The 57,671-nt window shown below is 70.6% G+C and carries 45 protein-coding genes (2 of these 45 only partly in view); 17 read left to right on the top strand and 28 right to left on the bottom strand.

Annotated features, from left to right (window positions below; translation table 11 throughout):
• The 12 genes from DNK54_RS02685 to DNK54_RS02630 form a co-directional block, all read right to left on the bottom strand.
• A protein-coding gene (locus DNK54_RS02685; RefSeq protein WP_110205381.1) for a hemolysin family protein crosses the window boundary here: on the bottom strand, nt 1-460 show its start. 590 nt of this gene lie to the left of the window's left edge; 460 of the gene's 1,050 nt are visible here — the first part of the coding sequence; it begins with the start codon at nt 458-460; its stop codon lies beyond the left edge, outside the window.
• A complete protein-coding gene (locus DNK54_RS02680; RefSeq protein ID WP_110205380.1) occupies nt 453-1,808 on the bottom strand; it encodes a hemolysin family protein in 1,356 nt (451 codons plus the stop codon). Before DNK54_RS02680 ends, DNK54_RS02685 begins: the two co-directional genes overlap by 8 nt.
• A 150-nt stretch (nt 1,809-1,958) precedes the next feature.
• A complete protein-coding gene (gene icmF, locus DNK54_RS02675; RefSeq protein WP_110205379.1) occupies nt 1,959-5,186 on the bottom strand; it encodes a fused isobutyryl-CoA mutase/GTPase IcmF in 3,228 nt (1,075 codons plus the stop codon).
• 29 nt (nt 5,187-5,215) lie between these two features.
• A complete protein-coding gene (locus tag DNK54_RS02670) occupies nt 5,216-5,980 on the bottom strand; it encodes a helical backbone metal receptor (RefSeq protein WP_110205378.1) in 765 nt (254 codons plus the stop codon).
• A gap of 4 nt (nt 5,981-5,984) precedes the next feature.
• Nucleotides 5,985-7,376: a DUF6297 family protein gene (locus DNK54_RS02665; RefSeq protein ID WP_110205377.1), complete on the bottom strand. Its 1,392-nt coding sequence runs from the start codon at nt 7,374-7,376 to the stop codon at nt 5,985-5,987.
• A gap of 77 nt (nt 7,377-7,453) precedes the next feature.
• Entirely contained in the window at nt 7,454-8,098 is a 645-nt protein-coding gene (locus DNK54_RS02660) for an ABC transporter ATP-binding protein (RefSeq protein ID WP_110205376.1), read from the bottom strand.
• Nucleotides 8,095-8,862, bottom strand: coding sequence for a DsbA family protein (locus DNK54_RS02655; RefSeq protein ID WP_110205375.1), 768 nt, complete (start codon nt 8,860-8,862; stop codon nt 8,095-8,097). The genes DNK54_RS02660 and DNK54_RS02655 overlap by 4 nt, the downstream gene beginning before the upstream one ends.
• Nucleotides 8,863-8,905: 43 nt before the next feature.
• On the bottom strand, nt 8,906-9,589 hold the full coding sequence (locus DNK54_RS02650; protein ID WP_239459873.1) for an acyltransferase: 684 nt from the start codon (nt 9,587-9,589) through the stop codon (nt 8,906-8,908).
• Nucleotides 9,590-9,654: 65 nt separating this feature from the next.
• A complete protein-coding gene (locus DNK54_RS02645; protein WP_110205374.1) occupies nt 9,655-11,100 on the bottom strand; it encodes a SpoIIE family protein phosphatase in 1,446 nt (481 codons plus the stop codon).
• A gap of 45 nt (nt 11,101-11,145) precedes the next feature.
• On the bottom strand, nt 11,146-11,958 hold the full coding sequence (locus tag DNK54_RS02640) for a sigma-70 family RNA polymerase sigma factor (protein WP_110205373.1): 813 nt from the start codon (nt 11,956-11,958) through the stop codon (nt 11,146-11,148).
• A gap of 138 nt (nt 11,959-12,096) precedes the next feature.
• Nucleotides 12,097-12,366: a DUF7218 family protein gene (locus DNK54_RS02635; protein WP_110205372.1), complete on the bottom strand. Its 270-nt coding sequence runs from the start codon at nt 12,364-12,366 to the stop codon at nt 12,097-12,099.
• Between the two features lie 65 nt (nt 12,367-12,431).
• A complete protein-coding gene (locus DNK54_RS02630; RefSeq protein WP_110205371.1) occupies nt 12,432-13,130 on the bottom strand; it encodes a GAF and ANTAR domain-containing protein in 699 nt (232 codons plus the stop codon).
• 98 nt (nt 13,131-13,228) lie between these two features.
• Here DNK54_RS02630 and DNK54_RS02625 point away from each other — a divergent pair, with 98 nt between their 5' ends.
• The 5 genes from DNK54_RS02625 (at nt 13,229) to DNK54_RS02605 (ending at nt 20,671) form a co-directional block, all read left to right on the top strand.
• Nucleotides 13,229-13,780 (top strand): Dps family protein, encoded by a 552-nt coding sequence (locus tag DNK54_RS02625; RefSeq protein ID WP_110205370.1) that lies wholly within the window; start codon nt 13,229-13,231, stop codon nt 13,778-13,780.
• Nucleotides 13,758-14,240 (top strand): DUF6328 family protein, encoded by a 483-nt coding sequence (locus DNK54_RS02620; RefSeq protein ID WP_110205369.1) that lies wholly within the window; start codon nt 13,758-13,760, stop codon nt 14,238-14,240. The genes DNK54_RS02625 and DNK54_RS02620 overlap by 23 nt, the downstream gene beginning before the upstream one ends.
• A gap of 125 nt (nt 14,241-14,365) precedes the next feature.
• Complete coding sequence (locus DNK54_RS02615; RefSeq protein WP_110205368.1) at nt 14,366-15,238, top strand: glycoside hydrolase family 16 protein; 873 nt, start codon at nt 14,366-14,368, stop codon at nt 15,236-15,238.
• Nucleotides 15,239-15,357: 119 nt separating this feature from the next.
• Complete coding sequence (locus DNK54_RS02610; protein ID WP_110205367.1) at nt 15,358-19,902, top strand: ATP-dependent helicase; 4,545 nt, start codon at nt 15,358-15,360, stop codon at nt 19,900-19,902.
• The gene (locus DNK54_RS02605) at nt 19,895-20,671 is read left to right on the top strand and encodes an Fpg/Nei family DNA glycosylase (RefSeq protein WP_110205366.1); all 777 of its coding nucleotides are present in this window, start codon (nt 19,895-19,897) and stop codon (nt 20,669-20,671) included. Before DNK54_RS02610 ends, DNK54_RS02605 begins: the two co-directional genes overlap by 8 nt.
• A 4-nt stretch (nt 20,672-20,675) precedes the next feature.
• Here the strand turns inward: DNK54_RS02605 and DNK54_RS02600 are convergent, their stop codons facing one another.
• The 7 genes from DNK54_RS02600 to DNK54_RS02570 form a co-directional block, all read right to left on the bottom strand.
• The gene (locus DNK54_RS02600) at nt 20,676-20,978 is read right to left on the bottom strand and encodes a helix-turn-helix domain-containing protein (protein ID WP_110205365.1); all 303 of its coding nucleotides are present in this window, start codon (nt 20,976-20,978) and stop codon (nt 20,676-20,678) included.
• 163 nt (nt 20,979-21,141) lie between these two features.
• A complete protein-coding gene (locus tag DNK54_RS02595; protein ID WP_110205364.1) occupies nt 21,142-24,006 on the bottom strand; it encodes an ExeM/NucH family extracellular endonuclease in 2,865 nt (954 codons plus the stop codon).
• A 180-nt stretch (nt 24,007-24,186) separates the two neighbouring features.
• On the bottom strand, nt 24,187-26,460 hold the full coding sequence (locus DNK54_RS02590; protein WP_110205363.1) for a bifunctional metallophosphatase/5'-nucleotidase: 2,274 nt from the start codon (nt 26,458-26,460) through the stop codon (nt 24,187-24,189).
• A 294-nt stretch (nt 26,461-26,754) separates the two neighbouring features.
• Nucleotides 26,755-27,360, bottom strand: a complete 606-nt coding sequence (gene pgsA, locus DNK54_RS02585) for a CDP-diacylglycerol--glycerol-3-phosphate 3-phosphatidyltransferase (RefSeq protein WP_110205362.1) — start codon at nt 27,358-27,360, stop codon at nt 26,755-26,757.
• On the bottom strand, nt 27,357-28,796 hold the full coding sequence (gene rimO, locus DNK54_RS02580) for a 30S ribosomal protein S12 methylthiotransferase RimO (protein WP_204164421.1): 1,440 nt from the start codon (nt 28,794-28,796) through the stop codon (nt 27,357-27,359). The genes pgsA and rimO overlap by 4 nt, the downstream gene beginning before the upstream one ends.
• Nucleotides 28,797-28,904: 108 nt before the next feature.
• Nucleotides 28,905-30,644: a helix-turn-helix domain-containing protein gene (locus DNK54_RS02575; RefSeq protein ID WP_110205360.1), complete on the bottom strand. Its 1,740-nt coding sequence runs from the start codon at nt 30,642-30,644 to the stop codon at nt 28,905-28,907.
• Nucleotides 30,641-32,962, bottom strand: coding sequence for an FtsK/SpoIIIE family DNA translocase (locus DNK54_RS02570; RefSeq protein WP_239459920.1), 2,322 nt, complete (start codon nt 32,960-32,962; stop codon nt 30,641-30,643). Before DNK54_RS02570 ends, DNK54_RS02575 begins: the two co-directional genes overlap by 4 nt.
• On the opposite strand from DNK54_RS02570, the gene DNK54_RS21390 reads away from it, so the two are divergent.
• Nucleotides 32,955-33,218: a hypothetical protein gene (locus DNK54_RS21390; RefSeq protein WP_239459872.1), complete on the top strand. Its 264-nt coding sequence runs from the start codon at nt 32,955-32,957 to the stop codon at nt 33,216-33,218. The genes DNK54_RS02570 and DNK54_RS21390 overlap by 8 nt on opposite strands.
• Before the next feature lie 235 nt (nt 33,219-33,453).
• On the top strand, nt 33,454-36,579 hold the full coding sequence (locus DNK54_RS02565; protein ID WP_110205358.1) for a M4 family metallopeptidase: 3,126 nt from the start codon (nt 33,454-33,456) through the stop codon (nt 36,577-36,579).
• Between the two features lie 159 nt (nt 36,580-36,738).
• On the opposite strand, the gene DNK54_RS02560 is transcribed toward DNK54_RS02565, so the two are convergent.
• Nucleotides 36,739-37,635: a M56 family metallopeptidase gene (locus tag DNK54_RS02560; RefSeq protein ID WP_110205357.1), complete on the bottom strand. Its 897-nt coding sequence runs from the start codon at nt 37,633-37,635 to the stop codon at nt 36,739-36,741.
• A gap of 6 nt (nt 37,636-37,641) precedes the next feature.
• A complete protein-coding gene (locus DNK54_RS02555; protein ID WP_110205356.1) occupies nt 37,642-38,025 on the bottom strand; it encodes a BlaI/MecI/CopY family transcriptional regulator in 384 nt (127 codons plus the stop codon).
• Between the two features lie 86 nt (nt 38,026-38,111).
• On the opposite strand from DNK54_RS02555, the gene DNK54_RS02550 reads away from it, so the two are divergent.
• From DNK54_RS02550 to DNK54_RS02525, 6 genes are all read left to right on the top strand, one after another.
• Nucleotides 38,112-39,560, top strand: coding sequence for a cytochrome ubiquinol oxidase subunit I (locus DNK54_RS02550; protein ID WP_110205355.1), 1,449 nt, complete (start codon nt 38,112-38,114; stop codon nt 39,558-39,560).
• A gap of 74 nt (nt 39,561-39,634) precedes the next feature.
• Entirely contained in the window at nt 39,635-40,666 is a 1,032-nt protein-coding gene (gene cydB, locus DNK54_RS02545; RefSeq protein WP_110205354.1) for a cytochrome d ubiquinol oxidase subunit II, read from the top strand.
• On the top strand, nt 40,666-44,013 hold the full coding sequence (cydD, locus tag DNK54_RS02540) for a thiol reductant ABC exporter subunit CydD (protein WP_110205353.1): 3,348 nt from the start codon (nt 40,666-40,668) through the stop codon (nt 44,011-44,013). The genes cydB and cydD overlap by 1 nt, the downstream gene beginning before the upstream one ends.
• Before the next feature lie 63 nt (nt 44,014-44,076).
• On the top strand, nt 44,077-45,933 hold the full coding sequence (locus DNK54_RS02535; RefSeq protein ID WP_110205352.1) for a sensor histidine kinase: 1,857 nt from the start codon (nt 44,077-44,079) through the stop codon (nt 45,931-45,933).
• Entirely contained in the window at nt 45,930-46,601 is a 672-nt protein-coding gene (locus DNK54_RS02530; RefSeq protein ID WP_110205351.1) for a response regulator, read from the top strand. The genes DNK54_RS02535 and DNK54_RS02530 overlap by 4 nt, the downstream gene beginning before the upstream one ends.
• 121 nt (nt 46,602-46,722) lie before the next feature.
• Nucleotides 46,723-47,778, top strand: a complete 1,056-nt coding sequence (locus DNK54_RS02525) for a hypothetical protein (protein ID WP_110205350.1) — start codon at nt 46,723-46,725, stop codon at nt 47,776-47,778.
• A 63-nt stretch (nt 47,779-47,841) separates the two neighbouring features.
• On the opposite strand, the gene DNK54_RS02520 is transcribed toward DNK54_RS02525, so the two are convergent.
• From DNK54_RS02520 to DNK54_RS02510, 3 genes are read right to left on the bottom strand one after another with little or no spacing between them, the layout of a single operon-like run.
• Nucleotides 47,842-49,527 carry a ribonuclease J gene (locus DNK54_RS02520; RefSeq protein ID WP_110205349.1) on the bottom strand — a complete coding sequence of 562 codons (1,686 nt, stop codon included), beginning with the start codon at nt 49,525-49,527 and terminating at the stop codon, nt 47,842-47,844.
• Nucleotides 49,528-49,562: 35 nt separating this feature from the next.
• Nucleotides 49,563-50,471, bottom strand: coding sequence for a 4-hydroxy-tetrahydrodipicolinate synthase (dapA, locus tag DNK54_RS02515; RefSeq protein ID WP_110205348.1), 909 nt, complete (start codon nt 50,469-50,471; stop codon nt 49,563-49,565).
• A gap of 48 nt (nt 50,472-50,519) precedes the next feature.
• The gene (locus tag DNK54_RS02510; protein ID WP_110205347.1) at nt 50,520-51,446 is read right to left on the bottom strand and encodes an LLM class F420-dependent oxidoreductase; all 927 of its coding nucleotides are present in this window, start codon (nt 51,444-51,446) and stop codon (nt 50,520-50,522) included.
• Nucleotides 51,447-51,502: 56 nt separating this feature from the next.
• Here DNK54_RS02510 and DNK54_RS02505 point away from each other — a divergent pair, with 56 nt between their 5' ends.
• A complete protein-coding gene (locus DNK54_RS02505) occupies nt 51,503-52,084 on the top strand; it encodes a hypothetical protein (protein ID WP_162602282.1) in 582 nt (193 codons plus the stop codon).
• 18 nt (nt 52,085-52,102) lie between these two features.
• Here the strand turns inward: DNK54_RS02505 and DNK54_RS02500 are convergent, their stop codons facing one another.
• The 3 genes from DNK54_RS02500 to DNK54_RS02490 are packed head-to-tail and all read right to left on the bottom strand — an operon-like array spanning nt 52,103 to nt 53,674.
• Complete coding sequence (locus DNK54_RS02500; protein ID WP_110205345.1) at nt 52,103-52,612, bottom strand: dihydrofolate reductase; 510 nt, start codon at nt 52,610-52,612, stop codon at nt 52,103-52,105.
• On the bottom strand, nt 52,609-53,418 hold the full coding sequence (locus tag DNK54_RS02495; RefSeq protein WP_110205344.1) for a thymidylate synthase: 810 nt from the start codon (nt 53,416-53,418) through the stop codon (nt 52,609-52,611). Before DNK54_RS02495 ends, DNK54_RS02500 begins: the two co-directional genes overlap by 4 nt.
• 1 nt (nt 53,419) lies before the next feature.
• Nucleotides 53,420-53,674 (bottom strand): hypothetical protein, encoded by a 255-nt coding sequence (locus DNK54_RS02490; protein WP_239459871.1) that lies wholly within the window; start codon nt 53,672-53,674, stop codon nt 53,420-53,422.
• Nucleotides 53,675-53,815: 141 nt separating this feature from the next.
• On the opposite strand from DNK54_RS02490, the gene DNK54_RS21385 reads away from it, so the two are divergent.
• The 3 genes from DNK54_RS21385 to DNK54_RS02475 all read left to right on the top strand — a co-directional run bounded on the left by DNK54_RS21385 (nt 53,816) and on the right by DNK54_RS02475 (nt 57,072).
• Nucleotides 53,816-55,174 (top strand): bifunctional adenosylcobinamide kinase/adenosylcobinamide-phosphate guanylyltransferase, encoded by a 1,359-nt coding sequence (locus DNK54_RS21385; RefSeq protein WP_110205343.1) that lies wholly within the window; start codon nt 53,816-53,818, stop codon nt 55,172-55,174.
• The gene (locus tag DNK54_RS02480; RefSeq protein ID WP_204164387.1) at nt 55,171-55,971 is read left to right on the top strand and encodes an adenosylcobinamide-GDP ribazoletransferase; all 801 of its coding nucleotides are present in this window, start codon (nt 55,171-55,173) and stop codon (nt 55,969-55,971) included. The genes DNK54_RS21385 and DNK54_RS02480 overlap by 4 nt, the downstream gene beginning before the upstream one ends.
• A gap of 159 nt (nt 55,972-56,130) precedes the next feature.
• On the top strand, nt 56,131-57,072 hold the full coding sequence (locus DNK54_RS02475) for a hypothetical protein (RefSeq protein WP_110205342.1): 942 nt from the start codon (nt 56,131-56,133) through the stop codon (nt 57,070-57,072).
• A gap of 84 nt (nt 57,073-57,156) precedes the next feature.
• Here DNK54_RS02475 and gcvT read toward each other — a convergent pair whose 3' ends face one another.
• Nucleotides 57,157-57,671 carry the final stretch of a glycine cleavage system aminomethyltransferase GcvT gene (gene gcvT, locus DNK54_RS02470; RefSeq protein WP_110205341.1) on the bottom strand. Its footprint extends 634 nt past the window's final position, so 515 of the gene's 1,149 nt are visible here — the last part of the coding sequence; its start codon lies beyond the right edge, outside the window — the gene reads right to left on this strand; it ends in the stop codon at nt 57,157-57,159.

The raw sequence follows: 57,671 nt of genomic DNA, 5'->3' as shown, positions 1-57,671 counted from the left end.
TCAGCGGTCGCAGCACGGTCACGATGCCGACCATCGGCGGACCCAGCACGAGAGCGGCCCGGTCCGGTCCGGCGATCGCGATGTTCTTGGGCACCATCTCGCCGAGCACGACGTGCAGGAAGACGACGATCGTCAGGGCGATCGCGAAGGCGATCGGATGCACCAGCTGATCCGGCACGTCGAGCGACTCGAAGAGCGGCTCCAGCAGGTGGGCCACGGCCGGCTCGCCGACGGCACCGAGGCCGAGCGAGCAGATGGTGATGCCGAGCTGGGCACCAGCCATCACGAGGGAGACGTTCTCCATCGCGGTCAGCGTGGTGCGGGCGAGCTTCGAACCCGCCTGCGCGCGCGGTTCGATCTGCGTGCGTCGCGCGGAGACGAGAGCGAACTCGGCCCCGACGAAGAACGCGTTGAGCGCCAGCAGGACGACGGCGATGAGCACAGCGGTCAGGTCACTCACTGAGATCCTCCTCCCGGGTCCACATCCGGATCCGGTCGATGCGACGACCGTCCATGCGCTCCACCTTCAGCACCGCGACCTGGCGTGGCGGAGGCACCTCGTCGTTGTCCACGAAGGGCGCCGGGAGCGGCACCTCGACCTGGTCGCCGGCGAGCGGGATCCTGCCAAGCACCTGGAGCACCAGGCCGGCGACCGTGTCGTAGTGCTCGCTGTCGGGGAGCGTCACCTCGGTGAGGTCCTCGACCTCGTCGGGGCGGAGCAGTCCGGAGAGCGACCAGGTGCCGTCGCGACGCTGCCGGCCGCGGGCACCGAGCCGGTCGTGCTCGTCGGAGATGTCGCCGACGATCTCCTCGACGACATCCTCGAGGGTCACGATGCCGGCATGGCCGCCGTACTCGTCGAGCACCACCGCCATCTGGAAGCCGTCACGGCGCAGCAGTGCGAGCAGCGGGTCGAGCCGGAGCGAGTCGGGCACCACGATCGGCTTCACCATGATGTGCTTGATCTTGGTGGTGGCCCGCTCGTGCAACGGCAGGGCGACCGCGTGCTTCACGTGCACGGTGCCGACCACCGTGTCGGTCTCGTCGAGGACAGGGAAGCGCGAGTGGCCGGTGTTGCGGGTCAGCTCCAGCACGGTCTCGGCGCGGTCACCGGTCTCCACCGTGGTCGTGCGCATCCGCGGCGTCATGATCTCGCCCGCGGTGCGGCTGCCGAACTCGACCGAGCGCTCCATGAGCTCCGCGGTGTCGGCGTCCAGTGTTCCCTGGTCGGCCGAGCGGGCGATCAGCGAGGCGAGCTCGGTACTGGTGCGGGCCGAGCGGAGCTCCTCCTGCGGCTCGACTCCCAGGCGGCGTACCAGGAAGTTCGCGGAGCCGTTGAGCACGCGGATCGGGCCGCGCATCAGCGCCGTGAACCCCCGCTGCAACGGCGCTGTCGCCTTCGCGGTCCGCATCGGCAGCGCGATGGCCAGGTTCTTGGGCACCAGCTCGCCGAAGATCATGGTGACCGCGGTGCTCAGCACCAAGGCGATCGTGAGCGCCGTCGGGTGGAGGGCTCCGCCGGGCACCCCGGCAGCCGCCAGCGGATCGTGGAGCAGTGCCGCGATCGCCGGCTCGGCGAGGAAGCCGATGGCGAGGTTGGTGACCGTGATCCCGACCTGGGCCCCGGAGAGCTGCGTCGAGAGGCTGCGCAGCGCGTGCTGCACCGAGTCGGCGCCGGCATCACCGTCGGCCACCGCGCGCTCGACCGCTGCCCGGTCGACTGTCACCAACGCGAACTCGGCCGCGACGAAGACACCACAAGCGAGCACCAGGAGCACTGCGGCGCCCAGCAGAATCCATTCGATCACCGTGCCCTCCCCCGGTCGGCGGGATCAACGGGCCAGCTACTTTGAGAACCGTCCATGAGGGTTCGGAGTGCACCTAACTGCTCGGGGTCTGCGTGGATCGAGCCCTCAGCCTACAGAACCGCTCCACGCGGCTCCCGCTCCGCGCCCACCTCAGAGGTTGCGCCGATACTGGCCGCCGACCTCGAAGAAGGCCTCGGTGACCTGCTGAAGCGAGCAGACCCGAGCGGCGTCCATGAGCACCGCGAAGATGTTCTCTCCGGAGACCGCGGCCTCCTTGAGGCGGTCCAGGGCCAGCTCGGCCTCGGACCGATGCTCCTCGCGGAACGCGCGGACCCGGGCGAGCTGGGACTCCTTCTCCGCCTCGGTGGCGCGCGCGAGCTCGACGGTGGGCGGCTCCTCCTCGGACTGCGGCTTGCGGAAGGTGTTCACGCCGATGATCGGCAACGAGCCGTCGTGCTTGCGGTGCTCGTAGAGCATCGACTCGTCTTGGATCCGGCCCCGCTGGTAGCCGGTCTCCATCGCCCCGAGGACGCCGCCGCGCTCGTTGATCCGGTCGAACTCGGCCAGCACCGCCGCCTCCACGAGGTCGGTCAGCTCGTCGATGATGAACGATCCCTGGAGCGGGTTCTCGTTCATCGCCAGCCCCCACTCGCGATTGATGATCAGCTGGATGGCCAGCGCACGGCGGACCGACTCCTCGGTGGGCGTGGTGACCGCCTCGTCATACGCGTTGGTGTGCAGCGAGTTCGCGTTGTCGTAGATCGCGATGAGTGCCTGCAGGGTGGTCCGGATGTCGTTGAAGTCCATCTCCTGGGCGTGCAGCGACCGACCACTGGTCTGCACGTGGTACTTCAGCTTCTGGCTCCGCTCCCCCGCGCCGTACTTCTCCTTCATCGCCACCGCCCAGATGCGGCGGGCAACCCGGCCGATCACCGAGTACTCCGGGTCCATGCCGTTGGAGAAGAAGAAGGAGAGGTTGGGTGCGAAGTCGTCGATGTCCATCCCACGGGCCAGGTAGGCCTCGACGTAGGTGAAGCCGTTGGCGAGCGTGAACGCGAGCTGGCTGATCGGGTTGGCCCCGGCCTCTGCGATGTGGTAGCCGGAGATGGAGACCGAGTAGAAGTTGCGCACCTGGTTCTGGATGAACCACTCCTGGATGTCAGCCATGCAGCGCAGGCTGAACTCCGTGGAGAAGAGGCAGGTGTTCTGCCCCTGGTCCTCCTTGAGGATGTCCGCCTGCACGGTGCCGCGCACGTTGGCGACGGCGTACGCCGCCAGCTGGGCCCGCTCCCCGTCGTCGGGCTGGCGCCCCTCCTTGGCCACGAACGCGTCGACCTGCTGGTCGATCACCGTGTTGAGGAAGAACGCGAGCACCGTCGGCGCCGGGCCGTTGATGGTCATCGAGACCGAGGTGGTCGGCGCCACCAGGTCGAAGCCGTCGTAGAGCTCCTTCATGTCGTCGAGCGTGGCGACGGAGACACCTGAGGTGCCCACCTTGCCATAGACGTCGGGCCGCGGATCGGGGTCGCGGCCGTAGAGCGTCACGGAGTCGAAGGCCGTCGAGAGGCGGGTCGCCTCGCTGTCCTCGGAGAGCACCTTGAAGCGACGGTTGGTGCGAGCCGGGTCGCCCTCGCCCGCGAACATCCGGGCCGGGTCCTCGCCGTCGCGCTTGAAGGGGAAGACCCCGGCGGTGAACGGGAAGTAGCCCGGCAGGTTCTCCTTGCGCCAGAAGCGCACCAGCTCACCGTGGTCGGCGAACCGCGGCAACGAGACGCGCGGCACCTTGGTGCCCGCCAGCGACTCCTTCGTGAGCCGGGTGTGGATCTCGCGGTCCCTCACCGTGACCACCTGCTCGTCGCCCGAGTAGGACTCCACGACGGCCGGCCAACCCGCGATCTGGTCGGCGATCTCGTGCGGCACCTCCCGCCGAGCCTGGTCGAGCAGAGCCGGCACGGCGCCGGAGTCGGCACTCGCACGCTCGAGCTCGCCGGCGACCTCCTCGAATCGCTGCACCCGCCGGGCCGCCTCGACGTACTCCTCGGTTCGCGCGTGGTAGCCGCGCACGCTCTCGGCGATCTCGGAGAGATACCGGACGCGGCTGCCGGGCACCACCTGGGCGATCCCCGAGGAGTGCCGTACGCCGACCCGCGGCAACAGGCCCTCGGCGAGAGCCAGGCCGTGCTCGGCCAGCGCGTCGCGCAGGTGCTGGTAGAGCGCGGTCACGCCGTCGTCGTTGAAGGTCGCGGCAGAGGTGCCGAAGACCGGCATCTCCTCGGGCTTCTGGCCGAACGCCTCGCGGTTGCGGACCAGCTGCCGGGCGACGTCGCGCAACGCGTCCTCGGCCCCGCGGCGCTCGAACTTGTTGATCGCGACGGTGTCGGCGAAGTCGAGCATGTCGATCTTCTCGAGCTGGGAGGCGGCGCCGAACTCGGGAGTCATCACGTAGAGGGAGTGGTCGACGAAAGGCAGGATGCCCGCGTCGCCCTGACCGATGCCTGGGGTCTCCACGATCACCAGGTCGTTGCCGGCCGCCTTCATCACGGCGATGACGTCGGCCAGACCGTCGGGGATCTCCCGCTCACCGCGCGTGGCCAGCGACCGGAAGGTGGTCGTCACGCCGTCCAGCGAGTTCATCCGGATCCGGTCGCCCAGCAGCGCGCCACCACCCCGGCGGCGGGTCGGGTCGACCGCGATGACCGCGACCCGGAGCTTGTCGGCCTGGTCCACCCGGAACCGCCGCACCAGCTCGTCGGTCAGGCTCGACTTGCCGGATCCGCCGGTGCCGGTGATGCCGAGCACCGGCACCCGCCGGCCTGCGGCGGCGGCAAGGAGCTCGGCGCGGAAGTCGTCGGGCAGCTCGGCGTTCTCGGCACCCGTCACCGCGCGAGCGACGGCGAACCTGTCACCCGCGAGCACAGCGTCGACGTCGACCTGACGCTGCTGCCAGAGATCGACGTCGCACGCGCGGACCATCGAGTTGATCATCCCCACGAGACCCATCCGCTGCCCGTCCTCGGGCGAGAAGATGGTGACGCCGCTGCTCTTGAGCCGGGCGATCTCCTCGGGCACGATCACACCGCCCCCGCCACCGTAGACCTTGACGTGGCCGGCGCCGCGCTCGGCGAGCGACTGGGTGAGGTACTCGAAGTACTCGACGTGGCCGCCCTGGTAGGAGGAGACCGCCACGCCCTGCACGTCCTCCTCGACCGCAGCCTCGACGACCTCCTGGACGGAGCGGTTGTGGCCGAGGTGGATCACCTCGACGCCCTGGCTCTGCAGGATCCGCCGCATGATGTTGATCGAGGCGTCATGGCCGTCGAAGAGGCTCGATGCGGTCACGAATCGCACGGCGTTGGCCGGCCGGTGCAGCTGCGTCACGGTCCACTCCCTGGAGTTAGTAGGACTTCCTAGTAAATAGTAGGACGTCCTAGCAATCTCGACAACTCCGCGTGCGCCTCGACCAGCGAAGGGCCGTACCAGGTCAGTAGCCGACCGCTCAACAGGACGGTCTCGATCCCCTCGAACACCTCGGGGCCGTCGTCGGCCGAGAAGACGTAGGGCTCGTCGGGCAGAAGCACGAGGTCGGGGCGGAGAGCACCGATCTCTGCGAGCTCCACCCGCGGATAGCGATCCTCGGCACCGACGAAGACGTTGCGCCAGCCGAGGCGGCGCAGCAGGTCGCCGGCGAAGGTGTCCCGGCCCACCACCATCCAGGGGTCCCGCCAGATCGCCACCGCCACGCTCCCGCGCACGGGTGCCGCCGACCGCCACAGCCCCGCTGCCTCCTGGAGCCAGGCCGGGCGTCCCACGTCGAGAACCTCCACGAGCAGCCTCTCCATCGCCATGATCGCCTGCGGCACCGACTCGGTGCGCGTCACCCAGACCGGTACGCCCGACTCGCGGAGCCGACGTACGTCGAGCTCCCGGTTCTCCTCCTCGTTGGCGATTACGAGGTCGGGCGCCAGCGCGCGGATCGCGGCCAGGTCGGGATTCTTGGTGCCGCGCACCCGGACGACCTCCAGGTCGGGCGGATGGCTGCACCACTGCGTGGCACCGACCAGCAGCTCCGGCGCCGTCGCGGCGATCGCCTCGGTTAGCGAGGGCACCAGGCAGACCACCCGGCGGACCGCGGCGGGCAGGTCGACCTCCACCCCCAGATCGTCGCGGAGCACAGGCTCACTTCCTTCCACACAGATAGGCGAGGACACCGAGGGAGAGCAGCATCGAGAGCAGGGGTCCGTTGCCCAGCGGCTGGAACAGCAGCGGGAGCACGCCGAGCAGCGCGACGTCGAAACCACGGAAGACACTGCCGTAAAGGTTCGTCGGCACGCCACCGGCGGGGCTCGACACCAGGGGGCGGCCGTAGTCCGGTGGCCGTCCGGTCACCCACCGTGTTCCGGCAGCCAGTCCGGCAAGCCCGGCTGCCAGCCCCAGCGGCACCACCCCGGCGGCGGTCCAGCCCGTCGTCAGGTGCAGCGCACCGGCACTGGCCAGGCCGTGGCCGATCAGCAGGACTCCCGGCACGACGAGCGCCGCCGCGCGCGTCGGTGCGAGCGGCGTCGGGAAGATCCGCACCATCCCCTGGGATCGGGTCAGCACCCGCAGCGACACCAACAACGGCAGGACGAGGCCGAAGCAGACCAGCACCTCCACGACCACCACGACGATCCCGCCGCCGACCGCGGCGACGGCGTACGGCACCAGGAGGGAACCGACCAGCAGGAGCAGCCGACCGGGTGAGCGGCGCAGGCGTACGACGTCGCGCCAGACCAGCGCCGCCAGGCCGGCGGGGCCGCCGCGCACCGGACGGGCCGCACCTCTCCGCCTGGTGCCGTGCGCGACCAGCACGTCGAACATGAGGGCGAGGTCCAGGGCGGCGAGGGCGCCGCCCACGCCCGGCATCAGCGCTCCGCCCGGTGCGACATCGGCACGACGCAGACGCGCGGTCAGGGGCCGTGCCCGCAACGCAAGAGCCAGAGCCCCGATCCACAGTGCTCCCGTCGCCCAGGCGGCGTACCCGCCGGCGCCGTCGAGTGTCGGAGCCGTCGAGGTCGCGATCGCCGTGAGGCCGACGGCCACCGCCGCCAGGCTGAGCGGGCCGAGCAGCACCGCCGGGTGTCGCGAACCCGGGCCGAAAGGCTGCGCATGCACCAGTGCGCCTACGCCGCAGGCGGCCGCACCCGCCGCGCCCAGGGTGAACCAGACCATGGAGCGCACTCCGTAGCCGGAGAGGGTCGCTGCCGATGCCGCGACCGGGGCAAGCACGACCGCGGCCAGGAGGCCGGCCCCCCAGACGCGAGCGCGGAGCAGGCTTCCGCGATCCAACGGCGTCGGCACCATCCAGCCGGCCACCCCGGGACTCACCGCGACCGGGCCGACGAGCCGGGCCACCGACCATGCGCCGGCGAGTGCTGCACCGACCAGGATCCAGGGCGCGATCCCGCGCGCCGCCGCGCAGTCCGCGGCCGTGCAGGCCTGGTCGCTCAGGTGCGACACGTTGACGAGGACGCTGACCAGCATCGACCCGAGCATCGCGGCGGCCAAGAGCCAGATGTAGACGTCCTGCAACGCCTCGCCGAGGGAGACGGTGCGGCGACTCCTCCGCCAGTGCCGGATCTCCGCCCACAGGGCGGCGGACTCGCTGCTCAGGTCGTCCTCCCCAGGGTGACGACCTCGTCGGCGACGGCCTCCACCAGCACCGGGGAGTGGCTCGCCAGCACGATCGCCAGGCCGGCCCTCTTCTCGGCACGGAGGCGCTCGACCAGCCACTCGACGCCCTCCGTGTCGAGACGCTGCTCGGGCTCGTCGAGGACCAGCAGCCGCCGGGGACGTACGAAGGCACTGGCCAACGCCAGCCGGCGCCGCTGGCCGGACGAGAGGGAGACCGGGAACTGCCCCGACTGCGCGCTGAGGCCCACCTCGCGCAGCACCTCGTCGACGTGGGCGTCGGGGTCGGGCACCCGGTGCGCACGGGCGAAGAGATCAAGGTGCTCGACGACGGTGAGGTCCGGGAAGAAGTCGAGGTCGTCCATGACCACCGCCATCGCTGCGCGGATCGTCGCCGAGCGCTCGTCGAGCTCCTCCCCCAGCACCTCGATACGACCCTCGTCGGGCTGATCGGCGCCGGTGATGCACTTCAGTGCGGTGGACTTGCCTGAGCCGTTGGGACCCACCAGCACCGTGGCGACTCCGGCCGGCACCTCCAGCTCGAGGCCATCGAGCACGCGGTGATCGCCGAACGCCTTGACGAGCCCCTGCACGCGCAGCACCGGCGCAGCCGTCGTGCTCATCGCAGTGCGCGCAGCAGCCGCTCGGCGCGGTCCGCGGGCGCTCGGTCCTCCTCGAAGACCTCACCGTCCAGCAGCACGGTGGGGGTGCCACGCACCTCGGCTTCCTCGGCCGCATCGGTGGCACGCGCGACCCACTCCTTTCCGGAACCGGTCTCGAGCCCCGCGCGCACGGCGTCGGCGTCCGCACCGGCCTCGACCGCGCGCGCCACGAACCACTCGCGGCCAGGGTTGTCCGCACGCTCCTCGGGCTGCTGCGCGTAGAGGATCTGATGGAACTTCGCCGCCGTCTCCGGGCCGGCCTCCTCGAGTACCACCGCAAAGGTCGCGGCAGCGTCGACGGACCAGCCGCCGAGCAGGTCGAAGGGACGGTAGGCCACGCGCACCTTGCCCTCCGCAGCGAGAGAGGCGAGCTCGTCGCCGAGCTTCCGCTCCAGCACGCCGCAGACCGGGCACCGGAAGTCCTCGTAGATGATCACGTCGTGGGGAGCGCCCTCCTCCCCCAGGACCAGCTCCTCGGCCACCGCGCCGATCTCGGGTGCGTCGACGTCCGGCGTGATCTTCTGCATGACCAGGTAGCCGATGCCGGTCACCACCAGCAGGGCGAGCACGATCAGACTCATCCGCTTGGCGACGGCGAACCGCTGCCGCTGGGCGCGCTGCCTGTCGCGCACGACCTTCGCCTCGGCAGGGGTGACGACGGTCGGCCGGGTGGTCGCACGTCGCTGCTGGACCTGCTGATGCTGTCGCTTCTTGGACTTGCTCACGTCATCTTCCCTATCAGTGGGTGCTCACGCACGAGGTCGTGACCTAACCCTGCATGAGCCGGTCAAGGTCGTTCGCCGTCACGATCGGGCGTACGTCGTCGCCCCGCTGCCCGACCCAACCGACGCCGGGCTCGAGGCGGCGCACCAAGCGGGCGGGGATGCCCGCGACGACAGCGTGGTCGGGGATCTCGCCACGCACGACCGATCCGGCCCCGACGACGACGTTCCGGCCTATCCGCGTGCCCGGCAGGACCATTGCGCCGTGGCCGATCCAGGTCCCGGCGCCGATGCTGACCGGTTGGTGCTTGCCGAGCTGGCGACCGACCGGCACCTCCGGATCCTGGTAGCCGTGACTGGCGTCGGAGACGAAGACGCCCTGGCCGAACCAGACGTCGTCGCCGATCTCGATCGACTCATGGGCGGTCACCGTGCAACGGGCGCCGATCACGCAGCGGTCACCGATCACCAGGCCTCGGTCGGGTACGTGCGGATCCGCCACCCCGTAGCCGACGGTGAGCGTCACCTGCCTCCCGATCAGCGTCTCCCGGCCGATGTGGATGGCGTGCTCTCCCAGGAGAGTGGCCTGTGGAAACCCGATGCAGCTCGCCTCACCGAAGCTGCCGAAGCGCGCGGCGATCCGGGTGCCTGGGGTGATCTCACCGATCCACTCGACCCCGCGCAGGGCGGCGTGCAGGACGGGGCTCAGCAGGGTTCGCAGCAGGGGCACGGGCCTGAGCGTAGAGGTTCCCCCCGCAGGCTCCGTCGGGGTGGGCGCCGTACTCGCGCAGGCGTTCAGGCCTCGACGTAGGGGACGGCGGTGATCGCGAGGACCCGGGCGACCCCGGACGCGGCGTCGGCGAGCACCACGAGCTCCTCCCCGGCCGCTCGTGCGCGTTGACGGAACTCATGGAGACTCTGCACACCGGGACTCGCCAGCCGGGTTACCTCCCGCAGGTCGACCGTGAGCGGGCGGTTGCCTGCTTCGCTCGCCTCGTGGAGGGCGGCATGGAAGATGTCGACGGAGAGATCGTCGACGGCACCGCGCACGATCACGCGGCCCGGCCGGGTCTCCAGCTCGAGCTCCTGGTCCCAGTCGGGAAGGGGCACCGGCCTCGCCTGCTCCGGGATCGCCTGCAGGATGCCGACCGGACGCGCGAGCTCATGGCGGAGCTCGACGGTGGTGCCGTCGCGCCCGCGGTTGACGAGGAAGCCGTCGGCCAGGCCCGCCGCCATCATCAGGCCGAAGCCCAGCGGCGCGTCGGCCGGCCAGAGGCCGTGGTCGGTCACCGTGACGACCGCCTGCCCGGTGCGGTCCAGACGTGCGGCGAGCTCGAGGCCCCCGTCGCCGGAGCGGGCGCCGTAGGCGTGGTCGACCACGTTGGTGGTGACCTCGTCCACCGCCTGCACCAGACCGGTGTGGTCGAGGAGCCCGGCACCGACCTCGTCCAGCCAGTGGTCGAGCGCCTGCCGCGCGCTCGCGACGCTGCTGTGCCGAGCCGGGAGGTTCGTCGTCAGCGCCTCGGGCTCCGGCATCCGGCAGGCCGCGAGCAGCACCGCGTCGTCGGCCGCACCACCCGGGGGCATCATCTCCTGGAGGACCTGCGTGCAGAGGCTGTCCAGCTGAGACGCCGGGTCGCCCCGGCCTGCGACGCTGCCGTGCCTGACCACCTGAGCAGCAACCACCCCAGGGTCGACCTCGCCAGGTGGAAGCCCGTCGGTGTAGAGGAGAAGCAGCTCGTCGGCGGCCAGCCGCACGAGACCGACCTCGGGACGCGGGGGCTCCCCCACCCCCAACGGTGCCGTCGGCGTCGTACGCGCCCGCCACAGTCCGCCGTCCCGGGAGAGGACGACCGGGCCGTGGTGACCGACGGCGACGAACTCCAGATCACCCGTGACCGGGTCGAGCACCGCCGCACACAGCGTGACCGCGCATCCGTCGGGCATGTGGCGCAGGTAGCCGTCGAGCGCCGCGACGGCGCCGAGCAGCCCGGCACCGGCGAGCAGGCGTTCCCGGAGCACGGTCCGCACCTGGGTCGCCGCCATCGAGGCGGCGAAGCCGTGCCCGACGACGTCGGCCACGAGCAACGCCAGCCGGTGGTCGGGCAGCACCACCGCGTCGAGGGTGTCGCCCCGGTTGATCGGCTCCCGGTCGGTGAGCAGGTAGCTGCCGTGCAGCACCACGCCCGGGACGACCGGGAGCCGCGAGGGAACCTGCACGTCGGTCGGTGTGGTCGGCATCGTCCTCCCCTTCCACCGACTCGCGTGCAGGTCGGTCCTTTGCCGTCAGCCGGCCGGAGCGAGTTCTCCGATCGACTCTCGCAATTCCCGCAGTACCCGAGAGAGCAGACGAGAAACCTGCGTCTGGGTGACTCCGAACTCGTCAGCGATCTCCTGCTGAGTGCGCTCCTCGACGAAACGCATCCGTAGCAGACGCTGGTCGCGCGGCCGGAGCTGTCGCACGACCGGGCGCAACAGCACCCGCGCCTCGGCGGCAGCGGTGTCACGATCCTCGTCGTCGGCAGCAAGCATCTCGGCAAGGCTCGCCGAGCCCTCCGCGCCGACAGGCATGTCGAGGGAGGCGGGCGTGAAGCACCCCTCGGCACGCAGTGCCTCGGTGACCTCTTCGGCCGGTACCTCGAGCTCCTCGGCGATGCGCTCGTCCGTGGGATTCCGTCCGTCCGCAGCACGCAGCTGCTCGCGGACCTCCACCACCCGCGACTGGATCTCCTGGACCCGTCGAGGCGGGCGGACCGTCCAGCCGTGGTCGCGGAAGTAGCGCCGCAGCTCTCCGCGGATGCTGGGTACCGCATAGGAGAGGAAGTCGCGCTCGCGTCCGGCGTCGAAGTGCTGGGACGCGCGGACCAGGGCGGCGCTCGCGACCTGCTCCAGGTCTTCCGTGGGGATGCCCCGTGAGCGATAGCGCGCAGCGATGCTCCGCGCGACCCCGAGGTTCGCCAACACGACCCGGTCGAGCAGCTCCTTGCGCGTGTCCGGGTCGTCCGTGGCCGCCGCCTCCTTGAGCAGCGTCGCAGTCAGCCGCCGGCGTTCCTGCCGCGGCAGATCGTCAAATCTGTTCTCTCGAATGTTGCGTGCCATGAAAGTCTCCCGAGTGGATCTTGCGTGGCCCGCCGTTGTCTTCAGCGAGTTGATGTCGCGAGGCGTGGTCGACGCCTCGGTCTTCTCTTCGACCGTAGCCAACCAACCGCGTGGAGGCCAGCCCCGCCGGTCGACAGATCAGTGATCGCGCAACGCGTCGATGAGCTCACCCTTGTTCATCGACGAACGTCCCTCGATCTCCAGCTCACGAGCTCGCTCGTGCAGCTCGTCCACCGTCCAGTCCTCGTAGTTTCCGGACTCACCACCCTTGCGACCGACCTCCGAGCGTGAGCTCGCGGCGGCCTCGTTGGCGATGCGGGCGGACTTCTCCTTGCTGTTCCCCTCGTCACGCAGCTTCTCGTAGAGCTCTGGGTCCTTGACGCTGGGCCCGGGCTTGCGTTCCGGCATCTGCTGACCTCCTTCGTGAGGAATTCGGTGAGAGCTGGAGACCTCGGTACCCCCGTACGGAGGAGTCATTCCCGTTCTGGCAGATCTCCTGTCTCCACCACCTCCCGGGCCACCTCGCGGAGTTTGAGATTGCGGTGACTGGAGTACTCCTGCAGCCGGGTGAAAGCGCGATCCGCATCGATGTCGTGAGCTGCCATCAGCAGCCCTTGGGCAATGCCGACCTGGTGCCGCGCAGAGACGGCCTCGCTGAGCGTGGTCACCAGCCGAGCCGAGGAGAGGGCGTTGGCCGCGTGCACCGCGTAGACGAGAGCACGGTCGACCATGACGTCGTCGAAGGCGTCCTCGGTCGCGGCGAAGACGTTGATCGCGCCGAGCGGGTCCTGGGCGGTGTCCAGGGCGTCCGAGGAGAGCTGGAGGCTGAGCATCGAGGCGATGCCGAGCTCCGCGGCGCGCGGGCCCCAGCTCGGCCACCGCGCGTCGTTGGCCGTCGACTTCACCAGATGGGCACGGTCGTTGATCGCCGAGTCGAGGCAGGGCCCCTCCCCCAGCTCGTGCTGGAGCGCATCCGCCTGCGCCGCCAGGGGATCGGTACTGGCGAGGGTCGTCAGGCGGCCGCGGCGACGACGTACGGTCAGAGAGGCCCAGCGTGCACCTCCCACCACGTCGAGGACGCGCCGGCAGATCAGCTCGAGGGTCTTCTGCTCGTCGTGGTGGGTCATCAGCTCCTGGCTGAGCCGGGCGAAATAGGCACTCTCGGAGGTCATGGCGTTGACGCTACGTGCGTGAGCCAACGCCCGACCACTGCCCGGCTGCCGGGTGCCGGGCGGGTATGAATCGAGCCGGCCCGGGGTACCGCAGCCGCATGGCCAAGAAGACTCTGCACTACACCGTTCCGGGGCTCGACGAGTCCGCCGCCGCGACGATCATCGAGCTGCTGCAGTCTCGCCTGCACGCTCTCAACGACCTCCAGCTCACGCTCAAGCATGTGCACTGGAACGTCGTCGGTCCGCACTTCATCGCTGTCCACGAGATGATCGACCCGCAGGTCGACGAGGTCCGCGCGATGGCTGACGCCACGGCGGAGCGGATCGCCACCCTGGGCGGCGCACCACTCGGTACGCCGGGCACCTTGGTCGCCGAGCGCACCTGGGACGACTACGCCATCGGACGTGCGCCGACGCAGGAGCACCTCGCCGCCCTCGACATCGTCTACCAGGGCTTGATCAGCTCGCACCGCGCCGCGATCAAGGAGCTCGACGAACTCGACCTGGTCACGCAGGACATGTTGATCGGTCAGGCCGACAAGCTGGAGCTCTTCCACTGGTTCGTCCGTGCCCACCTGGAGGACCAGGGCGGGCGGCTGCGCACGGAGGGAGCGACGTCGGAGTCCGATGCCGCCCAGGCCGCTGGATGAGTCGGACGACGGCCGGAACGAGTCGCCGGCCGCGCGCTCCGATCGCAACTGGAACGAGCTGCTTCAGGAGTTCCGGGTGCTGCAGACCGGGGTGCAGATCCTCGGCGGCTTCCTTCTCACGCTGCCGTTCCAGAGTCGCTTCGGCGACCTCGACCCCTACCAGGAGACGTGGTATCTCGGCCTCGTCCTCCTGGCTGCGGTGACGACCGTCGCCCTGCTCGCTCCGATCGCCGTCCATCGAGAGATGTTCCGGCGGCGACGCAAGCAGGAGACGGTCGTCGTCGGGCACCTGCTCGCCAGAACCGTGACGGCACTCGTCGGACTGCTCATCGCCGGAGTGGCGGCATTCGTCTTCGACGTGGTCCTCGGGCGTACGGCGGGCTGGGTTGCGGGAGGTGCCGTGCTCCTGGTCGCCGCGGCGGCATTGGGCGCTCTGCCCCGGTGGGTCGCAGCGCGGTGACCGCCCGTCTCCCAGCGGGCGAACTCGACGGTAACTCTTCTCACCGGAGGTCGTTGACCTGTCGATGAGTCGTCCGCGCACGCGGCCGACCGCTGTCGGCCCGAACCTCGTGCGAAGGACCCCGCGTGCTCAAGAAGTGTGTGCTGCTCCTCCTGCTCGCCCTGGCCTGCCTGCTGCTGGCACCGCTCGGCCCTGGCGGTCTCACCGCCCAAGCCGAGCCAGCCGCTCCGAACTGCGGCCCGACTCTGCTCCGCAGCGACGGTGCGCCGTGGGAGTGCACCTTCGCCGACGACTTCAACGGCACGGGTCTGGACCGCACGAAGTGGATGCCGCAGACGCAGGGGTTCACGAGCGGCGGCCCCGCCGCCTGGGCCTGCTACGTCGACTCGCCCGATGTGATCGGAGTGGCTGACGGCGTGCTGACCCTGCGCCTGGTCCGCGATGCCCAGCCGTCGCCGTGCGCCAGCCACCCACGCGCCCAGCAGACGCCGTACCGTGCGGGGTCGCTCTCCACCTACGGCCTCTTCTCGCAGCAGTACGGTCGGTTCGAGGCGCGGATCCTCAACACCGCGACCGACCAGCCCGGCCTCCAGGAGTCCTTCTGGTTGTGGCCCGACGCGCGCTACAGCAACACCAGCGTCTGGCCGGTGAGCGGCGAGATCGACATTGCGGAGACCTACTCGCGCTATCCGGAGATGGCGATCCCGTTCCTGCACTCGAGCTCCAACCTCCTCGGCGGCATCCAGGGCGTCACCACGGCGCAGTGCGCCGCGCAGCGCGGCGTGTGGAACACCTTCGCCCTGGAGTGGGCGCCGGGCCGGATGGAGATCTTCGTGAACGGCACCTCGTGCCTGGTGAACAACGGCGGTGACTCCGCCTTCCGCAAGCGCTACATCGTCGCCCTCACCCAGCTGATCGGCGCCAAGCGCAACGCCCCCACCGCTGCTACCCCGCTGCCCGCCTCCATGTACGTCGACTACGTCCGCGTCTGGCAGTGACCACAGCTGGCCGGCGGCGCCGCGCCTCCCTCGGCGCCCCACGGCACCTGCTCCTCGGCTGACCGCCGCCCCGGTCGGCGAGCTGGGGTTGTGTCGGGCGTATCGGGGAGGATGGGCTCGTGGACGACGCGTTGACCGGCTTCAGCCCAGCCACTCGAGCTTGGTTCGCATCGTCCTTCCCCGCGCCCACGCCTGCCCAGACCGGCGCTTGGGAGGCGATCCGGGCTGCCCAGCACGCACTGGTCGTAGCCCCCACGGGCTCCGGCAAGACGCTCTCGGCGTTCTTGTGGTCGGTCGACCGGCTCACCAGCACGCCGCCTCCGGAGGACAGGAAGGCACGCTGCCGGGTCCTCTACATCTCTCCCCTCAAAGCGCTCGCCGTCGACGTCGAGCGCAACCTGCGGGCTCCGCTCGTCGGCATCACCCATGCGGCGGAACGACTCGGGATCGAGCACCACGAGGTGCGGGTGGGAGTCCGCTCGGGCGACACCACCGCGGCCGATCGACGCCGACTGGGCACCGCACCCCCCGACATCTTGATCACCACGCCTGAGTCGCTCTTCCTGATGCTGACCTCGCAGGCTCGCGAGACCCTGCGCGGGGTGGAGACGGTGATCCTCGATGAGGTGCATGCAGTGGCCGGCACCAAGCGAGGCGCGCATCTTGCCCTCTCCCTGGCCCGGCTCGACGCCCTGCTCCCCCGGCCCGCCCAGCGGATCGGGCTCTCAGCGACGGTCCGCCCGCTCGAGGAGGTGGCGCGGTTCCTCGGCGGCGACCAGCCGGTGACCATCGTGGCACCACCCTCGGAGAAGCGCTGGGACCTGCGCGTCGTCGTACCGGTGGAGGACATGTCGGCTCTCGGCGAGCTCGTCGACGAGATCCCGGAGGGACCCACGGCAGGTGGTGCCCAGCGTGCCTCGATCTGGCCCCACGTCGAGGAGCATGTCGCCGACCTCGTCTCGCACCACCGATCCACCATCGTCTTCGCCAACTCGCGGCGCCTGGCAGAGCGGCTCACCGCGCGGCTCAACGAGATCGCGGCCACCCGCGCCGGCGTGGGGCTGCCGGACGGCGTGCCCGCGCAGGTGATGGCACAGTCCGGAGCGGCGCGGCCCCCCGAGGCGGGCCCGGTGATCGCACGCGCCCACCACGGATCGGTGAGCAAGGACCAGCGCGCGCTGATCGAGGACGAGCTGAAGTCCGGGCGGCTGCCCTGCGTCGTGGCGACCAGCAGCCTGGAGCTCGGCATCGACATGGGTGCCGTCGACCTGGTGGTGCAGATCGAGTCGCCGCCGAGCGTGGCGAGTGCCCTGCAGCGCGTCGGGCGGGCCGGGCACCAGGTCGGCGAGGTGTCACGGGGTGTGCTCTTCCCCAAACACCGCAGCGACCTCGCTCAGACAGCGGTCGCGGTGGAACGCATGCGGGCCGGAGCGATCGAGTCGATGCGAGTGCCGGCCAATCCACTCGACGTCCTCGCCCAGCAGATCGTCGCAGCCACCGCCGTCGACACCTGGCACGTCGACGAGCTCTTCACCCTGGTACGCCGCACCGCCCCCTTCGCGACACTGCCTCGCTCCGCCTACGAGGCCACGCTCGACCTGCTGAGTGGCCGCTATCCGAGCGACGAGTTCGCCGAGCTGCGGCCCCGGGTCGTCTGGGACCGTGTGACCGGCGACCTCTCCGGTCGTCCCGGCGCGCAACGTCTCGCGGTGACCAGCGGCGGCACGATCCCGGATCGCGGCCTCTTCGGGGTCTTCCTGGTGGGTGAAGGCGCCGGACGCCGCGTGGGTGAGCTCGACGAGGAGATGGTCTACGAGTCCCGAGTCGGCGACGTCTTCGCGCTCGGCGCGACCAGCTGGCGGATCGAAGACATCACCCACGACCAGGTCCTGGTGACTCCGGCGCCCGGCGTGCCCGGTCGGTTGCCGTTCTGGAAGGGCGACACCCTGGGGCGCCCGGCAGAGCTCGGTGCCGCGATCGGCGGTCTGATCCGCGAGCTGGAAGCGACACCCCGAGACGCCGCCCGGGAGCGGCTGGCCGAGGCGGGCCTCGACCCTTGGGCGACCGACAACCTACTCGGCTACCTGGCCGAGCAACGCGAGGCGAGCGGCGTCCTCCCCAGCGACCGGACCATCGTGGTGGAACGGTTCCGCGACGAGCTCGGCGACTGGCGGCTGGTGGTGCACTCGCCCTACGGCACGCCGGTGCACGCACCCTGGGCGCTCGCGATCAACGCCCGCCTGCGGGAGCGCTACGGAGTCGATGCCTCGGCGGTGGCCTCCGACGACGGCATCGTGCTTCGCGTGCCCGACACCGACGACGAGCCGCCGGGCGCCGACATCGTCGCCTTCGAGCCCGACGAGATCGAACAGCTGGTGACGACGGAGGTCGGCGGTTCGGCCCTCTTCGCGAGCCGGTTCCGCGAGTGCGCCGCCCGTGCGCTCCTGCTACCGCGGCGCGACCCCGGCCGCCGCTCCCCGCTGTGGCAGCAGCGCCAGCGCTCGGCGCAGCTGCTCGAGGTAGCGGCCCGCTACCCGGCCTTCCCGATCGTGCTTGAGGCGGTCCGCGAGGTGCTGCAGGACGTCTACGACCTGCCGGGGCTCGTCGACCTGCTCCGGCGAATCGACCGTCGGGAGCTGAGGATCGTCGAGGTCGTCTCCGAGCAGCCCTCACCCTTCGCCCGCAGCCTGCTCTTCGGATATGTCGCCCAGTTCGTCTACGAAGGCGACTCGCCGATCGCCGAACGACGCGCCGCCGCACTCAGCCTCGATCAGGGCCTGCTCGCGGAGCTGCTGGGCCGCGCCGAGCTGCGCGAGCTCCTCGACCCCGACGTGCTCGTCGAGGTCGAGGCGGAGCTTCAGCGCCTGGCCCCGGACCGCAGGGCCCGGTCCGCCGAGGGCATCGCCGACCTGCTCCGCCTGCTGGGACCGTTGACTTCGGCGGAGACAGCTGCGCGGAGCACCGAGGAGCCGGGGGCGTGGCTCGGCGAGCTGCACGACGCCCGCCGGGTCGTCGACGTGCAGATCGCGGGTGTGCTCCACCACGCTGCCGTCGAAGACGTCGGCCGGCTGCGGGACGCCCTCGGCGTCCCCGTGCCGCCTGGCGTCCCCCAGGTCTTCGCCGAGCCGGTCGACGACCCACTCGGCGATCTCATCGGTCGGTTCGCCCGCACCCACGGCCCCTTCCGCGCCGAGGAGGTGGCCACTCGATTCGGCCTGGGTACGGCGGTGGTCCGGCATGCGTTGGCCCTGCTCGTCGCCCGCGGCCGGGTGCTGGAGGGCGAGTTCCGCCCGGCCGGGACCGGTGACGAGTGGTGCGACGCGGAGGTGCTGCGTCGCCTGCGCCGACGCTCGCTCGCCAAGCTGCGCCACGAGATCGAGCCGGTCGACCCCGAGGTGCTGGCCCGGTTCCTGCCGGCGTGGCAGCAGGTCTCCGCCGGGAGCCGCACCGGACGAGGGCGGCTACGCGGCGTCGACGGAGTGCTGGCTGCCGTGGAGCAGCTCGCCGGCTGTCCCCTCCCCGCGTCGGCGCTGGAACCGTTGGTGCTCGCGGCGCGCGTGCCGGGCTACGAGCCCGCCCTGCTCGACGAGCTGACCGCCGGCGGCGAGGTGCTGTGGGCCGGCCACGGTCAGCTCCCCGGCAACGACGGTTGGATCTCCCTGCATCTCGCGGACCAGGCTCCGCTGACCCTCCCGGAGCCGGAGACCGGTGATCTCCCACCGTTGGCCGAGCACATCCTGGCCGCCCTCGCACCCGGCGGCGCCTGGTTCTTCCGCCAGCTCAGTGAGCAGGTGCGCGGGCTGGCGGGCGAGTCCGTCACCGACGCCGAGCTCGCCACCGCGCTCTGGCAGCTGGTCTGGAGCGGCCACGTCGGCAACGACACGCTCGCTCCGCTGCGCTCGTTGGCCGGCACCGGAGCGACCAGCCACCGGAGTCGTCGGCGACCGCCGCGGGCGCGGGTCGGCTCGCGTGCCGCCGTACCCGTGCGCGGTGGGCCGCCGGGCACCGCCGGTCGGTGGTCCCTGCTGCCCGAGCTCGATACCGATCCGACCCGCCGAGCCCACGCCCGCGTCGAGGCGCTGCTGGAACGACATGGCGTCGTGACCCGCGGCGCGGTTGCCAGTGAACGCTCCCCCGGCGGCTTCCAGGCCGTCTACAAGGTGCTCTCCGCCTGGGAGGAGGCGGGACGCTGTCGACGCGGGTACTTCGTCGCGGGGCTCGGCGCGGCGCAGTTCGGCACCAGTGGCGCGGTCGACCGGCTGCGCTCCTACCAGCTGCTGCCGGAGGAGCCGACCGCGGTCACGCTCGCGGCGACCGACCCCGCCAATCCGTACGGCGCCGCTCTCCCCTGGCCGGAACGTGAGGATGCGGGGCACCGACCGGGGCGCAAGGCAGGTGCCCTGGTGGTCTTGGTCGACGGTCAGGTTGCCCTCTACGTCGAGCGCGGCGGCCGGACCCTCCTGACCTTCACCACCGCACCCGACGTGTTGACACCGGCTGCCGCCTCGTTGGCGGATGCCGTGCGGGCGGGCGCTCTCGGCAGGCTCACCGTGGAGAAGGCAGACGGCTCCCAGCTGCTCGGTCGGGGCGACGACCCGCTCCGCGAGGCGCTGCTGGCTGCGGGGTTCGTCGCCACCACGAAGGGACTGCGGATCCGTGCCTGAGGGCGACACCGTCCACCGCACCGCGCGCCGGCTCCGGGCAGCGCTCACCGGTAGCGTGCTGACCGCGTGCGACTTCCGGGTGCCCCAGCTCGCCACGGTGGATCTGCGCGGTCGGGCGATCGGCGACTCCACCGCGCGAGGCAAGCACCTGCTGCTGCGGATCGGCGACGACCTGACCTTGCACACCCATCTCAAGATGGAGGGGTCCTGGCACCTCTATCGGCCCGGCACGTCCTGGGAGCGCCCCACGCACGAGGCGCGGGTGGTGCTCGAGACCACGGAGTGGCAGGCCGTGGGGTTCGCTCTCGGCGTCGTCGAGCTGCTCCGCCGCGACGCCGAGGCGGAGGCGGTCGGTCATCTCGGCCCGGACCTGCTCGGCCCCGACTGGGATCCGGAGGTAGCGCTCGACCGGCTCCGGGCCGCCCCCGGGGTTCCCGTCGGCGAGGCGCTGCTCGACCAACGCAACCTGGCCGGCATCGGGAACATGTACCAAGCCGAGGTGCTCTTCCTCTGTGGCACCGACCCACACACCCCCGTAGGCGAGGTCGAGCGCCTGCCACGAGTCCTCGATCGCGCCCGTGCGGTGCTCACAGCCAACGTCGGGCGAGCGATCCAGAGCACCACCGGCAACCTCGCCCCCGGCAAGCGGCTCTGGGTCTACCGACGCTCCGGCTCTCCGTGCCTGCGCTGCCGCACGACGATCCGGACCGGCATGCTCGGAGCGCCAGGTCGTGAACGGGCCACCTACTGGTGCCCCACCTGCCAGTAGCCGCTCAGGCGGCAGAAGCGACGACGTCGGCGTCGCTGGCACGGACCGGGAGGGTGGTCGCGGCGAGCGAGTGCTCCTCCGTCGCTGCCGCTTCGCTGACCTGCCGAAGCAGCAGCGAGAGCGGCATCTCCAGGGCGTTGCACAGGGAGGCGAGCAGCTCCGAGGAGGCTTCCTTCTGGCCGCGCTCGATCTCCGAGATGTAGCCCAGGCTCACCCGCGCCTCAGCGGAGACCTCACGCAAGGTCAGCCCACGCTGCATCCGCTGCGCGCGCAGCGCCTCTCCGAGCAGTCGCCGGAAGAGCGTCATGGGCTGTCCTTTCGTATCCACCGGTCCGGTGTGGGGCCAACGCTACCCCGTGCCCAGATGTTCCCGCTGGCGACTCTGCCATGTGACCGGACGGCCGAGGGGCCGGACCAGCACGGTCCGACCCCTCGACGCACTTGATCGGGCTGCCCCGACCGGGGATGACTCAGCGGCGTACGACCTTGATCTTGAAAGTCTTCTTCCCCGCGGCCACCTGCTCGGAGCCGAGGTACTTCACGACCGCCTGGACCAAGCCACGCTTGGCGAACTTCTTCAGCTTGAAGACCACCTTGCCGTTCTTGAGCTTGGCCTTGTAGGTCTTGCCCTTCACCTTGAGCGTCACCTTGCCGGTCGCCTTGGCCCCCTGCTTGCCGGTGACCGTGACCTTGACCTTGCCCTTCTTGCCCACCTTGAGCTTGGCGGGCTTCACCTTCGCCTTGATGACCGCCTTCTGGGCCTCGACCGGAGGCTCCGTGGTGCCGTCGGTCAGGTCGAGACCGACCAGCACCGGGTCGTGGTCGGAGGAGCGGTACGGCGTCGCGCGGTGGAAGTCGGTGGCGTGGTAGTTCCACCGGCTGTACTCGAAGAGCAGCGACTCCCCAGCGTTGATGCCCCAGATGTCGGCCCCGGTCGCCAGCTCCTGGGCCGCCTCGTTGAGCAGCACGTGGTCGAGCGAGCCCGACATGCCCTCGAAGGAGTAGCTCCACTCGTCGCCCGCGCCGAGCTCCGCAGCTGCATCGGCATAGCCGGCGGCGTAGAGCACCTGCAGCGGGTCCTCCATCGTGTAGGAGTTGAAGTCGCCGGCGAGCAGCACCGCCTCGACACCCTCGGCCTCCTGGACGGTCGGCACCCAGTCACGCAGCGCCTCGGCCTGCGCGATGCGGTCCGGGTTGGCGTTGCCCTGGCCGGTGCCGTCGTTCGCGCCGGAGCCCTTCGACTTGAAGTGGTTGACCACCACGAGGAACGGCTCGCCGCCGCCCTGGGCCTGGAACGCCTGGGCGATCGGTTCACGGGCATTGCTGAACGCACCGTCACCCGAGCTGAGTGTGCCGAGAGCATGGGAGTCGCCCACGCGCTCCACCGCGTCGACACGGTAGATGAGCGCGTTGGTGATCACGTCCTGCTCGGAGGCGGCCGGAAGCTCCTCGGACGACGGGTTGGCGGCCCACACGGTCGCCCCTGCGGCCGCGTTGAGTGCATCGACCAGCGTGTCGGTCGCCTCGTCCGGCTCCTCGCCGAGAGCCGCCGAGTTCTCGATCTCCATCAGACCGACGACGTCGGCGTCGAGCGCGTTGATCGCCGCGACGATCTTCTCCTGCTGACGCTCGAGGTCCTCCGGGTCCCATGCACCGCGCTGGTCGCAGCCGCCGCTGACGTTGTTTCCGTCGCCGTCACGGTCCTTGTAGGCCGTGCAGCCACCGTCGCCGACGTTGTCGTTGTCGGCGTCGCCCAGAGTGGTGAAGTAGTTGAGCACGTTGAAGGAGGCGACTGTCACGTCGGCCGTGCCCTCGGGGTCCAGCTGAGCCCGGTCGGGAGCCTGCGTCCGCGTGTTCTCGAAGGAGACCGGGCTGGTGGCGTTCTCGGGGCCGACGACCTGCGAGGTCGGCTGGAAGCGCCAGGTCGGCGCGGTCGGCGAGCCGCCCTCGGTGAAGATGACCGGGTCGTCGAAGGTCGCCTTCGCCCCGACGATCGCCGGCTGCTCCTGCGAGACGTAGGCAGGCGTCTGGTTGCCGGTGTAGGAGGAGCCCGCGAAGGTCCACGACGAGCCGTCGTCGAGCACGACCGAGCGTGCCTCGTTGTCGGCCTTGACCGCGGCGATCGCCGCGGCGTCCTGCGCGTCTGCGACCTCGGTCGGCGTCATCAGCGGCGTCGTACCTTGGGCAAGGCCGACCTCGCCGTACTGACCGTCGCCCGGCGTCTTGCCCTGGAAGTAGGTGTTGGTGACGGTGAAGTCACCGGTCGGCAGGTAGAGCATCCCCTCCAGGCGCTCGCGCTCCTCGGCGGTCGTCGGCCAGGAGGCCAACGTCACCGGAGTGACCGGATCGGCAGCGGTGTCGAGCGTCGTGATCGCCGCGCCATCAGTCACCTCGACCTGGGTCGCGCCGGCGTACTCGGCGACCTTGCCGGTGACCTCGACGTGGTCGCCGGGCCGGACCGTCACGGCACCGGCGCTCTGCGCCAGGCGGACGAAGACGCCGTCAGAAGCCGTCCGGGTGGAGACATCGGTCGCTCCGCCGGTACCGGGCGTCTGCAGGTAGAAGCCGAAGAGTCCACCTGCCGGGTAGGCAGCGGTGACCACGCCCGTGGTGGTCACCGGCACCCCGACCTTGGGGCTGGTCGCCCCGGTGCCCTGGATCTCCGGGATCGTCAGCTCCTCGGTGGGCGGGTCGACCGGCGGGGCCGTCGGCTCAGCACCCGGCGTGGGCTCACCCGCAGCGAAGTCGACGCCGTTCTCCAGCGTGTTGGTCGACTCAGCGTCGCGCGTGAGGGCGGTGCTGTTGCTGCCTGCCGGGGCAGCGTTCGAGCCGAGGAACGTGTCCCCGGTGCCGAAGCCCACCAGGTCGACGACCGCAGGATCGGTCGCACATGCCGTCGTCAGACAGGTCAGCGCCGTACTGCCGCTGCTCAACGCGACGTTGCCGTTGCTCCCCGAGAGATTCACACCCGTGTTGGTCACATTCGGCGTGGGCAACGCCTCCCCCGTGGCGCCCGTGGCTCCGGCGACCAGGTACCGCTCGCCGGGGCCGACCTGACCGCTGAGCTCGATCCGGCCGCTCCACGAGGCGCCGGTCGCGCTCTTGTACTGGACCGAGTAGCCGGTGAGGTCGATCGCCTGATCGCCCTTGTTGTGCAGTTCGATGAAGTCCTGGTTGTACGGCGCGCCGGTATTGCCGCCACCGCCATAGACCTCGCTGATCACCAGGTCGGATGCGGCGTCGGGAGCGGCGGTCGCGCCTTGCAACGGGATGACGGCGAGGGCCGCCGACGCGGTGGCGGCCACCGCGAGTGGTACGAGATGTCTGCGAGACATGGGTCTCCTCCGAGATCCGAGAGAGTTGTCCGGCCGTTCCCGGTCGGGGGTGGCCGAGCCGCTCGCACGGGTGTGCGAGGGGATGACAACAGGGGGCCGCCTCCCGAGCGGCGACCCCCTGCTGTCGGGGTCCTACCTGGTTCGATGCCCGAGCATCAGGACAGGTGCGTCAAGGCCGGTTCAGCGCTTGACCTTGACCTTGATGACCTTCTTCGCCGCCTTGACGTTGGCGTCGCCGAGGTACTTCACGACCACCTTCTGCTTGCCGGTCTTCTTGAACTTGCCGGTCTTGATGGTGACCTTGCCGTTCTTCAGCTTGCCCTTGTAGGTCTTGCCGTGGGCCTTCACCTCGACCTTGCCAGTCGCGGTGACGTCGGCGGTGACCTTGACGACGACCTTGGTCTTGGTCTTCTTCGCCTTGACCTTCTTGGGCTTCGCCGTCACCTTCAGCTTCGGGGCGACCTTGGGCGCGACCGGAAGGGCGAAGGTGGCGGAGGTGCCGGTCGTGGCTCCGGTGACGGTGACCGTCACCTGGGAGCCGCGCGCCGCCGTCGCCGGAACGGTCAGCGACGCCGTCGCCTTGCCGCTCTCGTCGGCGACCGTGTCGCCGATGGCGTTGTCGACCTCGACGGTGACCGGCTCGGCGCCCGCGACCTCGAGGGTGACCTCGTCGTCGACGACATCGTCCACGCCGGTCATCCGCAGCGAGCTGAGGTCGACCTGTGCGGTCTCACCCGGCGCGTAGGCCGCCTTGTCCAGCGTGACGCCGACCGACGTCTGGGCGAAGCTCGGTGCGACCGGCTCCGTGGCAGCCGCCATGTAGTCGACCATCGCCTGCAGGTCGGTGACACCGGTGTCCTTCTTGTTCGCTCCATCGGCGAACGCACCGAAGTTGTCGCCACCGCTCGCGAGGAAGGAGTTGACCGTGACGCCGTACGTCGCCGTCGGGCTGAGCTTCTCGCCGTTGAGCGTGATCGAGGTGATCCGCTTGCCGGTGGCGGCCGTCGGGTCGTAGGTGTAGGCGAACCCGTCAGAGACACCCAGCTTCAGGAACGGACGAGCCGCTCCCTCGGGCTGCCACTGCTGCTCCAGCGCGGCCTTGATCTGCGCGCCGGTCAGCTCCATCCGCACCAGGGTGTTGGCGAAGGGCTGCACGTTGGCTGCCTGCTTGTAGGTCAGGTCGCCTGCCGTGCCCGTCATGTCGGCCCGGAGACCACCGGGGTTCATGAACGCGATCTCGGCTCCGCCGAGGTTCTCCGGCGTCTGGGCGCGCTGCACCTCGGCCACCATGTTGCCGAGGGTGGACTCGCCACCGCGGTTCTCGGTGTTTCCGTCGCTCATCCGGGCGCGCTTGAAGGGACCTGCGATCTCGCCGATCTTCACCGCGCCCTTCACGTCGGCGTCGGCCTTGGCCGCGTCGACGATGGACTGCACGGCCGGGTCGGCCGGGTAGTTGGCCGACCACACGTCCTTGCCGTCCACGACCTCCTTGTTCATGAGCGGGAGGATCTCCTGGCTCACCACGGAGACGTCGCCGGTCGCGGAGTCGATGTCGAAGACCAACTGGTTGAGGTTCACCCCGTACTGGCCCGCCGAGACCACCGGCATGCCGTCCACCGTGTGGTTGTAGGCAAGGTGCGTGTGCCCGGAGACGATGGCACCGATGTCGTCGCTGACGCCGTTGACGATCTTGCCGAAGTCGGAGTCCGGGTCGGTGGTGTCGGCGAGGTCGGTGGTCGACGCCCCCTCGTGCACCAGGAGGACGACGAGCTCAGCACCGTCCTCCTTGAGGCTGGCTGCCTCCTCGTTGACCGAGGAGACGATGTCGGCTGCCTCGATGTCGGCGATGCCGGCCGGGGAGACCAGCTCGTCGAGGTGCTCGGTGACCGCGCCGACGAAGCCGACGTCGACGCTCTTGCCGTCCTCGGTGAAGGTCTGCATCCACGACGCCTCGAGGCCGTCGGCCTGGGTACCGTCCGCCTTCTTCTTCACGTTGGCGCCGATGTACTCCCACTCAGCGCCGCCGAGCGGGTTGGTCGTGGCGTCGTACGGCGCCATCACGCGGTTGATCAGGTCGTCGTAGCCCTGGTCGAACTCGTGGTTGCCGACCGCGGAGACGTCGAGGCCTGCCGCGTTCAGCGCATCGATCGTCGGCTTGTCCTTGTTGATGAACGACTCGAAGGTGGAGGCGCCGATGAGATCACCAGCGGCGGCGAACACCGTGTTCGGGTTCTCCGTCTCCAGCTCCTTGACTGCTCCCGAGATCACTGCGGCCCCGGACTCGTTGGTGCCGTTGGGGAGGATTCGGCCGTGGAAGTCGTTGGTGGCGAGGATCTGCACCTGGATCACATCGTCCGGTGCCGCCTGAGCAGCTCCTGTCGACAGCGCCGCCAGGCCCCCCATCACCAACGCCGCCGCAGCCCCCACTGCTGCGCTCTTATGCATGCGTGTCATGTCTTTTCCGTTACTCCTTGCCCGTACCCGTCGAACTTGTTGCAGGAACACCTGACGTGCAGACCGTCACGACACACCGTCCGGGTGTGCAGTGATCGCCACGCGCATGAGCAGCGGGTGAAGAGAAGGTTTACGACAGCAGAAAGCCGCGAATCGCAATTCGCCGTCCGTGGCCCCCGAGGGGCGAAGATCTGTCGTCAGGATGCCCAGCACCCTAACCAGTGATGGCCGGGCTGGGGAGGTGAACGAAGGTCACGAAGTGATCTCGTTCACACTGCCGTGTCGGGCGCCGGCTCAGGAGGTCCTGCTGAGCGCGGCGCGCTGGCGCCATGCGTCGCGGAAGAACTCGTAGCCGGACCAGACCGTCATGGCGACGGCACCGGCCAGCAACGCCTGGCTGAGGTAGAAGAGCACCTCACCGGGCACGTCCATCCAGCCGTCGACCTGGCGCAGGGGCAGGCAGAGGCCGGCCAGTGCGACTCCCTGAAGGGCGGTCTTGATCTTCCCGCTCTGCGCGGCTGCCATGACCACGTTCTTCATGATCGACAGACGCAGCAGTGTCACGCTCCACTCGCGCACCAGGACCAGGATCGTGACCCACCACCAGACGTCGCCGACGACCGAGAGCCCGATGAAGGCCATCCCGGTGATCGCCTTGTCTGCGATCGGATCGGCGATCTTGCCGAAGTCCGTGACCAGGTTGCGCGACCGGGCGATGTCACCGTCGATCTTGTCGGTGATCATGGCCAGTGCGAAGAGCGCCCAGGCGAAGGTACGCCAGGTGATCGAGTCGCCACCGTCGTGCAGCAGCGCCCAGCCGAAGAGCGGGACCATCAGGATCCGCAGGGTGGTCAGCGCGTTGGGCAGATTCCAGTTGCTGGCCTTGGCCGTCTCGCTCACGCCCGCTCCTCCCCCGCGACAGCGGCGACGAGGTCCACGCCCTGGGTCTCGGTGACCGTTGCGGTGACGATGTCGCCGACGCGCACTCCCTCGAGCGCGCCGACGAGCTCGGTGGTGCCGTCGACCTCCGGGCCCTGATGCTCCGCGCGACCCTCGACAAGGCCGTCCTCGATCGCCTCGACCAAGACGTTGACCTGCTCGCCGAGACGCTCTTCGGCCCGCTGCGTGTTGAGCTGCTCGACGAGGTCGGTCACCAGTGCAGCCCGCTCCGCGACCAGCTCCGGATCGAGCTTGCCGTCGAGCCGCTCCGCCTCCGTGCCGTCCTCGTCGGAGTAGCCGAAGACACCGGTGACGTCGAGGCGCGCCGCGACCAGGAAGTCGCAGAGTGCCTGGAACTCCTCCGCGGTCTCGCCGGGGAAGCCGACGATGACGTTCGAGCGGATCCCGGCCTCGGGCCGCAGTGCACGGATCTGCGCCAGCAGCGCAAGGAAGCTCTCCGGATCGCCGAAGCGCTTCATCCGGCGCAGCACCGTAGCGCTGGCGTGCTGGAACGAGAGGTCGAAGTAGGGAACCACACCCGGCGTCTGCGCGATCGCCTGGATCAGACCGGGCCGGGTCTCGGCGGGCTGCAGGTAGGAGACCCGCACCCGGTCGATTCCGTCGATGGCGGCGAGCTCGGGCAGCAACGTCTCGAGCAGTCGGAGGTCGCCCAGGTCCTTGCCGTAGGAGGTCGAGTTCTCACTCACCAGGAAGACCTCGCGAACACCCTCGGTGGCCAGCCACCGGGCCTCCTGCAGGACGTCCGAAGGACGCCGGCTGACGAACGCGCCGCGGAACGCGGGGATCGCGCAGAAGGTGCACCGCCGGTCGCAGCCGCTGGCCAGCTTGAGAGGAGCCGTCGGCCCCGAACCCAGACGGCGGCGTACGGCGCGGGGCCCGGAGGCCGGGGCGTGGGAGCCCAGGTCGTCGGTCGAGGCCACCTCGAGGTGCCCGGGCACGCTGAGCCGGCTGGCGTCGCGGTCGGTCGGCGAGATCGGCAGCAGCTTGCGCCGGTCGCGCGGCGTGTGCGGGTGCGGACGCTCCCCGGCGAGGATCGCCCGCAGCTTGTCGGCGATGTCGGGGTAGTCGTCGAAGCCGAGCACCGCGTCGGCCTCGGGCAGGGACTCGGCGAGGTCCTTGCCGTAGCGCTCCGCCATGCACCCGACCGCCACGACCGCCTGTGGCCGGCCCGACTCCTTCAGGTCGGCAGCTTCGAGCAGGGTGTCGACCGAGTCCTTCTTCGCCGACTCCACGAAGCCGCAGGTGTTGACGACGACGGTGTCCGCGTCCTCCGGGTCGTCGACCAGCCGGAAGCCGTCGGCGGCAAGACGCCCCGCCAGCTCCTCGGAGTCGACCTCGTTACGGGCACAACCGAGGGTCACCATCGCCACGGACACGAGGTCCTGGGGCTGCGTGGTCTGTGAAGTCGTCATGGCTACTGGGAAGTATGCCGTGTCAGGCCCCGAACCGGCGCTTCGGGCCGGAAGCCCAGAGGCACGGACAGGTCAGCGGGCGAACTTCTTGGTCGCCTGCTGCCCCGGCTTGCCGACCGTGCCCTGCGGCACGTTGTCGATCTCGACCTGGACCGCACCGCCGTCGGTGGCGTGCACCTTGACCGGAGGCACGACGTCGATCCGGTGGATGGCCCCCGTCTCCAGGGAGTCGGAGAAGATCACCTTGCCACGAGCGTTGCGTACCTCGACCTCGCTGGCGCTCGTCGCGGTGAGCTTGATCGTGACCCGCGAGGCCTTCTGCTCGGCGCCGTTGGGGCCGCCGGAGCCCTGGCTCAGCGACATCACACCCTCGGGCTCGGGCTTGTCGTCCATGGCGAGCTTGGCGACCGACCACGCAAGCACCACGGCCATCACCGCGGCGACGACGACCGACCAGTTCGGGCCGCCCCGAACCGCTCGGATGCCGCCGGTGCCGGTGGCGAGCTCGGCCTCGAAGACCTTGCGGGCGTTGATGGGCGCGTCGGCGTAGCGCTCGTCGTAGACCTTGACGAGCGGCCCCGCCTCCAGCCCGAGGATCCGGGCGAGCGTGCGCAGGTGGCCGCGGGCGTAGAAGTCGCCGCCACAGGGCACGAAGTCGTCGATCTCGATCGCCTCGATGACGTGCGGCCGGATCCGGGTGCGCTCGGCGAGGGCGTCGACCGACAGGCCGATCCGCTCGCGGGCGCGCGCCAGCAGCGGGCCGATCACCGGGTCGGGACGCGGCAGCGGCTCCTCCTCGGCGACCTCCAGCGGTGTCAGCTCCTCGACCGGAACCGGCTCGACGGCCTCCTCGACGAGGCTGACCCGGCCGTCCCGGCGGAGCTCGCGCCCCTGCAGCGGTGCGGTGTCGACCGTCTCCACCTGCTGGCGCACCTCGCTGCGACGCGCCGTCACCAGCGGACGCACCGGCTCGACGCCGGCCACCGGTGCCGCCGTCTCCGGCTCGACCTCGTGACCGTCGGCCTGCTCCTCGCGCCGCTCCGCGACAGCCCGGCGCAGCTCGACCACGCGGGCGATCCGCCGACGAGCGCGCATCGCGACACCCTCGAGTGCCGACTCCTCGCGCGGCTCCACGCCGGGAGCGACCTCGGTGACGGCATCCTCGGCGACCTCCGGAACCGGAAGGTCGGTGAACGACAGCGCCGTCGTCTCGACCTCGGCCGTCTCCGTCGCGAGGTGGTCCTCCGACTGCTCGGCGGCGGGCTCGGTGACGGCGGTGGCCCCCTGGGCGAGACGGCGCAGCGCGACCGTCAGGTCATCGCTCTGATCGCCGACGACGCGGGTCGCCATCCCCAACGGCACTGCCAGGGGCGCACCGTGGATCCGGGTGTTCAGCCAGGCACGGCGACGCACCCCGGGGTCAGCCTCACCCAGCACGTGGTCGACGTCGACCGGCTGCAGCACCAGGCGGCCGTCACGCCACCAGGCGTCACGCGGTGTGTGCTGCACGCCTTCGAGCGCCCGCCAAGGCAGCCCCTGCCAGGCGCGGCCGAGCCGGACCCGGACGCCATGGCCGTCGGCGACCAGCAGCGGGGTCCGGGCGTCGACGAACGCATACAGCCAGCCTCCGGCCAACAGTGCCATCGCACCGACGACCAGCCAGTCCAGCAGTGCTCCGGACTGGGCCGCTCGGCCGAGCCAGGCGATCGCCACGGCTGAGGCGAGCGCGCCGACGAGCGCGGCGAGGCCTGCGTTGCGGCGTACCTCCACCGTCTCCTGAGTGGGTACGTCGAGCTGCTCGGTGGTGCTCACATCTCCCCCTGCAAGGTCGCCAGGACACTGTCCAGTTCGTCGGGCTTGATCAACACATCGCGCGCCTTCGAACCCTCGCTGGGTCCGACGACACCGCGGCTCTCCATGATGTCCATCAGGCGGCCCGCCTTCGCGAAGCCGACGCGCAGCTTGCGCTGCAGCATCGAGGTGGAGCCGAACTGCGAGTTCACCACCAGCTCGACCGCCTGGATGACCAGCTCGAGGTCGTCGCCGATGTCGTCGTCGAGCTCCCGCTTGGCGGCGACGCCCGCGGTGACCTCCTCGACGTACGTCGGCTCGAGCTGCGTCTTGCAGCCCAGCACCACCGCAGCGATCTCGGCCTCGGTGACCCACGAGCCCTGCACGCGGATCGGCTTGCTCTCCCCCATCGGCAGGAAGAGGCCGTCACCCTGACCGACCAGCTTCTCGGCTCCCGGCTGGTCGAGGATGACTCGGCTGTCGGAGAGCGAGGAGGTGGCGAACGCCAGTCGCGACGGCACGTTCGCCTTGATCAGACCGGTGACGACGTCGACCGACGGCCGCTGGGTGGCCAGCACCAAGTGGATGCCGGCAGCACGCGCAAGCTGGGTGATGCGGACGACCGCGTCCTCCACGTCACGCGGGGCGACCATCATCAGGTCGGCGAGCTCGTCCACCACCACCAGCAGGTAGGGGTACGGCGTGAGCACGCGCTCGCTGCCGAGCGGCACCTCGACGCTGCCTGCCCGCACGGCCTTGTTGAAGTCGTCGACGTGGCGGAACCCGAAGTTGGCCAGGTCGTCGTAGCGCATGTCCATCTCGCGCACGACCCACTGCAACGCCTCGGCGGCCTTCTTCGGGTTGGTGATGATCGGCGTGATGAGGTGCGGGATGCCCTCGTAGGCGTTGAGCTCGACCCGCTTGGGGTCGACCATGATCATCCGCACCTCGTCGGGCGTCGAACGCATCAGCAGCGAGGTGATCATCGAGTTGATGAACGACGACTTGCCGGAGCCGGTCGCACCAGCGACCAGCAGATGCGGCATCTTGGCCAGGTTCGCCACGACGAACCCGCCCTCGACGTCCTTGCCGAGGCCGACGACCATCGGGTGGTGGTTGTTGCGCGCCGCGTTGGAGCGGAGCACGTCGCCGAGCGAGACGATCTCCTTGTCGGCGTTGGGGATCTCCACCCCGACCGCGGACTTCCCGGGGATCGGGCTGAGGATCCGCACGTCGGCGGACGCCACGGCGTACGCGATGTTCTTCTGGATGTTGGTGATCTTCTCGACCTTGACGCCGGGGCCGAGCTCGACCTCGTAGCGGGTGACCGTCGGTCCCCGGGTGTAGCCGGTGACCTGGGCGTCGATGTTGAACTCGTCGAGCACCTGGGTGAGCCGGTCGACGACCGCGTCGTTGGCCGGCGAGGTCTTCTTCGGTGCGGAGCCCGGCTTGAGCAGATCGCTGGTCGGCAGCGAGTAGGCGATGTCGCCGGAGAGCGCGAGCTGCTCGACGCGCTCAGGCAGCTGCGCGTGCGGCGGCGGCTCCAGGTCGACCTTCTCCTGCTCCACCTCGACCGTGGGCGGGTCGAGCAGATCGAGGATGTCGGCCTCCTCGACAGGCTCGGCCTTCTTGCGCCCACGCTTGGCGGGCTTCTCCTCGTCCGCGACCAGTGCGGAGTCGTACGCCGGATCGCCCAGGTCGGGGTCGATGTCGTCCAGGTTGCGACGGCCGCGACGTGCCCGCGGCGCGCCGTCCTCGTCCTCCGCGTCGTGGCCGAGCAGGCGGTCCCGGAGGTCGGCGAGCCGGGCCGGGATCTGGTAGACGGGCGTGGCGGTGATGATCAGCACGCCGAAGAGGGCGACCAGGGCGAGCACCGGAACCACGACGTAGGGGGTGCGCAGCAGGTCGAGCAGGAGGCTGGAGATGACGAAACCGACGGCACCGCCGGCCTGCTGCAGCTGCTCGGTGTCGCTCATCTGCGGCCGCGGGCTGCCGTTGGCGATGTGCACGATGCCGAGCACACCGAAGCAGAGCGCTGCCCAGCCGATCACCTGGCGACCCGCGGGCCCGTTGCGCTCCGGGTCGCGCATGTTGCGCCACCCCACGTAGACCAGCACCATCGGCACGAACCAGGCGAGCTTGCCCACCGAGCCGGCGACCGCGGTGCGCACACCGTCCATGACACCGCCCGGCAGTCGCCACCAGATGGAGGCGGCCACTACGACCGCGAGTCCGCACAGGAAGAGTCCGGCGCCGTCGCGACGCTGCTCCGGGTCGATCTCCCGCGCCCCGTTGCCCAGGGAGCGTGCCAGCGTCCCGAGGCCGTGGGCGATGCCCATCCAGATCGCCACCAGCGCGCGTCCGATGCCGAGGAAGAGCCGGGCCACTGGCCCCGGCCCGTTGCGTACGGCGCGGGGCGCCGGGCGCGGCTTGGACGTCGACCGGGCCGCTGCCTTCTTGGGCGCAGCCTTGGACGCGGTTTTCTTGGAGGTACTCCGTGATCGGGTGCTCGAGCCGGATCCCTTGCCTCGGGACGTGCTCGAACTCCGCGACCCCGGCGGGGAAGACGTACGGGTCGCCATGGTCCGACCCTAGGCGATCGTCACACCAGCCCCAGGGATCACAGTGGTGCGTGTCGTGGCGGCACAGCCGCACCCGGTCCCGAGGCTCACCGCCACGTCACGGTGAGGCAACAACTTCCGGTGCCACTGGACCGCGCCCGGCAAGCCTCCCTAATGTGACCCGAGCCACAACAAAATGGGTCGCTCGCCCAGCCGGATCCGGCAGCACGGCGTGACCTCAACCCTTCCGAGCCTCTCGGAATAGCCTCATGAAGGGATCCACAGTGAAGAAGTTGATGCCAGGCGTAGCGCTGGCGATGGTGGGAGCGGGGCTGGTCGCAGTCCCGGCACTCACCGCACAAGCTGCTCCCCAGGGGCCGGACGCCACCGCGTCGCTGGTCCAGAAGATGCAGGCCGTCGCCGACGGCACCACCGTCGTCCAGAAGGAGCGGGCCACCGGCAAGGTCGGCTTCATCCGCGCCAAGGCCGATGGCGACCTGCTCCCGGGCAACTCCCAGGCTCCCGCAGCCAAGGCCGACGCCTACCTCGATACCTACGCGCAGGCGTTCGGCGCCCCGCGGGCCCAGCTCGTGCGGAGCGCGGTGACCAAGGGCGAGCACGGCACGGTCGTCGACTACGTGCAGACCTACAAGGGGGTCCCGGTCTTCGGTGGCATGCTGCGCGCCCACGTGGATGCCGACGGCGACCTGACCAGCGTCAACGGCGAGACCGTCCCCGGGCTGGACCTGTCCGTCACGCCGCGCTTCGACAAGGACGCCGCCGGCCAGCACGCGGTCAACGCGGTCAAGGCGGACCCGCCGGGCACGGACGGCAAGGCCGACCTCAAGGGCATCAAGGCCAAGACCAGCGAGCTGATGGTCTACCGCACCGGACTCGTCAAGGGCGAGACCGGCGACAACATGCTGGTCTGGCGCGTCGAGGTCACCAACGAGAAGAACGTGCGCGACATCGTCTTCGTCGACGCGATGACCAACAAACCGGTCAACCGCTACTCGATGATCCACGACGCGCTCGACCGCGCGGTCTACGAGGCCGACGAGGACCGCAACCTCACCCGCGTCTGGCAGGAGGGCGACGAGTTCCCCGGCGACCTCAACGAGGACCAGCAGAACCTGGTCAACTCGGCTGGCGAGGCCTACTGGTTCTTCAAGAACAGCTTCGACCGTGACTCCTATGACGGCAACGGCGCCCGGATGAACACGATCAACAACGATCCGGCCATCGAGTGCCCCAACGCCAACTGGAACGGCATCACCACCAACTACTGCAACGGCGTCACCTCCGACGACGTCGTCGCTCACGAGTGGGGCCACGCCTACACCGAGTACACCCACGGCCTGATCTACCAGTGGCAGGCCGGAGCGCTCAACGAGGCGTACTCCGACATCTGGGGCGAGACCATCGACCTCATCAACGGCCGCGAGGACGAGGGCGAGGGCAACCTCACCGTGAAGCGCCCGGTGGGCTTGTGCTCCACCAACTCGCCCGCGCTGCCGCTGCTCTCCATCAATGCGCCGTCCGACATCGCACGCGACTGCCTCACCGGCGGCGCCTCCTTCGGACAGCAGCTCGACGCCGAGGGCCTCACCGGCGACGTGGTCATCCCCACCGACGCGGTCGAGGACGGCGGCACGGCCACCGACGGCTGCTCGCCGTACGAGCAGGACGTCACCGGCAAGATCGTGATGGTCGACCGAGGGCTCTGCGCCTTCACCGACAAGGCCGTCATGGCCACGCAGGAGGGCGCCGCGGGCCTGATCATCGGAAACCGCGACGACTCCCCCATCGGGATGTCGGGTGACGACACCACGCTGGTGCCCACCGTCTCCATCGGGCTCACCGACCGCGAGGCGATCCGCACCGCGGTCGACGCAGGCAAGACGGTCAACGTCACCATGAAGGACGCCGGCGGCGAGCGCTACGACTCCTACCGCTGGCTGGTCGGCGAGAAGTCACCCGCCTTCGGCGGCGCCATCCGCGACATGTGGAACCCGAACTGCTACGGCGACCCGGGCAAGGTCTCGGACGCTGAGTACAAGTGCAGCACAGACGACAACGGCGGCGTGCACGGCAACTCCGGTGTGGCCAACCACGGCTACGCGCTGCTGGTCGACGGCGGCACGTTCAACGGCGTGACAGTGAAGGGCATCGGCCTCGACAAGGCGGCACACATCTACTTCACGGCGATGAACGAGTACCAGACCCCGGTCAGCGACTTCGTCGACCACGCCAACTCGCTGGAAGCCTCCTGCGCTCAGCTGACCGGCAAGCGGCTCACCAAGCTCAGCACCGCCGAGGCGACGAAGACCGCACTCAACGCGAAGATCGACGCCTCCGACTGCGAGCAGGTCGCTGCCATGGCACGCGCCATCGAGCTGCGCAAGGAGCCCACCCAGTGTGAGTTCCAGCCGCTGCTTCCCGACGAGGCCGGCGCTCCGTGCGGCAAGGGCTTCGACTCGCGCACCGTGTGGAGCGAGGACTTCGAGGACGGCCTGGACGGTTGGACCCAGGATGCGGAGATCCCCGAGGGCAGCCAGACCTTCGAATGGGAGAGCGAGGCCCAGGCCCCGTCCCACGACTCGATGACCGCCTTCGCTCCGGACCCGGCGTCGTACGGCGACTGCGTGCCCTTCAGCGGGGACTACTCCAGTGCCGCGTCGCTGATCAGCCCCGAGATCGTGATGCCGGCCGAGGGCGAGCACCCGCTGCTCTCCTTCGACCACTACGTCGCCACCGAGCTCGGCTACGACGGCGGCCTGGTGCGCGCGAAGATCAACGACGGCGACTTCGAGGACGTGCCGGCCGATGCGTTCGTGGTCAACGGCTACAACGACACGATGGAGCCCGCCCCCAACAACACCAGCCCGCTGGCTGGCCAGGAGGGCTTCACCGGCACCGACGGTGGTCAGCTGCACGGCAGCTGGAACACCAGCCGCATCGACCTTGAGGCCCTCGGCGCCGAGGCTGGCGACACGGTGCAGTTCTCCTTCGTGATGGGTCGTGACGGCTGCAACGGCTTCGACGGCTGGTACGTCGACGACGTCGAGCTGACCGTCTGCGACGTGGCGCCGGTGACCGAGCCGGTCGCCTCCACCACCAAGGCGACGGCCAAGCCCAAGAAGATCGCGAGCAAGAAGAAGAGCGCGAAGGTCACCGTTACCGTCAAGGCCGGCGAGCTGACCCCGACCGGCAAGGTGACCATCACCTTGAAGGGCAAGGTTGTCGCCAAGGGCACGCTGACCGACGGCAAGGCGGTCCTGACCGTCAAGGGCAAGAAGCTCAAGAAGGGCAAGAACAAGCTGGTCGCGACCTACGCGGGCAACGACGAGGTGAAGTCGAGCTCGGCGAAGTTCACGATCAAACGGAAGAAGTAGCAGCACCCACGGCGGCGGCGTCCCGGTCTCACCGGGGCGCCGCCGTTCTCCTTGCCGCGCCCCGTCGAGTTCGCGCAAATAGCGCGTTCAGTGTGCGCAAATGCCGCGCCCGGCGTGCAATTTGCGCACAGTCAAGGGGTCATTTGCGCGAACTCGCGGCTAGGGGCGCAGGGCGGTGAGCCAGGGGACGACGACGAAGGCGGTAGGGAGCACGAGCACGCCGACTGCGAGCGCGCTGAGCAGCGCCGCCTGGACCCGTCGGGGGCGCGGGTCCGCCAGCAGCTCCACGCGGGTGAGCAGGCCACCTCCCCCGAGAGCGGTGTCGTTGCCCCCGGCGCCCAAGGCAGCCTCGGGCGCCCGCCCCTCGGCCAGCTGGACCAGCGCCCGTCCGAGGGCCTGACGGCCCGCCGCACGTACGGCGACCCGGTCGGCGAGCACCTCGACCAACAGACGTACCTCTCGCAGGGCTGCGTCGCTGGAGACCCACCGGGGGAACGCCTCGCGCAGCGCGCTGAAGGCCTCGAGCACCAGATCGTGGCGGGCACGCAGGTGGGCGCGCTCGTGCTCGAGCACCGCATCCAGCTCGTCAGGCGTCAGGACGCCCCGCGCGCCCTCACTCACCACGATGCGCTGGCCGCCGAAGCCCGGAATGCAGTAGGCGACGGGCACCTCGTGCTCGATGAAGCGGATCCGCCCGCCGGTGCGGCCGGCACGCGAGATCACATCGAGCTGAGCCCGGTGCCGACGGCGGATGGCGCGAAGCGACGTACCCACCCGGTGTGCACTCAGGAGCAGCCGCGCCACCACGAGCAGGGTCACTCCCAACGCAATGACCGCGACCGTCCAGGCGACCGGGTCCGGCGCACGCCGCCACGCGTGGTGGGTGACCAGGGCCAGGCCGGCTCCGAGAGCCGCCAGCACCGCGGCGGCCGCCACGCTCTGCCAGAGCACCAGCGCGGCGACGGGGGTGCGGCGTACCCACGGGAGGCGGGCCAGGACGGCCGGGACCGGCCCCGCGAAGAGCACGGCCAGCACAGCCAGGAGCAGCGGGGTCATGGAGCGTCAGGCTCCGTCGAGCTTGGCGAGCGCGGCGCGCAGCGCCTCCACGTCCTCCGCCGAGGCGTCGGAGACGAAGGCGGCCAGGGCGGTACGGCGGTCGTGGCTGGCGAACTCCTCGAGGGTGTCGCGCATCAGGTCGGCGGTCATCTCGCCCCGGGTACCCCGGGCGCGGTACCGGTAGGCCCGCCCGTCCCGCTCCTGGTGGACGAGCTCCTTGCGGGCCAGCCGGTCCATCACCGTCATCACGGTCGTGTAGGCGATGTCGCGCTCCTCCGCGAGCTGGGCGTGCACCTCGCGGACCGTCAGCGACGCGCCGTCCGGGATGGCCCAGAGCGCCTCCATCACGGAGCGTTCCAGGTCACCGATGTTGCCGCGCGTCTTCGCCATGGCCCCGATTGTACCTACGGCTGACCACGTACTACGCTCGGTAGTAATTACTACGCGTCGTAGTAGACCGTCCTGGAGGTAACCCCGTGGAAGTCCTCGACATCGCCCGGTGGCAGTTCGGCATCATCACCGTCTACCACTTCCTCTTCGTGCCGATCACCATCGGTCTGACCGCCATCGTGGCGGCCTTCGAGACCATCTGGGTGGTCAAGAAGGACCCGGCGTACCTGCGCCTGACCAAGTTCTTCGGCAAGCTGCTGCTCATCAACTTCGCCATCGGCGTGGTGACCGGCATCGTGCAGGAGTTCCAGTTCGGCATGAACTGGTCGGACTACTCCCGCTTCGTCGGCGACGTCTTCGGCGCTCCCCTGGCGATCGAGGGACTGCTTGCCTTCTTCCTCGAGTCGACCTTCCTCGGGCTGTGGATCTTCGGGTGGGACAAGCTGCCGCGAGCCCTGCACGCGGGCTGCATGTGGATCGTGCACATCGGCACGCTCTTCTCGTCGTGGTTCATCCTGGCGGCCAACTCGTGGATGCAGCACCCGGTCGGCCACACCTACAACCCCGAGACCGGCCGTGCGGAGCTGACCGACTTCTGGGCCGTCATGTTCAACAAGGTCCAGCTCGTCGCCTTCCCCCACGTCATCACGGCCGCCTACATGACCGGCGGCGCCTTCGTGCTCGGCGTCTCGGCGTGGCTCTACCTGCGCCGGCGCACCAACGACGAGGACCGTGGTCTCTATCGCAAGGCGATCCGCATCGGTGCCGCTGTCACGCTTGTCGCCGGCCTCGGCGTCGCGATCACGGGTGACCTCCAGGGCAAGGTGATGACGGAGGTGCAGCCCATGAAGATGGCTGCCGCCGAGGGCTTGTACGAGACCTCGGAGAGCTGCGCGCCGTTCTCGGTCTTCACCGTCGGCACCCCCGACGGCAAGGAGGAGAAGTTCGCGGTCACGGTGCCCTGCCTGCTCTCGTTCCTGGGCACCGGCACCTTCGACGGCAAGGTGGAGGGGATCAACCCGCTCCGCGAGAAGTACGCCGACACCTACGGCACCGACCCCGGCGCCGAGTACTTCCACCCGACCGACTACGTGCCGGTCATCCCGGTCACCTACTGGAGCTTCCGCTTCATGATCGGCCTCGGCGTCCTGGCCGCCTTCGGCGCCGCGTTGATCCTGTGGGCGACGCGCGGCGACCGTCGTCCGACGCAGCGCTGGTGGGGCTGGATCGCGCTGGCCATCCCGGTGGTCACCGTGCTGGGCAGCTCGTTCGGCTGGATCTTCACCGAGATGGGCCGCCAGCCGTGGGTCGTCTACGGCCTGATGACCACCGAGAACGCCGTCTCGCCAGGCGTCTCGGTCGGCGAGGCGCTCACCTCGGTGATCACGCTGACGCTCCTGTACGCAGCGTTGGCCGTGGTCGAGTTCGGGCTCCTGGCCCGCTACATCCGCAAGGGGGCGGAGCCGTTCGTCGAGCCCCCGGACCCGTCGCGCGAGCAGGACAGCGAGGACGCCCCGATGACCTTCGCCTACTGATCTCGACAGGCTCGATCACCGGATCTCGACAGGCTCGATCACCGAAAAGGCTCGATCACCGAAAAGGGAATGCCATGGAACTCACCACCGTCTGGTTCATCCTCATCGCCGTCCTGTGGATCGGCTACTTCACCCTCGAAGGGTTCGACTTCGGCGTCGGCATGCTGCTGCCCGTGCTCTCCCGCAACGAGACCGAGCGGCGGGTGCTGATCAACACCATCGGCCCGGTCTGGGACGGCAACGAGGTCTGGCTGCTGGTCGCGGGCGGGGCCACCTTCGCGGCCTTCCCCGAGTGGTACGCGACGCTCTTCAGCGGCTTCTACCTGCCCCTGTTGCTCATCCTGGTCGCCTTGATCCTGCGCGGGCTCGCCTTCGAGTACCGACACAAGCGCGAGGAGTCGCACTGGAAGGCCAACTGGGACAAGGCGATCTTCTTCGGCTCGCTGGTGCCCGCCTTCCTGTGGGGCGTCGCGTTCGCCAACATCGTGCGCGGGGTGCCGATCGACGCCGACTTCGAGTACACCGGGACGCTCTTCACCCTGCTCAACCCGCACGCCCTGCTCGGCGGTGTCGTCACGCTGCTGCTCTTCCTCACCCACGGTGCCTTCTTCATCGCCCTGAAGACGGTCGGCGACATCAGGCACCGGGCCCGGACGCTGGGCATCCGGACCGGCCTCGGTGCCGCCGTCGCAGCCGTGGCGTTCCTTGCCTGGACCCAGGCCGAGACCGGCAACGGTCGCTCGCTCGCGGCCTTCGCCGCCGCTGCGGTGCTGCTCCTGGGCGCGCTGGCGACCGCCGCGCGCGGACGTGAGGGATGGGCCTTCACCGGAACGTTCGCGGCGATCGGGCTGGCGGTCACGGGCCTCTTCCTGGCCCTCTTCCCGGCCGTGATGCCGTCGAGCACCGACGCGGCGTTCTCGCTCACCACCACCAACGCATCGGCTACCAGCTACACCCTGGAGGTGATGAGCTGGGTGGCCCTCGCCTTCACCCCTCTGGTGATCGGCTACCAGGCGTGGAGCTACTGGGTCTTCCGCAAGCGGATCGGCACCCAGCACATCCCGGTCGAGGTGGCCGTCCCCGAGCTCGCGGCGGAGCAGGGCTGATGAAGCCCGTCGACCCCCAGGTGCTGCCGCTGCTGCGGCCCGCGGTCCGGCCGCTGAGCGCGGTGCTGGCCGGGAACGTCGTGGTGGCCCTGCTCGTGGTCGGTCAGGCGTTCGCCGTCGCGTCCCTGGTCGCCGGACTGCTGGCCGACCCGACAGGCGGCTGGCAGACCCCGGCACTCTGGGTGGTCGCCTTCGGCGTGGCCCGGTACGCCGTCGCCTGGGTGGTCGAGTACGCCGCGGCGCGCGCGGCGACCCGGGTCGGGCGGCACCTGCGCGAGCAGGTGCTGCGCCACACCCTGGAACTGCCTGCGACCAGCCTGGCCACGCGGCGTACGGGTGCCCTGGCGACGTTGGCAACGCGTGGGGTGACCGCGGTCGAGCCCTACGTGACCCGTTACCTGCCCGCGTTGGTGCTCGGCGTCCTGCTGCCGGTGGTCACGGTCATCGCCATCGCCACCCAGGACCTGTGGAGCGCGCTGATCGTGGTGGCGACGCTCCCCCTGGTGCCGGTCTTCGCGGTCCTGGTGGGGATGGCGACCCGAGACCGTGCCGACCGCGAGTGGCGGGCGCTGAGCCAGCTGGCCGGGCACTTCCTGGACGTGGTGAAGGGGCTGCCCACGCTGGTGACGCACCGTCGCGCGCACGCCCAGGTGGAGCGGATCCGCGAAGTCACCGATCGCTACCGGCGCGCCTCCCGGGCGACGCTGCGGATCGCCTTCGCCTCCTCCGCGGTGCTGGAGCTGATCGCGACGATCTCGGTGGCCCTGGTGGCGGTCTGCGTCGGACTCCGCCTCGCCGCCGGTGGCCTGGAGCTGCAGGTCGCCCTGACCGTGCTGCTGCTCGCGCCCGAGGCGTACTGGCCACTGCGTCGGGTCGGTGCGGAGTTCCACGCTGCCGCCGAAGGCACCGCCGCCTTCGAGGAGATCCGGGAGCTGCTGGCGTCACCGGTCCCGACCCCCGGTGACGAGCTGCCTACCGGTGGAGCACCCACGCTGGAGCTGCGCGGCCTCGCGGTCGGATGGCCCGAACGGCCCGCCGTGGTCCGTGACCTCACTGCCACCCTGCCCCCGGGCGTGACTGCCGTGGTCGGGCCGTCGGGCTGCGGCAAGAGCACCCTCCTGCAGGCCCTGCTGGGCGAGCTCCCCGCCGCGCAGGGCCGGATCTTCGTGAACGGCCTGCCCCTCGACGAGCTGGACCCGATGGCCTGGCGTGCGCAGGTGGCCTACCTCCCCCAGCGTCCGTGGCTCACCCCGGAGCCGATCGCGGCGAACCTGCGCTTCGGCGCGCCGGAGGCCAGTGACGCTCAGCTGTGGCACGCGCTCGAGGTGGTCGGGCTGCGGACCGATGTGCTGGCGCTCCCGGCAGGGCTGGAGACCCCCCTCGGCGAGGACGGTGCCGGCCTGTCGGCCGGCCAGCGTGCCCGTCTCGCGGTGGCCCGGGTGCTGCTGAGCGACCGCCCGGTGGTGCTGCTCGACGAGCCGTCGGCCCACCTCGACCCGGCCAGCGAGGCGCTGCTGTTGCAGGCCGTGGCCGATCTCGGCCGTACCCGCACCGTCCTGGTCGTCGCCCACCGCCCGGCGGTGGAGAGCGCAGCCGATCAGGTGCTCCGCCTCCCCGGAACCGCACCTCGTCGCAACCCCGGCACGCACGCCGCACCACCCCTCCCCCGAACCACCCCTCCGGCGATCGTGGAGCGACGCCCCCTCGTGGCCGAGCCCGCGGCCCGCAACCCGCGGAGCAGCACCCAGGCTCCGGGCAGGGCGCGCCTGCGCTGGTCGCTCGCCGTCCTCCTCGGCGTGCTGGCCGCCGCGTCCGGCGTCGCCCTCACCGCGACCGCGGGCTGGCTGATCGCCCGCAGCGCCGAACAGCCCCCGGTCATGGTGCTGACCGTCGCCATCGTCGGCGTCCGGACCTTCGGCCTCGCCCGCCCCGTGCTCCGGTGGCTGGAGCGGCTCCTCGCACACGACGTGGCGCTGCAGGTGCTGGCCGACCGCCGCGCCGCGGTGTACGCCGCCCTGGTCCCCCTCGCACCGGCTCGGCTGGGCCGCCGGGGCGACCTGCTCGGCGGTGTCGTCGACGACGTCGACGCGCTGGTCGACGAGCGGTTGCGGGTCCGGCTTCCGATCCTCGTCTGGCTGGGCGTGACGACGCTGGCGAGCGGTGTCACATGGTGGATCCTCCCTGCCGGTGCCCCGGTCGTCGCGGCGGTCACCTTGGTCGGCGGTCTCCTCGCGTACGGCGGCAGCCGGCTCGGGGCCCGGCGCCACGAGACCGCACTGGTGGGGCTCCGCGGCGACGTGGGCCGCCGGGTCCACGACCTGATCGCCGATGCCCGACCGCTGGTGCAGTGGCAACAGGCGACCGCGCGGCTGACCGAGCTGACCATGGTCGACAGACGCCTCGGAGGCGAGGTGACCGCATCGGCGCGCACCACCGCGACCGCCCGGGCAGGCGCCGGCCTCCTTGCCGTCGCCGGCGTGGCCCTGATGGCCCTGATGCTGGCGCAACCTCTGTCGGACGGCGCGGTCTCGGCGCCGATGGCGGCGCTGGCGTTGCTGCTCCCCCTCGCCCTGGTGGAGGTGACTGCTCCCCTGGCCGACGCCGGTGCGCTCGCGGTGCGCACCCGCGCCGCCCGAGCCCGGCTGGACGCGCTGACCGCGCAGCAGCCCGCCGTGGCCGATCCAGAGCAGCCCCGGCGACTTCCCGAGGGGCCCGCCGACGTACGACTGGTGGGCACAGCAGCACGCTGGGAAGCGGCCGCGCCGCGCGTCGTCCTGCCCGACCTCCACCTCGAGCCCGGTACGCGGGTCGGTGTCCAGGGACCGTCGGGCAGCGGCAAGTCGACCCTTGCCGCGGTCCTGGCCCGACACATCGCCCCCGAGACGGGGAGGCACACCGTGCACGAGCTGCCGTGCGAGGACCTGCTCCTCGACGACGTCCGTGCGACCGTCGGCCATCTCGCCGACGATCCGCACGTCTTCGCTTCGAGTGTCGCGGAGAACGTCCGGCTGGCCAGGCCGGGCGCGACCGACGACGAGGTGCGGGCCGCACTGACGGCCGCCAGCCTGGCGGAGTGGGTGGACACGCTGCCCGACGGCATCCACACCCATGTGGGCGAGGGCGCCGCAGCGGTCTCCGGCGGCGAGCGGGCCCGCTTGGGGGTGGCGCGTGCCCTGCTGGCCGACACGCCGGTGCTCGTGCTCGACGAGCCCACGGCCCATCTCGATGTCGAGACCGCCGATGCAGTTGCCGCCACCCTGCTGGCCGAGACGTCGGGCCGGTCGCTCGTGTGGATCAGCCACGACGGCGTCGGCCAGGAGAGCATGGACGCACTCGTCCGTCTGTGAGCACGCGTGCTGAGATCGGGCAAGCGCCGAGCAGCGGCGGCGAAACTCTGGTAGCAACCTGCCATGAGGTTCGACGGATCGGTGGAGCCGACCGTGACCGTGGTGGTCACGGGCACCTGGGCGACGCTCTTCCTCGGCGAGCCGTTCGGCCCCGCGTACGCCGTGGTCCCGGTGCTCATGCTGGCCGCCCACTTCGCGCCGGCACGGAGCCTCCCGGCCGTGCTGCTGCTCGGCGTCGCGAGCCTGGCCGCCCTCTCGTTCGGCCTGCCCTACGGCGGGCTCGAGCTGGTGGTGCCCTCGGGGGTTGTGCTCGGCTGGGCGGGTCGCGCCGCACCGACACCGTGGCCCGGACTGCTGGGGGTGGGCCTGGTCGCCGTGCCCGCCGCGTGCCGCGACGGCTTCACCCCGGGCAAGCTCACTGTCTGCCTGCTGGTCTTCGGCACGATGTGGGTGCTCGGCCGGGTGGTCCGGCACCGGGTCCGAGCATCGGAGCGAGCCGTCGCCGAGGAGCACCATCTCGCCACCACCGACCCTGGTCACCTCGCCGGCCCGCACACCCAGGCCGAACGGCGTCGCGTGGCCGACAGCGCCGCCCGCCAGCTGCGCCAGGCGGTTGCCGACCTGCTGGCCGACATCGACGCGCTGCTGCGGCTCGACGCCCCCACCCGGGAGCAGGTCGGCCGGGTCCGGCGGCGCGGCGCCGAGACGGTCGAGGAGCTCCGTCGGATGCTGCTGCTCCTCCGCTCCGAGCCGGCTCCCGCACCGCCCGAACCAGCACCGGCGCCGCACCCGTGGCGCGGTGACCTCCTCCTCGCCGCGGCGGCGGCACTGATCGCCGGCCTCACCTTGTGGCGGATGCCCGGCTGGGTCGACCACCGCTGGCTCCTCCTCACCGACACCGGGGTGATCCTCGCCCTGGCTCTCCGCCGTACGGCGCCTCTCGGCGCAGCCCTGGTCCTCGCCGGTGCCACGGCCCCCCTGGTCGCCCACCCGCCGGCAGACCCCGACGCACTGCTGCTGGTGGCACTGGCCGATGCCGCGGTGGTGATGACGCTCGCCAACCACGCGGGCCGAGGCGCGCCGTACCTGCTGGTGCTGGTCGGTGCGGTCTCGGTAGCGCTCGGCCTCCGCTTCGACGTCGACGGCACCGCGTTCATCACCGTCACCCTGCTGCTCTCCTTCGCCGTCGGCCGGGCCTGGGACCAGCCGGACCAGATCAGGCAGCGCGCCCAGGCGCGCAGCATGCTCCTGCAGGCCAAGCTGGCCCGCGCGACCGCGGAGGCGGTTTACGAAGAGCGCCTCCGGATCGCCCGGGACCTCCACGATGCGACCGGCCACGCCGTGGGCGTGCTGCTGATGCAGTTGAGCGCCGCCGAGGCCCAGGTCGAGACGGATCCGGCGAAAGCACGCGTTGCCTTGGAGACAGCTCGAGCCGCCGGCGAGCAGGCAAGGATCGCCAGCAACCCACTGCTGCCCGCGCTCGGTGACGACGGCCTCGACGCCGCCAGCCTCCGTCCCGAGCTCCTGGCACTGGTCGACCAGTGGCGCAGCTCCGGCATGGCCGTGACCGCGGAGCTCGCGGAGGAGCTGCCGGCCTCGCCCGAGCTCGCGGTGACCTGCTACCGGGTCGTGCAGGAGGCGCTGACCAACTGCGCCAAGCACGCACCGGGCGCCGTTGTGAGGGTCGGTGTCTCGGTCGTCGGGCGGCATCTCTTCGTCGAAGTCGAAGACACAGGTGCCACCTCGCCGATAGCGTCGGCCCACGGCGGTGGGCTGGGACTCCCCGGACTGCGTGAGCGGGTCGGGGCGGGAGCCGGCCACTTCGTCGCCGGTCCGACCGGGGACGGCGGGCACCGGGTGTCCGCACGCCTTCCCCTTCCCCTGCAGACCCGCACCCACGAATCTCGGAGCCGTTCATGATCAGCGTGGTGGTCGCCGACGACCTGCCTCTCGTCCGCAACGGGATCCGCACGGTCCTCGACGCGGAGCCCGACATCACCGTCGTCGCCGAGGCCGAGCACGGCCTGCAGGCCGCCGACCTGGCCGCCCAGCACGACGCCGACGTGGTGCTCATGGACGTGCAGATGCCCGGCCACGACGGACTTGCCGGGCTCGACTCGATCCTGGAGCGCGGGCTGCGTACCGCCGTCGTCATGCTCACGCTCTACGACCTCGACGAGTACGTGACCGGCGCGCTGCGAGCAGGGGCGGCGGGATTCCTGCTGAAGACGAGCTCGCCGGAGGAGATCGCCGCGGCGGTGCGCGACGCCCACGCCGGCCGACTGGTCTTCTCGCGCGCGGTCAGCGAGCGGCTGGTCGATGCGTACGTCAACCGGCCCGACACGCAGGCCGAGGGCCTGCGCACCCTCGTCGACCGGCTCAGCGAGCGGGAGCTGGAGGTCTGGCACGCCTTGGCCGACGGTCTGTCCAACGTCGAGATCTCCCAGCGCCTCCATCTGAGCGAGGCCACCGTCAAGACCTACGTGACCCGGCTGCTCACCAAGCTCGAGGTCCGGGACCGGGTGCAGGCCGTCGTCCTGGCCTTCCAGACCGGGCTACGTGGGCCGGAGACGTCAGCCGAAGGTTGATCCGGAGTCACGACCTTCGGGCGACGCGCTGGTCCAGACCACATACCTAGACTCGGCGACCCGCGCTGCTCGCATCAGGCGACGCCGCGGTCTTCCATCTCTCGGCCGAAGGAGCTCCTCCATGGGTCTGCGCACCCATCTGCGTACTGCTGCCACGATCGTGGCGACCACCGTCGTCGCCGCCCTGCTCACCGCACCGAGCGCCACCGCGCGACCGTGCGCTGACTGCAACGACCCGGATCTGCCCGGCGACGGCGGCGGTCCGAACTGCCCGACGATCGCCGCCACCGCCGATCCCTACATCCAGACACCGGTCAGCCCCGCGGCCGTCAAGGTCGGCACGACCGTCACGGCCAGGACCGGCACGTGGAACAGCAACACCAAGTCCATGAAGGCCACCTGGTACGTCGGCGGGTCGCCGGCCACCGCTGCCGGGGACTGGGGCTCCTACGTCGACAACCGCACGGTCAGCTTCACCGTCCGGGCCGAGGACGTCGGCAAGCCGGTCCGCCTGTGGGTTCGCGGCTTCGGCTCCAACACGCAGTGCTACAAGAGCGAGTACTCCGACGACACGGCAGTGGTGACGCCCGGCGACGCACCGGTCGCCGGCACGCCGCCCGTCGTCACCGGAAGCCCGGTGTTCGGGGCGACCCTGAGCGCCGGCGACGGTGCCTGGAGCCCGGCGGTCACCAGCGTTTCCCGCCAGTGGATGCGGGACGGCCAACCGATCGTCGGCGCGACCGGGGCGACGTACGTCGTAGGGCTGCTCGACCTGGGCACCACCCTCTCGCTGACCACCACCGGCCGCCTGGCCGGGTACGCCGACGGGAGCGTGACCACGACCGTCGGCACCGTGCAGCTCGCCGCCGCACCGACCTGGACCGGAGGGAAGGTCGGGCTCAAGGGCAAGGACAGGATCAAGAAGAAGCTGAAGGTCGCGCTCGGTGCGAAGAAGCTGCGCCTGGGTGCCGCTGCGCCCGACGCCGTCCTCACCTACCAGTGGCTGCGCAACGGCAAGGCGCTCGCCGCCGAGACCACCCGCAGGCATCGGGTCGTCAAGGCCGACCGCAAGAAGAAGCTGTCGGTGCGGATCACCCTGACCCGCCCCGGCCACCAGCCGCTGACCGTCACCACCAAGGCAGTGAAGATCAAGAACAACGGGCGCAAGGTCAGCTGACCGCAGCGCCGACTCCGCTCGGAGGTCGGGCCCTTCGAGACCGAAGGGCCCGACCTGCGTCCGTCAGACCTCCAGCACGACCGGGACGATCATCGGGCGGCGCCGGTGGGTGTTGGAGACCCAGCGGCCGATCACCCGGCGCATCTGCTGCTGCAGCTGGTGGGTGTCGGAGACACCCTCCCCCAGTGCCCGCTGCAGGACGTCGACCAGCGGCTGCTTGATCTCGTCGAAGGTCGCATCGTTCTCGGCGAAGCCGCGAGCGTGGATCTCCAGGTCGCCGACCACCTTGCCGCTGACCGTGTCGACCACGGCGATGACGGAGATGAAGCCTTCTTCGCCGAGGATGCGGCGGTCCTTGAGGGACGCCTCGGTGATGTCGCCGACCGACTGGCCGTCGACGAAGACGTAGCCGCACTCCACCTTGCCGGCGATCTCGGCCTTGCCGTCGACCAGGTCGACGACGACGCCGTCCTCAGCGATGACCACGTTCTCCACGCCCGTGGCGCGGGCCAGCTCGGCGTTGGCCAGCATGTGCCGGATCTCGCCGTGCACCGGCAGCACGTTGCGCGGCTTGACGATGTTGTAGCAGTAGAGCAGCTCACCGGCACTGGCATGCCCCGAGACGTGCACCAACGCGTTGCCCTTGTGCACCACGCGGGCGCCCCATCGGGAGAGCCCGTTGATGACCCGGTAGACGGCGTTCTCGTTGCCCGGGATCAGCGACGAGGCCAGGACGACGGTGTCGCCCTCCTCGATATGCACGAAGTTGTGGCTGCGCTGGGCGATCCGGCTGAGCGCCGAGAGCGGCTCTCCCTGGGAGCCGGTGGAGATGAGCACCTGACGCTCGGGCGGCAGGTCGGCCAGCTCCTTGGCGTCCACGACGACACCCGGCGGCACCGTGAGGTACCCGAGGTCACGGGCGACCGCCATGTTGCGCACCATCGAGCGGCCCACCCAGGCGACCTTGCGGTTGTGGGCGACAGCAGCGTCGAGCACCTGCTGGACCCGGTGCACATGGGAGGCGAAGCAGGCGACGATGATCCGCTGGCTGCTCTCGTGGAAGACCCGGTCGAGCACCGGGGTGATCGACTTCTCCGCGGTGGTGAAGCCCGGCACCTCGGCGTTGGTCGAGTCGGTCATGAAGAGGTCGACGCCCTCCTCACCGAGGCGGGCGAAGGCCCGGAGGTCGGTGATCCGACCGTCGAGCGGCAGCTGGTCCATCTTGAAGTCGCCGGTGTGCAGCACCATCCCCGCACCGGTGCGGATCGCGACCGCGAGAGCGTCGGGGATGGAGTGGTTGACCGCCACGAACTCGAGGTCGAACGGCCCGAACTGGATCCGCTGCCCCTCCTTCACGACGTGGTGCACGGTCTCGCGGAGCCGGTGCTCGCGGAGCTTCGAGCCGAGCAGCGCCAGGGTGAGCTCCGAGCCGACCAGGGGGATGTCCTGGCGCTCGCGCAGCAGGTACGGCGTCGCGCCGATGTGGTCCTCGTGGCCGTGCGTGAGCACCAGCGCCTCGACCTGGTCGAGCCGGTCGCGGATGGAGGTGAAGTCCGGGAGGATCAGGTCGACGCCCGGGTGGTGGTCCTCGGGGAAGAGCACGCCGCAGTCGACGATCAGCAGCCGGCCGTCGTACTCGAAGACGGTCATGTTGCGGCCGACCTCGCCGAGGCCGCCGAGCGGCGTGATCCGCAGGCCGCCGGCCGGCAGCGCGCCAGGTTCGGTCAGTTCAGGATGGGGATGGCTCATCTACTCCTCTAATCGCAGGTCGGGACCGCAGCGGCTCAGGCCGGAAGCAGTCCGGACGCCGAGAGTCCGGCCCGGAGGGCGGCGTACTCGTCGTCATCGAGCGGCACGAGCGGGCTTCGCACATGCCGGTTGTCGAGCACGCCCAGCAACTGCAAGGTCGCCTTGGCGGTCGTCGCTCCGTAGTTGGGGACGCCCATGATGGCGTCGATCGCGGGGAGCATCCGCGAGAAGATCTGTCGCGCACCTGCGCTGTCGCCCGCGAACCAGGCGTCGTGCATGGCGCGGAGCTGGTCACCGGCGGCGTGGCCGGCGACCGAGACGAAGCCGACGGCGCCGTGTGCCAGCCAGCCGAGGTTGTTGCCGTCATCGCCGGAGTAGACCGCCAGGCCGAGCTCCTCGGAGAGCCGCAGGCCACGGACGAAGTCGCCGACCGCGTCCTTGACCGCGACGACCTTCTCCCACTCCGCGGCGACCCGGTAGGTGTCGAAGGCGATCGTCGTGCCGGTGCGGCTCGGGACGTCGTACAGCATCACCGGGAGGTCGCTGGCGGCGACGACCTGCTCGAAGTGGTGCAGCAGGCCCCGCTGGCTCGGCTTGTTGTAGTACGGCGTCACGAGGAGCACGCCGTCGGCGCCCCGCTCCTGCGCCTGGCGGGCCAGCTCGACCGAGTGCACCGTCGTGTTCGTGCCGACGCCGGCGACGATCTTGATCTCCGGGCCGACCGCGGCACGCACCGCGGCGAGGATCTCGCCGTCCTCCTCGACGGTGGTGGTCGGTGACTCCCCGGTGGTGCCGGAGACGACCAGCCCGTCGTGACCGTGCGTCACCAGGTGGTCGGCGATCCGTGCGGTGCCGTCGAAGTCGATCGACCCATCGGCATGGAAGGCCGTGGCCATCGCGGTCAGCACGTGTCCGAAGGGAGCCTCGGGGGCAGCGGAGGTCATGGCAGGAGGTTATCCCTCATCGGCCGGTGAGGTGTGGACGGGCCGGGCTCACACGTGCGGCATGACCTGATCGGCGACGAGGTCGAGGTGGTCGAGGTCGGCCAGGTCGAGCACCTGGAGGTAGATCCGCTGTGCACCCTCCGCGCCGTAGGCGCGGATCTTGGCGACCACCTCGTCGGGAGTGCCGGCCAGCCCGTTCTCCCGCAGCTCCTCGACCTCGCGGCCGATCCGCGCAGCGCGGCGGGCGATCTCGGCCTCGTCGCGGCCGACACAGACCACCAGCGCGTTCGACCACGTCAGGGAGGCCGGGTCCCGCCCGATCGAGCCGCACGCCTCCCGGACGCGGGCGAACTGGGTCCGGGTGGTCTCCAGGGAGACGAACGGGAGGTTGAACTCGTCGGCGAAGCGGGCGGCGAGTGCCGGCGTACGCCGCTTGCCCAGGCCGCCGATCAGCACCGGCGGGTGCGGCGTCTGGACCGGCTTCGGCAGCGCCGGCGAGTCGGCGAGTCGGTAGTGACGACCGGCGAAGTCATAGCTGTCGCCGAACGGGGTGCGCCACAGGCCGGTGATGATCTCCAGCTGCTCCTCGAACCGGTCGAACCGCTCGGTGGTGTCGGGGAACGGGATGCCGTACTTCGTGTGCTCGGCCTCGAACCACCCGGCGCCGATGCCGAGTTCGACACGGCCGCCGCTCATCTGGTCGACACCCGCGACCTGGATGGCCAGCACACCGGGGTGCCGGAAGGTCGCCGAGGTCATCATCGTGCCGAGTCGGATCGTCTCGGTGTCTCGCGCCAGTCCCGCGAGGGTGGTCCACGCGTCGCTGGGCCCAGGATGCCCCGGCGTGCCCATGCCCAGGTAGTGATCGGAGCGGAAGAAGGCTCCGAACCCGAGTCGCTCCGCGGCCCGCGCGACTGCCAGGAGATCGTCGTAGGTGGCGCCCTGCTGGGGCTCGGTGAAGATCCTCAACTCCATGGCTCAACCCTCGCATCTATCCCCAAGGGCGCCGCTGTGCCCCTACTCTGTCGGCCATGGGTTGGCAGGCGCGAGCGGTCACGAGTGGCCGCGTGTGGTTCGTCGGAGTGCTGGTGCTGGCTCTGGTCGGCGGCTGGTGGTTCGGCGGCGGACGGGCGCTGGGAGCGGTCACCGTCGAGACGGTCGCCTCCCCCGACTGCTCCGGAACCCGTGTCGTGCGCGCCCCCTGGGACGGCCAGCGGGTGCAGGCGGTCGAGCTCCGTCGCACGATGGACTGCACACTCGCACTGCGGATCCGCAACGACTCCTGGGTGCCCGTCACCCTCGACGAACTCCGCCTCCCGCTGATGGGCCCCGACGCGGGGGCGGCCGTCCGCGTCGAGACGGTGCAGATCGATGGCACCGAGGAGCGCCCCCTCCCCCGCGGCGTGGCCGCCGTCTTCCCACTCGACCGCCGCCTGGGCCGCGACTCCACGCTCGACGTGACGGTCCGCTACACCTACCGCCCCGACGGCTGTACGGCGCTCGGCGTCCTCCAGGTGCCGGCCGCACGGGTGCCGACCGGCTTCCTCCTGCGATCGCGGGCGGTGCAGGCGGAGCCGGTGCACTTCGCAGGCACGACCGAGACGAACTGCTGATCCACGATCCGCGCGCAGCTACCCGACGTGCTGTGGGACGCGCTGCCACCAGACCCAGGTGAGGCCGGGGCCGGGCATCCGGCGCGTCTCCTGCCACCTGCGGCGATCGAACTCGGGGTAGCGGGCGTCGCCCTCCGGCTCGAGGTCGATCTCGGTGAGCACCTGGTGGGTGGCGAACGGGAGCGCTTGCTCGTAGACGACTCCCCCGCCGGCGATCACCGTGTGCCCGGGCAGCGTGCCGGCCAGCCGCAGCGCGGCAGGGAGCCCATGCGCGACGTACACCCCGTCGGCGCGCCAGGCGCGGTCGGAGGTGAGCACCACCGTCGTCCGACCCGGCAGCGGCCGGCCGATCGAGTCGAAGGTCGCGCGCCCCATCACCAGCGTGTGGCCCAGGGTGGCCGCCTTGAAGTGCGCGAAGTCCTCCGGCACGTGCCACGGGATCCGTCCGTGGTCGCCGATCACCCGGTTGCGGGCGTACGCCGCCACCAGCTCCACGTGGTGCGGGTCCGGCGGCAGTTGCTCGCTCATACCGCGATGGGGGCCTTGATCCCCGGGTGCGGGTCGTAGCCGCGCACCTCGATGTGCTCCAGCTCGAAGGCGTCGATCTCGGTGACCGACGGGTCGAGCCACAGCGTCGGCAGCGGGCGCGGCTCCCGGGTCAGCTGCAACCGCGCCTGCTCCAGGTGGTTGCTGTAGAGGTGGGCGTCGCCGAGGGTGTGCACGAAGTCGCCGACCTCGAGGCCCGCCACCTGCGCGACCATGTGGGTGAGCAGTGCATAGGAGGCGATGTTGAACGGCACACCGAGGAAGACGTCGGCACTGCGCTGGTAGAGCTGGCAGCTGAGCCGAGCCACTCCGGCGGCGTCTTCGGCGACGTAGAACTGGAAGAGGCTGTGGCACGGGGGGAGCGCCATCTCGTCGACCTGCGCGGGGTTCCACGCCGAGACGATGTGCCGCCGGCTGTCGGGGTTGTCGCGGATCTGCGCGATGACCTGCGCCAGCTGGTCGATGTGGCTGCCGTCGGGCGCTGGCCAGGAGCGCCACTGCGCGCCGTACACGGGGCCGAGGTCGCCGTTCTCGTCGGCCCACTCGTCCCAGATGGTGACGCCGCGCTCCTGCAGCCAGGTCACGTTGGTGTCGCCGCGCAGGAACCACAGCAGCTCCGCGAAGACGGAGCGGGTGTGGATCTTCTTCGTGGTGACGAGCGGGAAGCCCGCCCGCAGGTCGAAGCGCATCTGGTGGCCGAAGACGCTGTGCGTGCCGGTGCCGGTGCGATCACCCTTCTCGACACCCTCGTCGAGGATCCGCTGGACCAGGTCGAGGTACTGCCGCATGTCAGGCGTGCAGCGACATCGGGCCGTAGACCTCGCGGTCGGCCTCCAGCAGGGTCACCTGGTCGACCCCGGCGTCCGCGAGCTCGCCGAAGAACTCGCCAAGCCACGACTCGGCGTCGGACTGGCTCGGGAACGTCTGCGACCCCAGGTCGCCGTCGAGCTCGACCGGCGTGCTCCCCTCGTCGAGCAGGCGCCACCGCCAGGGCTGGTCGGGAGCCGGAGGCGAGGAGAACGTCGGAGGCTGGTCGGGCAGCATGCGCTCACCCTAGTACGTGTCGAGGAAGGTTCGGCCGTCGCGCGCGGCGCATCCAGTACGTGCCTCCGCTGGGTGGGACTCGGCGGAGCAGGCCATGACCTTCTTGACCACGTACTCGGTCGCCATCCCTAGGGTGGGCCCGTGACTCTTCGACTGCTGGGCACCGGTGCCGCCGACGGCTGGCCGGCCGCCTTCTGCACCTGTGCCTCCTGCGTCGCCGAGCGCCTCGCGGGCCGGGTCCGCGCGCAGTCCGCTGCCCTCCTCGACGGCACCGTCCTGCTCGACTGCCCACCGTCGGTGCCGCTCTCGGCCGAGCGCCTGGGCATCTCCTTGGCCGACGTCTCCCTGGTGCTGCACACCCACCAGCACAGCGATCACTTCAGTCCGGCCACCCTGATGTACCGCTCCTGGAGCACGGACCGTCCGCTGCTGGTGGCGGGGCCGCCCGACCTGGTCGAGGCGGCCGCTTCTTGGCTCCCGCCCGACACGTCCGTGGAGTTCCGGGCGGTGCGTCCCGGCGACGAGTTCACCCACGGCAGCCACCGGGTTCGGGTGCTTGCTGCGGCCCACCGCACCGGCCTCGGCTCCGGCGAGCCGGAGGCGGTCCTCTACGACATCGCCGGCACCTCACGGACCCTCTATGCCACCGACACCGGCCCGCTGCCCGAGCAGACGGTGGTTGCGACGACCGGGGCGGAGTACGACCTGGTGGTGCTGGAGGAGTCGTTCGGAGACAAGCGCGACCACGGCACGCAGCACCTCGACCTGACCACCTTCCCCGAGCAGGTACGCCGGCTGCGTGCGGTCGGCGCGATCACCGACCGCACCCGCGTGGTCGCCACGCATCTCTCGCACCACAATCCACCCGGCCCCGAGCTGGCACGCAGGCTCGCCGCCTGGGGTGTCGAGCTGCACCCGGACGGAGCCGAGCTCCTGGCCGCCGAGCAACCGGCCCCCGAGCGCGGGCCGCTCCGGACCCTGGTGCTCGGGGGGGCGCGGTCGGGCAAGTCCCGCGAGGCGGAGCGGATGCTCGCCGACGCCGAGGAGGTCACCTACGTGGCCACCTCCTACCCGCCCGGCGACGACCCGGAGTGGCGTGAGCGGATCGCCAAGCACGTGGCGCAGCGCCCCGATCGTTGGCGCACCGTCGAGAGTCTCGACCTCGTCGCCCTGCTCCAGGCGCCCGGCGGCCCGCTCCTGATCGACTGCCTGACCTTGTGGCTGACCCGGATCATGGATCGCCACGACGCCTGGGACGACAGCGCCTGGCGCGACCGGGCACGGGATGCGGTGGCCGCGGAGGTTGCCGACCTCGTAGCGGCATGGCGACGGACCGAACGACGGGTGGTGGCAGTGAGCAACGAACTGGGTCAGGGTGTCGTGCCCGAGGCGGCGGGCACCCGCCGGTTCCGCGACGAGATGGGCCGGCTCAACGCGGCGCTCGCGGCCGTCACCGAAGACGTGCGCCTTGTCGTCGCCGGGCGGACGGTGGGCCTGTGAACGCGCTGTGGCTCAGCCTCGGCACCCTCACCCGCCTGCCGGTGCCGATGCCGAAGCGGGTGGACCGCACGGTCGCGGGCTGGTCGTTGGCGCTCTCGCCGCTCGTCGGCGGCGTGCTCGCGGCGGTGCTGGGCGCTGCCTGGTGGCTGGCGGACCGCGCTTTCCCGGGCGTCTCGCCGTTCCTGCTCGCAGCACTGCTGATCGGCGCGCTGGCCTGGCTGACACGCGGCATCCACCTCGACGGTCTCGCCGACGTCGCGGACGGCCTGGGGTCGGGCAGACCCGCCGATGAGGCGCTGGTGATCATGAAGAAGTCCGACATCGGCCCCTTCGGCGTCGTCACCCTGCTGCTGACCCTCCTCGTCCAGGTCGGCGCCCTCAGCCAGGTGATGATCTCGTTCGGCACCTTCGGCGCGGGGCTCGTCCTCCTGGTCGCCCTCGCGAGTAGCCGCGGCGTGCTGATGGTGCTGGGCACCCGGGCCTACCCGCCCGCACGCGACGACGGCCTCGGTCGCACCGTCGCGCAGAGCGTCACGGCGGCTCCGCTGGCCTGCGGCTTCCTGCTCCTGGCGGCCGTGGTTGCGGGCGCGGTCATCGCCGCCGGCCGCAGCGACCTCACCGACCAGGGCCTGCTCTGGCTCGGCGTCGCCGGCCCGGTCGGGATGCTCGGCGGGCTGATGCGCGCGATCACCGCGCAGGACCGACTGGGTGGCGTGACCGGAGACGTCTACGGCGCCTCCGTCGAGATCGCCTTCACCACCGCACTGCTCGCCGCGGCCCTCGGCGGCAGCCTCTGACCTTCGGGGGCTGCCCCTGGTTCGAGGATGGTGGTGGATCGGTGTCACCGAGCGACACCGATCCACCTATCTGACCTCTTTCCACGGCCTCGACGGCGGTTATCCACAGGGCTTCGCTCCCCCGTCGCGCCCGGGCCCTGCAGCAGCCACGCTTGAGCGATGCGCGACCTCCAGGAACTCCTCCGGGATCAGGCCGGCGCGGTGGCGCGTCGCCAACTGCTCTCGGCCGGCCACACGCCTGCGGCGGTCCGTCGGCTGCTCCGTCGTCGCGAACTGACCCTGGTGCATCCGGGCGTCTATCTCGACCACACCGGCAGGCCCAGCTGGCTCCAGCGCGCCTGGGCCGCCGTGCTCTACGCGGATCGCGCAGCGCTCTACGGTAGATCGGCACTGATCGCTTGGGAAGGCACCGCGACGCGGCTCGACACCTCGGGGCCAATACACATCGCCGTCGACCAGGCGCGCCATGTGCATGCGCAGCCGGACATCGTGGTGCATCGGGTGAGTGAGTTCGAGGCGTGGGCCCAGACGAACCTCGGACCGCCGCGGATCCGGTACGACGAAGCCGTGGTCGACGTCGCCGCCCTCGGGAGCGACGAGCTGGAGGTGGTCGCGTCCCTCAGCGGTGCCGTCGGCGCTCGGCGGACGACACCCGGCCGTCTGCGCGCGGCAGTGGAGCGACGCAGCCGGGTCAAGCATCGAGGATTCATCCTGGAGGTGCTCCAGGATCTCGACCAGGGCACACACTCGGTGCTCGAGCACGGATACCTCACGCTGGTCGAGCGCGCGCATAGCCTCCCGACCGCGGTCAGGCAGGCAGCTGCGCTCTCGGGGCGTCGGATCTATCGCGACGGGCTCTACCCGGACTACGGGGTCGCGATCGAGCTGGACGGTCGTCTCGACCACGCCGGCGCGACCGCGCGCGACCATGATCTGGAGCGGGATCTCGACGCTGCTGTTGACGGCCTGCTCAGCGTGCGCCTCGGCTGGGGGCAGATATTTCGTCGGCCGTGCCTGACCGCGCAGCGGATGAGCGGGCTGCTCAGGGCGCGTGGTTGGACCGGCGCGATGAGCAGGTGCCCGCGCTGCCTTCTGCAGTGAACAAGACCCGCAGATAGGTGGATCGGCGTCACCTAGAGACACCGATCCACCTATCAAAGTGCTTCGACCACGAGAATGGCCGGTTCAGCTCTCGCGCACGGAGGTGTCGACGAAGGGCGGCTTGACCACGGTGAAGATCTCCCGACGACCTCGGATGTCGACGCCGACCTCCGCGCCCTCCTCGACTATCGTCGGCACCAGAGCGAGGCCGATTCCCTTGCGCAGCGTCGGCGAGAAGGTGCCGGAGGTGACCTCGCACAGGAGTACGTCGGCGGTCAGGCTGACACTCATGCCCGGCCTCGGGATGCCCCGGCCGGACGCGATCAGGCCGCGCAGCACGCGGCTCGGGCCCTTCTCCTTCGCCGCCAGCAGCGTCTCGCGGCCCCAGAAGACCGGCTTCTTCCAACCGACCGCCCAACCGACACGGCCTTCGAGCGGGTTCACCTCGGGGGTGAGGTCCTGGCCGTGTAGCGGGTAGCCCATCTCGGTGCGCAACGTGTCGCGAGCGCCGAGACCACACGGCACGATGCCGAACTCCGCGCCGGCTTCGAGCAGGGCGTCCCACAACGCGCCCGCGGCCTCGTTGCGGACGATCAGCT

The organism is Nocardioides daejeonensis (genome assembly GCF_003194585.1).
Taxonomy (GTDB): Bacteria; Actinomycetota; Actinomycetes; order Propionibacteriales; family Nocardioidaceae; genus Nocardioides; species Nocardioides daejeonensis.
This window is presented reverse-complemented; position numbering and strand designations above follow the sequence as displayed.

What these genes read in the sequence shown, in the direction of transcription:
- DNK54_RS02660 (WP_110205376.1), bottom strand. Translation starts at nt 8,098, where the DNA reads ATGAGCACGACGGCTGCGCCGGTGCTGCGCGTGCAGGGGCTCGTCAAG.
- DNK54_RS02645 (WP_110205374.1), bottom strand. Translation starts at nt 11,100, where the DNA reads ATGCCGACCACACCGACCGACGTGCAGGTTCCCTCGCGGCTCCCGGTC.
- DNK54_RS02640 (WP_110205373.1), bottom strand. Translation starts at nt 11,958, where the DNA reads ATGGCACGCAACATTCGAGAGAACAGATTTGACGATCTGCCGCGGCAG.
- DNK54_RS02635 (WP_110205372.1), bottom strand. Translation starts at nt 12,366, where the DNA reads ATGCCGGAACGCAAGCCCGGGCCCAGCGTCAAGGACCCAGAGCTCTAC.
- DNK54_RS02630 (WP_110205371.1), bottom strand. Translation starts at nt 13,130, where the DNA reads ATGACCTCCGAGAGTGCCTATTTCGCCCGGCTCAGCCAGGAGCTGATG.
- DNK54_RS02625 (WP_110205370.1), top strand. Translation starts at nt 13,229, where the DNA reads ATGGCCAAGAAGACTCTGCACTACACCGTTCCGGGGCTCGACGAGTCC.
- DNK54_RS02620 (WP_110205369.1), top strand. Translation starts at nt 13,758, where the DNA reads ATGCCGCCCAGGCCGCTGGATGAGTCGGACGACGGCCGGAACGAGTCG.
- DNK54_RS02600 (WP_110205365.1), bottom strand. Translation starts at nt 20,978, where the DNA reads ATGACGCTCTTCCGGCGACTGCTCGGAGAGGCGCTGCGCGCGCAGCGG.
- DNK54_RS02595 (WP_110205364.1), bottom strand. Translation starts at nt 24,006, where the DNA reads ATGTCTCGCAGACATCTCGTACCACTCGCGGTGGCCGCCACCGCGTCG.
- DNK54_RS02590 (WP_110205363.1), bottom strand. Translation starts at nt 26,460, where the DNA reads ATGACACGCATGCATAAGAGCGCAGCAGTGGGGGCTGCGGCGGCGTTG.
- DNK54_RS21390 (WP_239459872.1), top strand. Translation starts at nt 32,955, where the DNA reads ATGCCCATCCAGATCGCCACCAGCGCGCGTCCGATGCCGAGGAAGAGC.
- DNK54_RS02570 (WP_239459920.1), bottom strand. Translation starts at nt 32,962, where the DNA reads ATGGGCATCGCCCACGGCCTCGGGACGCTGGCACGCTCCCTGGGCAAC.
- DNK54_RS02565 (WP_110205358.1), top strand. Translation starts at nt 33,454, where the DNA reads ATGAAGGGATCCACAGTGAAGAAGTTGATGCCAGGCGTAGCGCTGGCG.
- DNK54_RS02560 (WP_110205357.1), bottom strand. Translation starts at nt 37,635, where the DNA reads ATGACCCCGCTGCTCCTGGCTGTGCTGGCCGTGCTCTTCGCGGGGCCG.
- DNK54_RS02555 (WP_110205356.1), bottom strand. Translation starts at nt 38,025, where the DNA reads ATGGCGAAGACGCGCGGCAACATCGGTGACCTGGAACGCTCCGTGATG.
- cydB (WP_110205354.1), top strand. Translation starts at nt 39,635, where the DNA reads ATGGAACTCACCACCGTCTGGTTCATCCTCATCGCCGTCCTGTGGATC.
- cydD (WP_110205353.1), top strand. Translation starts at nt 40,666, where the DNA reads ATGAAGCCCGTCGACCCCCAGGTGCTGCCGCTGCTGCGGCCCGCGGTC.
- DNK54_RS02535 (WP_110205352.1), top strand. Translation starts at nt 44,077, where the DNA reads ATGAGGTTCGACGGATCGGTGGAGCCGACCGTGACCGTGGTGGTCACG.
- DNK54_RS02530 (WP_110205351.1), top strand. Translation starts at nt 45,930, where the DNA reads ATGATCAGCGTGGTGGTCGCCGACGACCTGCCTCTCGTCCGCAACGGG.
- DNK54_RS02525 (WP_110205350.1), top strand. Translation starts at nt 46,723, where the DNA reads ATGGGTCTGCGCACCCATCTGCGTACTGCTGCCACGATCGTGGCGACC.
- DNK54_RS02520 (WP_110205349.1), bottom strand. Translation starts at nt 49,527, where the DNA reads ATGAGCCATCCCCATCCTGAACTGACCGAACCTGGCGCGCTGCCGGCC.
- dapA (WP_110205348.1), bottom strand. Translation starts at nt 50,471, where the DNA reads ATGACCTCCGCTGCCCCCGAGGCTCCCTTCGGACACGTGCTGACCGCG.
- DNK54_RS02510 (WP_110205347.1), bottom strand. Translation starts at nt 51,446, where the DNA reads ATGGAGTTGAGGATCTTCACCGAGCCCCAGCAGGGCGCCACCTACGAC.
- DNK54_RS02505 (WP_162602282.1), top strand. Translation starts at nt 51,503, where the DNA reads ATGGGTTGGCAGGCGCGAGCGGTCACGAGTGGCCGCGTGTGGTTCGTC.
- DNK54_RS02500 (WP_110205345.1), bottom strand. Translation starts at nt 52,612, where the DNA reads ATGAGCGAGCAACTGCCGCCGGACCCGCACCACGTGGAGCTGGTGGCG.
- DNK54_RS02495 (WP_110205344.1), bottom strand. Translation starts at nt 53,418, where the DNA reads ATGCGGCAGTACCTCGACCTGGTCCAGCGGATCCTCGACGAGGGTGTC.
- DNK54_RS02490 (WP_239459871.1), bottom strand. Translation starts at nt 53,674, where the DNA reads ATGCTGCCCGACCAGCCTCCGACGTTCTCCTCGCCTCCGGCTCCCGAC.
- DNK54_RS02475 (WP_110205342.1), top strand. Translation starts at nt 56,131, where the DNA reads ATGCGCGACCTCCAGGAACTCCTCCGGGATCAGGCCGGCGCGGTGGCG.